Here is a 56,187-nt window from a genome sequence, read left to right as displayed (position 1 = left end):
CAGACCGCGTTTTTGCGCATCGTCCAGAGCCGCATCGTCACCGCGCATATAGTTGTCGAAAGGCGTATCGGTTTGAACGAGCGTGCGTTCAAAGGCAGCAATTGCCATCCATGCATGGCTCAGGCGCGGGTATTCGGTTCCGAAGACATCCTTGAACCGCTCGCGATATTCGGGAATGAACGCGAGACGGGATTCCATCATGTCTGCTTCGCCGTTCCCGGCGACTGCACCCGTTGCGGCGGACTTGGCCTGCGCTTCCAACGACTTCGATGATCCCGCCCAGAACAGGTTGCCGTAGTAGGCCGAGTTGATGACCGTCTGGGAGTTCCGCCAGTGGACCGTTCCCGGATATCCGAGCGAAATCTTGTCCGGGAAATCCCAGCCGGCATCGGGCAGGTGGCAGGCCGAACATGGCATGGCGCCGTTGCCCGACAGGCGCGGATCAAAGAACAGCATCTTGCCGAGCTCGATCTTTTCCGGCGTTTGCGGGTTGTCGGCCGGGATCGGCGGGTCGCCGAGCGGCGCAAGTTCTGAAGGCCGGTCGGCAGCAATGGCTCCGGTGGCAATGGCAAGCACGGAAGCGCCTGCAAGTGCCCATGCGGAGACGGTTTTCTTCATGGCTTTTGACATGATCCTGTCTCCTCAGTTGGTCGCATTTTTCCAGTCGGGAACGACTTCGTAACCGTAGTCATCCTGTTCCCAGACGTAGGCGGGTTGGTTGTAGCTGTCGCCGGAAAGCGATTTCAGGAACTCGACAAGGTCAGCTTTCTCGCCCCGGGTCAGCTCCAGAGGTTTCAGGCGCGGATCCTTGTTGGGATCGTCGCCGCCGCCCTGATTGTAGAACTCGATAACGTCTTCCAGCGTCGCCAGCATGCCGTTGTGCATGTAGGGCGCGGTGTATGTCAGCTCGCGCAAGGTCGGTGTCATGAACGTGCGCTTGGAACCTTCCTTGTGATCGCGAACATAAGCGCCAAGGTCTTCGCGCTGGTTCATGTAGTTTTCGACACCCATGAACTTCGCGTAGGCGACATAAGTCTGATGCCGCAACGGATCGGTCCATATGTCCGGATTGTTGGGCACGCCAATGTTGTGCGGCAGGTCGTCGGTGAACCGGTCACCGGAGTGACAGGCGGTGCAGCCAGCCTTACCCTTGAAGTTCACGTAACCGCGTTTTGCGGCTTCGCTCATTTCGCCGGTGTCGAACGGTGCTCCCGCGGAGGCGATCGATTTCAGGAATTCCTGCAATGCCGAACGTGCGCCGCCGTTGGACGGCTCCCCTTTTCCAGCGGCCTTGAACATCTCGACATAGACCGGATCCTGCTTCAGACGCTCCTGCATCATCCGCATGTCCATGTTCATGATGTAGTCTTCCGTAATCATTTCACGGGAGACGTCGTTCAGGTTGGTTCCGAGACGACCATCATGCAGCCATGCGGCGCGCTGGCCGACATTGGAAAGGGTCGGCGTGTTCCGGAAACCCTCGGAACCGCTGTAGGCGGTCGACAGGGCTTGCCCGTCGGTAAAGGCGAGATCCGGCTGATGGCAGGATGAACAAGATAGATTGGTGTCACCGGACAGGCGCGCATCGTAGAAGAGACGCTTGCCGAGTTCGGCCAGCTCGGGATTGACCTCCATCGGCGTCACAGGACCCTGGTCGGCGGACCAGGCTGCCGTGGTGGCTAATAGCAGAGCTGCAAGACTTGCAGTAAGGCGCATAGGACCCTCCGTGGTGGAGGGGAGTATTAGGAAGCGGTCAGCCCTTTATCGGGTGATCGCGAAACTCCCCCATCACGGCGAGTATTCACTTGTTAAAACCAACATCATTGATTGCAATCAGTCCGCTGTATTTTTGAGTAATCCTACGTAGCAACGAGCGACATTTGCTATATTCATAAATTCGAAAATTCAAAATTATCAAACGTTTGCACTATTTGATTTTACTCAATTGGAGATGTCAGGACTGACCCTATAGTTTCCGCAACTTCGGGGGACACACATGCGAACCATGAACGGACTGCCAGTTGATGCTTGCGGTGATGATCAAGTCGCCGGCAATCTATGCAGCCTGGAACACAGCTGTGGTTTTCATTCGCAAAACTGTATCTGCGCGACGCTCCGCTCTACTTTCGGAATGGATCTTCCAAAAGGTGCGCACCGGTTCGCGCTTGCGACCGGACAGGAAATCGAACCCGATACGCTTCCCAATTCTCCGGTGATCGGCGTGTTGACCGGAGCCGTTGGCATCGTTGCCCATCTCAGCGACGGCAGACGCACCATAACGGGGCTCTTTTTACCAGGTGACTACATCAATCTCGCCTCTTTGAAACGCCAGTTCGACGGAACGATCACGGCACTTGCGCCAAGCGCTGTCCAGGTGATGGAACATCTGGTTTTCGAAAAGGTGCTGGACCGTTCAAACTCGGCAAGAGAGCACTTCATCGATCAGACAAACAACTTTCTGTTTCGGCTTCTCGACCACAGCAACGACCTGGCCAAGAAGACGCCGGTCGAACGCATTGCGGCATTTATCTTCGAGCTCAAAAACCGGATGCTACCGCGCAAGGATGATCAGTTCAACGCGATTTCCATACCGTTCGGACGTCGCGATATCGCTGACTATCTCGGCCTCCAACCGGAGACGGTAAGCCGCTGTTTCACCACGCTGACCCATGAGGGGGTCATCAGTCTTCCTGAGGCGGATCTCATCATGATTGAAGATGTCCGCCGTCTACGCCTGATCGCCAACGGAGGCCGGCCGCGCAAACGCGGAAACTGAAGAGGACAGCAAATGACCCAGGAAAAACCTCTCGCCGCAATCAGATACAGCCAGGGCATGGATGTGGACCCGGCATTCGATACATTTGTCGACAAGCTGCGAACGCTTGGCCTGAGGCCTGCAGGCTTCCTGCAACGACAGGAGCCGGACGGTCCCGGTTGTTGTCCGGTCTCACATCTGGAGGATCTGGCCAGCGGCACGAAAACACGGATAACCCAACCGCTCGGGTCGGGGTCGACCGGATGCAGACTTGATCCCGGTGCCCTTGCGAATGCTGCAGAATGCATCACGCGACAACTCGATAAGCGGCCTGACCTGCTTATTCTGAACCGTTTCGGGCGGGGCGAAGCCGAAGGCAGGGGCTTCCGCCCGGCGATCGAGCGCGCGGTCGACCTTGGAATACCCGTGCTGACGGCGGTCAAGGACCGCTACATACCTGCCTGGCAGGAATTCAGCGTCGATTTGGCAGAAGAATTGGCCGCCGATCCGGAACAAATGCTCGCCTGGTTGCTTCCGCAGCTTCGGCAGGTCCCAGATCCCCTGATGGCATTGGATGTGCTGCGAGGCACGACCCAATGAGTATGTTCCCGGTCAGAATGGCAACATCTGTCTTGGTATCATTCCTGCTTTTCGGAACAGCATTCGCGCAAACCGAAATTAAGAGCCAGGACATCGACCAAATCACCGATCCGGCAGCGGAAACCGTTCTCGACATGTTCAGGTTCGAACCGGATTTCGTCGCGCTCCCGCTCGGTGGACGCGTTACGTTCAACAACTCGCGCGGCCAACACACTGTGCACAGCGTGAAGGGACTAATCCCGGAAGGTGTTGAAGCCATATCCATCGCAAACACGGCCTCGGAAACACGAACGATGGATGTCCCAGGGCTCTATGTGCTCTCCTGCAAGGTTCACGGCCGCTACGGCATGGTGATGCTGATCGCCGTCGGTGAGCGGGGGACCTGGAAAAACCCGCCTGACAGCTGGACGAAAAAGATGTCTGGCAGAGGGGGCGAAAAACTCGATCTTCTTTTGACCAAACTCGACGAAACGATGCCCAGATGACGGTCGATCCGAAACACAAGACAAATGATGACTGCCGCAAGCGGGACCCTGAGCGGCAGAACAGGCTTCTCAGGGACCAGTTCGGCAGGACCGCAACTTATCTGCGCCTCTCAGTGACGGACCGATGCGACCTGCGCTGTACATACTGCATGGCGGAGAACATGACTTTTCTGCCGCGCAAGGATCTGTTGTCGTTGGAGGAGCTTTACCGGCTGACGACGATCTTCATGGAGCATGGCGTGCGCAAGATCCGCCTGACCGGTGGTGAACCGCTGGTTCGAAAAAACGTTATGAGCCTCTTTGAGAACCTGTCCCGGCACCTTGCAAATGGCGACCTGGACGAAGTAACCCTCACGACGAATGGCTCGCTCCTGTCGCGCTACGCCCGTGATCTTGCCCGTTTTGGCGTCAAACGTGTGAATGTCTCGCTCGACACTCTGGACGGTGACCGTTATCGGGCCATCACCCGATGGGGCTCGATTAACCGCGTGTTTGCGGGGCTCGACGCAGCACAGGATGCCGGGCTGCATGTCAAACTCAACGCCGTTGCGCAAAAAGGCGCGTTCGAAAAAGAGCTGAACGACCTGATCAGATTCGCTCACGGCCGGGGAATGGACCTGACGCTTATCGAAGAAATGCCGCTTGGCGGTGCCGCTTCCTGCAGACATTCCAGCTTCCTTTCACTCGCCGACCTGCGTCACAGACTTGAACAAGAATGGTCACTTGAGCCTCTTGCCGTGACAACAGGCGGCCCTGCGAAATATGTCCGGATCTCGGAGACCGGCGGTCGCCTCGGCTTCATCACCCCAATGTCCTGCGATTTTTGTTCCGACTGCAACAGGATCAGGCTGAGCTGCACAGGTGAACTCTACACCTGCATGGGACAGGAAGGCGGGCTGTCGCTGCGCGACGCGCTCCGGCAGTCGGATGGGAACGAAATCGTCGCCCAGCTCCTCCGCCAAAAGGTGTTCGAAAAACCCTCCGGGCACGATTTCCTGATTGAAGACCGCCAAGTTCGCGGCCTTACCCGCGCCATGTCGACACTTGGGGGCTAGACATGCGTATCACCATTCTAACCATTTCGGACCGCGCGAGCCGAGGGGACTATGAAGACCTCAGCGGTCCGGCAATTGAGAGCTGGCTTCGGCGCGCGGTCAATACACCCATGGAGATTGAGCGGCGGATCGTGGCCGACGGACGGGACATTGTGCGCGATGCCCTGATCGGGCTGTGCGACAATGATGAGGTCGGCATGATCCTCACGACCGGAGGCACCGGCCCCGCACCGCGCGATCTGACCCCTGAAGCCATGCAGGACGTTGTCGAAAAACCGCTTCCAGGCTTTGGCGAGTTGATGCGGCGCACGAGCCTTGACTACGTTCCAACGGCCATTCTGTCCCGTCAGGAAGCCGGTGTGCGTGGCAAGACCTTCATTTTGAACCTGCCTGGTTCCCCCTCGAGTATCGAGGTGTGTCTGAATGCGGTTTTCGCAGCCGTGCCATACTGCCTTGAACTGATTGGCGCCGGGTATCTGGATACGGATCCCAAAATCCTGAAATCGCACCGCCCCGGACGCTAGGGTACGGACCCATAAATGAGGCCGAAATGGTTTGAGGCGGCTTGCTTCTCATCAAGGCGCGAAAGCGCAGGAAATGTGCTTCATTTTAAAGCCTTTCGCAACGCGGAGGAGGAGCAAGCCGGTCAAATCCGAAGGACATGGAAATGGCTTCACCCCGTGGCGTCAGCGTGCTCGACCGGGCAGGAAGCCCGCTCCGCGCACCCCTCTTAACGGGATTTCGCCATTTCACATGCCATTTCAGTCTCATTTATGGGTGCGCACCCTAGGGCGACGTCTGAACTGCGACCGGAGCAAGCCTTGCTTCAATCAGGTTCTCCGGCCGAATACCTCACAAACCCATATCGGTGCGGAACGGGTAAAATTCCAGCCGACCGCCGGGTTCGACAAGGTCTTTGTCAGCACCGATTGCCCCCAGACCGTCCGCCTCGATGAGAGGCATCAGTCTCGCCGATCCTGCGCGGCCCGTTTTCTCCAAAAGTGGGAGACCTTCCTCACTCATGCCGACAATGTTGCATGGGAAGAATTCATGCCGTCCGGCACGGCGTTGCCAATGGAACGCAGCCTTGGCGGATATAACGCGGGGCGCGGGGCGCGAGGCCCCTGCCAATCCATCAAGGATTGGCCTGCCGACAAGCAGGAAATCGACGAAACACGCCAGCGGGTTGCCGGGCAAACCCAGATAGACGGCGGACCCTATCCTGCCCAGCGCGACCGGCTTGCCGGGCTTGATTGCCATGCGCCAGCTTTCAATGGTTCCTCCGGCCTCGATCACGGCGGGCTTCAGATGATCTTCCTCGCCTACCGAAACGCCGCCTGATGTTATGACGAGGTCATGGGCCTGCGCGGCATCTTTCAGCGTGCGGACAATCGCCTCGCGGTTGTCGGGGACGATACCAAGGTCCGTAACGGTTACATTGCCGGACGACAAAAGCGCGCGCAGCATCGGACGGTTGGTGTCGAAGATATGACCCGGCCCCATACCGACGCCGGTGTCCCGCAGTTCATTGCCGGTCGAAAAGATGGCGACCTTTATTTTCCTGACGACGCAAATGCTCGGATAGCCGCTTGCCGCCATCAGAGCAGTGTGCCGGGCATCAAGCCGGGTTCCTGCCCGCACCAGCGTGTCGGAGGCCCGAACATCCTCACCAACACGCCGAATATTGTCACCATCGGGCACATCGAAGCTGGGTGTCACGCTTCCGCCGGCAACGTCCGCGTGCTCCTGCATAACGACAGAACGTGTGCCCATGGGTGTTGGCGCGCCTGTCATGATCCGCATGGCTTCGCCATCTGCAATGGCTTCCTTTGAACAGTCACCGGCGATCCTGCGTCCGACGATGCGGAAGGATTTTTGACCGCTACCGCCAAGAGCATAGCCATCAACGGCGGAGTGTTCGTGGATCGGCAGAGAAAAAAGGGAAATCGTGTCGCCGGCGCTCACACGCCCGGTCGCCTCAGGAAGCTGCACATTTTCCGTTTCATCAATTGCGGAACACAGGTCCAGCGCCCGTGCGACTGTTTCTTCTATGGTCGACAGTCCGCTTTCAGCAGTGTTGCTGCAGCAATCTAAACTGGAATCCGTTTCCATCTTATCCAACCCCGGGAAGCCATCACGCCCGAAACAAGCGATGAGGCAGGGTAGGACATTCGTTGGCTAAAGCGCTTGATTTCAATCAACTTCGCAGAGGAACGTCGCTGGATTAAAGATCAAGTTCATAGTGCCTGATAAAGTCCGCGTCAGGCACCACACCGTGCCCGGAACCGGCCGGGATGGTGACATAGCCGCCGGATGACTTGACCTGGCCCTGAATATCGAGCGGCTCCTGCAACAGATCATCCCGGAACTTGTTGTCCGTCGTATCGAACTCCAGCATCGGTTCCCACGGATGAAGCCCGCCCGGTATCGCCGGCATCGCCGCCAAAAGCTGGATATTGGTGGCAACTGCGATGGCGGATCCCCAGACGTGATTGATCACGGGCGTGAAGTGGGCGTGGCAGAGCGCAAGAACGCGCAGATATTCGCTGACCCCACCGAGAGCACAGACTTCCGGCTGGGCGATGTCCAAGCCTCTGTTTTCCAGAATTTGCCGCCAGCCCCAGCGATTGAACTCCGCCTCGCCACCGGAAATGTTGACCTTGAGACCGGCCCGCAGCTCGCGGTATCCGTCGAGGTCTTCCGGCGCAACGGGTTCCTCGAACCAATAGGCGCCGAGCTCGTCCAGCGCACGGCCAACGTAGAAGGCATCCGACGTTGTGTAGCAGTGATTGGCGTCGACCATGAACTTGCCCCGGCCCTCGACCGTTTCGGCGACGGCCCGGCTTAGCCGGACATCGTCCCTTGGTCCGAGACCGGTTTTCAGTTTGGTGCCTACAAAGCCCATTTCCATGATCTGATCGGCTTCGGCTTTGAACCGCGCGACATGATCCTCGACGCTCTCGCGCTTCAGCATCATACCGTAGCCATAGACAGGTATGCGCGTACGGTGTGCACCGCCGATCAGCTTGTGCAGTGGAAGACCGGCGACCTTGCCGGCAATATCCCACAGCGCAATGTCGACGCCGGACAGCGCCTGAAGAGGCATGCCCTTCTGGCCGTGATCCCGCATCAGATTGTAGACCCGATGCCAGAGAACGTCGCGATCCATCGGGTCACTTCCAAGGATCATCGGCTGAATCACTTTTTCGACGATAGCCTTGTTGGCAATCGCAATGTTACCCGGACCGAAGCACTCCCCCCAACCGGTGATCCCCTCATCAGTATTCACTTCAACAAGGTGAGCCGTACGTTTTTCGTAATACTGCTGCGAATAACCCAGCTCTCCGGGAAGGTCGTATTGCAACACATGGCTTTTGACGCTGGTTATTTTCATGAAATGAGTCCTCAAGAGCCCGGCACCCTGCACCCTGCACCCTGGATGTCTGCACCTATGAGCGGGTTAAGTGCAACACATGAGTCCCAGTCACGCATGAGTTTTGTTTAGTGAGCCGTTTCGCCAGAGGTTGCGAACACCAGATTTGAACAGACATGCCGCTCACACGGACAGGCCATTTTCTACTGAAGAATGAACTCCGCGCATCGCGATCCGAGCATCATGGCAGGTGCGTTCGTATTGCCAGCGTTGATGTCGGGAACTGCGGACATGTCGCAGACGCGCAGATTGTCCACGCCGCGCACACGCAATCTTCCGTCAAGAACCGCCATGGCATCACCGTCGGCACCCATGCGCGCTGTGCCAGCCGGGTGATAATTCGTTTTGACGAACCGTTTGCAATGGCTTCGCAAGTCTTCGTCGGAACACTTTCGAGGGTCCGGAATTGCGATCTTCTCGAGTTTCGACGCAATGGGATCGGACTGAAGCGCATCCAGAAAGAAGCGCTGCCCGGCCATCATTTCCTGCATGTCCTCTTCCTCCTTCAAGAGATTCGGACACACGATCGGCATGTCTGCAGGCTCGGCGGACGCGAGCCGGACCTCTCCGCGGGATTTCGGCTTCACAACCACGGTCGTTACAGTTACGCCGTACCCGTCTTTCAATTCGGACTGGGCATCCCGGTCCAGGTAAACTATCGGCACGCAGAATGCCTGGATCGTCGGATCTTCCTCACGATTGCGCGGATTGACGAACGCGCCAGCCTCGACACCAGCCGAGGTGATGCGGCCGCTGCCGAAAATCTTGAACTGGAGGCCATTCAGCAGCATCCGCCAGCCCTCGCCCTGCCGGTAGTAACCGTGCGGACCATTGGCATAGGCAGTGATCGGCACTTCGGGATGGTCGATCAGGTTTTGCCCAACCCCAGGAAGTTCGCTTTCAACCGGTATCCCGAATTCGCTCAGATGATCTGCCGGACCGACACCGGACAGCATGAGAATTTTTGGCGTGACCAGGGCGCCTGCGGCCAGAATGACTTCGCCAGACGTGTGCACGGTGTGCGTGCCGGAGGCATCGCTGTAACGGACGCCGACAGCGCGGCCGTTTTCAATCAGGACCTTTTCCACTGACGCCTGCAGTTTCACGGTAAGCCTTGGATCGCCGCGAAGCGGTTCCAGAAACGCGTAGGCAGTTGAGCTTCTGCGGCCGTTCCTGTTCGTGAACTGGTAAAAGCCGACACCGCGCTGCGACGGTCCATTGAAGTCCGTATTATAAGGTTCGCCGACCGCCTGAACCGACTGAACGAACCAGCGCGACACCGTATCGACATAGCCGGGATCGGAAACCTTCACTTCGCCGTCGGTGCCGTGGAGATCACCCGCCAACCGGTTGTTGGCCTCCATTCCCCTGAAATGCGGCAAGACGTCCGACCAGCCCCAGCCGGGATTGTCGTTGTTCCCGCTCAAGACGTCGTTCCAGGCATCGTAGTCTGCAGGACGTCCGCGCATATAGACCTGTGCGTTCACCGAAGAACCGCCGCCCAAAACATTGCCTTGCGGAATATCGTGCACTCGGCCTTCCAGATGCGGCTGCGGCGTTGTCTTGTGGTACCGCATGTATTTGGAACCATTGATCATCTTGAAGATGCCGGGCGGCATATCAAGCAACGGATGTTTGTGCGAAAAACCTGCTTCCAACAGTAGGACGCGCGCATTGCCCTGCGTGACAAGCCGGGACGCGGCAACCGCGCCGCCCGAGCCTCCGCCGACGACGATGAAGTCGTAATCCGCAGTCATTCGTCGCCCCAGTCGAAGGTGACGCGGACAAATTCCCACGCTGCTTTCAAGTGGTTGGTCAGAGCTTCTTCGGCGGCAACCGGATCGCGCTCCAAAATGGCATCCAGGATCGCCTTGTGCGCAAGGTAGTTCACCTCGTTGCGTTCCGGTGAGCGCAGCATGCGGTCCCATTGGGGCGCCAACCAGGACGTATAGCCTTCGTGCATCGTCGGGAAGATCGGGTTTCTCGGAATGCGATACAGCACACCGTGGAACGCGACATCCGTCCGATAGAACTCCTGGGAGTCCGGAATGGCCTGCCGGTTGTCTTCCAGGGCCGTTTTCAGATTGACGATATCTTCCTTGCGCGCTGCCACTGCAGCTTCGCGCACCAGTGCACGCTCAAGGAAGACGCGGCTGTCGTAAAGGTTCTTAATGCCGGAGCGCTCGGTCAGAAGATGCTGAACGACATTGCCGCACGCGTGCAGCACAGTGGCATAATCCGGTTTGCGGACGATCGGCCGGAACCGCGGGCGTGTTTCTATGAGCCCTCTGCTGGACAGCTTGGAGATCGCCTCACGGATAACGGTGCGGCTTGCGCCAAACTGTTCCATCAGCTCCCGCTCGGCCGGCAGAGGCGCCTGGTTTTCCAGTTCACCGGAAACAATTTTCGCTTCCAGCATTGCAACCACACTGTCTGCCGCGCGACCCGTATCGTTCCCGATGTCCATGAGGCATCAACACTCCCGTGTCACTGTTTTCATCTATTTTGGTATGACATAAATTTTGTTTTCGTAAAGCGATTTTTTCCAAACATTCAACCGAAACCCTCAAATATCTCTTGTTTTTCATATGTTTATTATTTTTAAGAACCATTTTTCTAATTTAAGATTGACTTTGGTCTCGATTGGCAACTTACTTGTGACAGTTTGGTCATACCAAAGGCAATTCATCCTCGTGTTCGACATTACCCTCAGTTCCGATATGCCCACGGCCGCCGGGATGTTCATCAATGGCCAGTGGGTAGAACGCGGCCAGGCGAACGCTCTCGAAGTCGAGAACCCAGCGAACGAAAGCGTTGTCGCGACAATCCCGGACGGAAACGCTGAAGACGCGGGCGAAGCGCTCGCTTCAGCAAGAAAGGCCTATCCGGTTTGGTCAGCAATGCCGCCTGTCGAACGCGGCCGACTTGTCGCCGCGCTTGCCGATCAGGTCGCGGCACAAAAACAGCACCTGGCACGCCTTGTCACTCAGGAACAGGGCAAGCCGCTGAGCCATGCGCTTCAGGAGATTGATGCCGGCATAACCTTCTTGAGATACGCGGCCGAAAATGCGCGCAGGATCGAAGGCGATATCGTCGCGTCGGACAATCGATCGGAAGAGATCCATATCAGACGTCATCCTTACGGCGTCGTCGTTGGTCTGACTGCCTGGAATTATCCCTTTGCCCTGGCAGCGCGAAAGCTCGGACCTGCGCTGGTCGCCGGAAACACATTCGTCCTGCTCTCACACGAAGCAACACCGCTGTCGGGGCTCGCGCTTGCAAGATTGAGCGAGAAAGCCGGATTTCCGGCAGGTGTATTCAACGTGATCACTGGTCGAGGACGCGTCGTCGGGGAAGCCCTCGTCCAGAGTTCGCTCTCCGATCTCGTCACGATGACCGGAAGCACGCGCGCGGGTCGCGAGATCTACAGATCCGGCGCAGAAGACATCAAGGTCATTCGCCTCGAACTTGGAGGCAAGGCACCCTTCCTTGTCATGGAAGATGCTGACATCGACAGTGCGGTCTCGGCGGCAGTCGCGGCCCGCTACACCAACTGCGGACAGATCTGCACCTGCAACGAACGCATGTATCTGCACAGCGCGATTGCAGACGAGTTTCTTGAAAAATTCGTCGTCGCGTCCAAAGCGCTGACGATCGGCGACCCGCTCTCCAATGTCGACCTTGGCCCAAAGGTCAGCCGCGTGGAGCGGGACAAGGTTGCCGACATCGTCGCCCAAAGCATTTCGTCCGGCGCTGACGTCCTTCTTGCGGGCGGCATTCTGGAGGAAGGCCCCTTTTCGAAAGGACACTGGCTCGCACCCACCGTTCTGGAAGCAACGCGAAACGACAATCCTGCCGTCCAGGATGAGGTCTTCGGGCCCGTGGCAACGGCTGTCAGGGTCGACGATTTCGACATGGCGATCGCATACGCCAACGACACACCATTTGGGCTGTCTGCATACCTTTTCACCCGCGACTACAAGCGTCTGGCCGAAGCACCCTACCGCCTGAAATTTGGCGAACTGTACCTCAACCGGTCCAACGGCGAGGCGGTGCAGGGGTTCCACACCGGCTGGGGCCTTTCCGGGCTTGGAGGAGAAGACGGCCGTTACGGCTTCGACGGCTATCTGCGCAAGCAGACCGCCTACCTGAATTGGGGTTAGAGCCTCAAGTTCTCGCGGCCGGGGGGATTCTGGTCGCACCAAAGTGGAGGAAATGATGAAACGTACTCTCTTGCTTGCTACTGCGATAGCTTTTGGCGCAGTGACTTCAATCGCTTCGGCTGCCGGGCTGCCGCCGCTTGAGCAGAAAGACCGCTACAAGGTCGGCTTTGCGCAGATGGAATCCAACAATCCGTGGCGGATCGCAGAAACCAAATCCTTTCACGATACGGCCGAGAGCTGTGGCTGGGACCTGATCGCGACGGATGCGGCCGGTTCTGCGGCCAAGCAGGTCGCTGATGTCGACAGCATGATCGCTCAAGGCATTGATGTCCTGTTCCTGCCGCCGCGCGAAGAAAAACCGCTCATTCCTGCAGTGAAAAAAGCGAAGGCAGCAGGCATACCGACATTCCTGGTTGACCGCTCCGTCGATCCGAATGCCGCCAAGCCGGGCGAAGACTTCGTGGCCTTCCTCGGGTCCGATTTCATCGATCAGGGCCGACGCGTTGCAGAGTGGACCATCGAAAACTTCAAGGGTGACAAGGGTATCATTGTCGAACTGGAAGGAACAACGGGCTCATCGCCGGCAAATGACCGCAAGAAAGGGTTCGATGACCGCATCCTGCAGGACGACCGCTTTGAGATCGTTGCCTCGCAGTCCGGCGACTTTGCCCGCGATCTCGGCCGCCAGGTCATGGAAACGCTGCTGCAGGCGCACCCCGACGTCAACATCGTCTATGCCCACAACGATGAAATGGCGATCGGTGCCATCCAGGCGCTTGAACTGGCCGGACGCAAGCCGGGCGAAGACGTTCTGATCGTCTCGATCGACGGTACACGGGACGCGCTTCAGGCGATCATCGACGGAAAAATGGGTGTGACTGTCGAAAGCTCGCCGTTCTTCGGACCGCTCGCCTGCGAAACGATGAAACGGTATGCAGCCGGTGAAACCATCGAGCATTGGGTACAGGTTAAAGACCGGATCTTCACCCAAGCAAATGCTCCAGAGCATATCGACGAAGCTTATTGATCCCATCGGCCGGAAGGGATCCCCCTTCCGGCTCTTTTTCTTTCGTGCTGACAGGAGCCGATATGGCACCTCTGCTCACCATGACCGGGATCAAGAAGCATTTCGGCGGCGTTCCGGCGCTGCGAAACGCATCTCTTGAGATCGAACCCGGCGAAGTTCATGCACTCATTGGCCAAAACGGCGCGGGCAAATCGACGCTGATCAAGATCCTCACAGGGCTTTATCGCCGGGACGAGGGCGAGGTCACATTCGCTGGTGCCCCCAGCCATTTGTCGTCGCCGCGTGAGGCGCAAAACGCCGGAATCGCAACAATCTACCAGGAACTGAACCTCGTTCCGCTGCGTTCCGTCAGCGAGAATGTCGTGATGGGCCAGGAACCGAAATCCTTCGGTTTCATGATCAACTGGCCGGAAGCGCACAGGCGCACCCGCGAAATTCTCTCCCGCTTCGGCATTGAAATCGACGTCACCGCGCCGCTCGGCAGCTATTCCACCGCGATCCAGCAACTGGTGGCGATCGCGCGCGCCGTATCCATGGACGCCAAGCTTGTCATCATGGATGAACCGACCTCGTCACTGGACAGTTCCGAGGTCGAAATCCTGTTCGGCGTCGTCAGGGAACTCAAATCATCCGGCGTTTCCGTACTTTATGTGTCGCATTTTCTCGACGAACTGTTCCAGATCTGCGACCGCGTGACCATCATGCGCGACGGGCAGACGGTTGGCTGCCGACAAATCGCCGATACGTCAAAGCTGGACCTGATCGCAGCCATGCTCGGCCGCAACGCCGAAGAAATCGAGGCGGAAGGCCTGACCGAGCTGGCAGGCGGCAGTGCGGCCTTCGACGAAGTCGTGCTTGATGTCGACAAAGTCGCCACGGGCCCAAGGTTGTCGGACTTTTCAATGTCTCTCCACCGAGGTGAAATTGTCGGTCTTGGCGGCCTGCTCGGGTCAGGCCGCACCGAAGCGGCAAGAAGCATTTTTGGACTGGATCCCCTAGCCTCCGGAACCATCAGGCTGAAGGGCAAGGAGTTCAAGCCGGCAGAACCTTCCGAAGCAATCCGCGCCAGGATCGGTTTCCTGACAGAAGACCGGAAGGCAGAGGGCATCGTTCCGGACATGTCCGTCCGGGAAAACCTGACGCTCGCGCTCCTGCCCAGCCTTCGGCGGAACGGGCAGATCGACCGGGAACGCGAAAAGGAGCTCGTCGACGCGTTCATCCGAAAACTCGGCATCAAGACGTCACACATGGATCAACCCATTCGTGAGCTTTCCGGCGGCAATCAGCAGAAGGTCCTGCTCGCCCGCTGGTTGGCCACCAAGCCCGACATCCTGATCCTCGATGAACCCACGCGTGGCGTCGATGTCGGTGCTAAGCGCGAAATCCAGGCAATCATCCGGACCTTCGTCGACGAGGGCCACGCTGTCATCCTGATCAGCTCGGAATTCGAAGAGCTGGTGGAAGGTGCCAACCGCATCGTCGTGATGCATGAAGGCAAGGCAGTTTCAGAGCTGACCAATCCGGGCATTACCGAAAATGCCCTGGTCAGAGCGCTTGCCCATCACGAGGATGCAACGACATGACCAGTGTGACATCGGAAGAGACCATGCGCACAGATTATACGTCCCGCCTGAAAGACCACGGAGGCCTGATCGCACTGGCGGTCATTCTGGTCTTCAACATCATCGTGACGCCGAACTTTCTCCAGACCCAGACGCTCGCGGTCAATATTTCCCAGGTCGCGACAATCGCGATTGTCGCGATGGGCATGACACTGGTGATCGCGACGGGCGGCATCGACCTGTCCGTCGGCGCGGTGATGGCCCTCTCGGGTGCCCTGGCGCCCTTGATCTTCCTGTCCGATTTCGGGCAGGCCTATCCGGTCCTCGGGCTGATCGCAGCGCTATTGTTTCCGCTGGCAGCTGCTCTGGTATGCGGCCTGTTCAACGGCATCATCGTGTCGGTCCTCAAGGTGCAGCCCATCATCGCGACGCTCATCCTGTTCATTTCAGGCAGAGGCATCGCGCAGGTCCTCACCAACGGAAATCTTCAGACCTTCTCCAATCCCGAATTCAGCTATCTGGGAACCGGCAAGATCCTCGGGTTTCCTTTCCAGGGGTGGTTGGCCCTGGCGATCGCCTGCCTGCTGTTCTGGGTGGTGAACCGGACAATCTTCGGCCGATACCTTCTGGCGATCGGCGGCAACGAGCGGGCCGCAAGGCTCGCCGGCGGTCCGGTGCGCCGCGTCAAGATCGGTGCCTATGTCATCTGTTCCGTTCTCTCAGGTCTCGCCGGCCTGATCGTCGTTGCCATCAATTCCGCCTCGGATGCGGCCCGGAACGGCAATCTCATGGAGCTTGACGCAATTGCAGCAGCCGTCGTCGGTGGTGCGCTGCTACAGGGCGGAAAAGCACCGATATTCGGGGCTATCCTCGGCGCCGTCATCATCCAGCTGGTCAAATACACTTTGCTGGCCAACGGCGTCGAAGACGAGGTCGCGCTCATCGCCAAGGCCGCGATCATCCTGGCTGCCGTTTACATCCAGCAAGCGCGAAAGGAATAAGACCGTGCTTGATCAAAACGCTTTTGACATGCGCAAATACATCTCGCGCAACCCGCAATCGGTAGCGGTGTGGATCGCGCTGTTCGTGCTGATCGCCTTCGGACTGTTGCGCTACGACAATTTCGGCAGTGCCTACAACATCACGTCCTTCCTGAACTACAACGCGATGTTCATCGCGATTTCCGTCGGTATGTGTTTTGTCATCCTGACTGGCGGCATCGACCTGTCCGTCGGGTCCGTTGCCGCCTTCACCTCGGTCGTTGCGGCCTATCTCAGTCCCTATGGGATCGAGGTGGCCATGCCGCTTGCCATTCTCTCGGGCGTCGCGTTTGGCCTTTTCAATGCGGTCTGCATCGTCTTCGGCAGGATCCCACCCTTTATCGCGACACTCGCGACGATGCTGGGTGCAAAGGGTGGCTCGCTCGTCATTTCCGGAGCCCAAACGATTGCCGTCGACTGGGGATCGAACTTCACCCAGCTTGGCATGGAAAAGGCCCTGGGGATCGTGCCCTGGACAATCGTGATCGTCGGCATTCTGGTCATCGGCCTCTGGATTGTCCTGGAAATGACCAGTCTCGGCCGGACGATCCTGGCCGTCGGCGGCGGCGAAGACGCTTCCGTCATGATGGGGCTCAAGGTCAATCGTGCCAAGATCTTTGCCTACGCGCTTTCCGGTGGCTGCGCCGGGCTTGCGGGCGTTTTCCTGGCGTCCGGGTTCGGCGCCGGACAACCGCTTGAAGGCGTCGGCTGGGAGCTTTCGGCCATCGCGTCGGTCGTGGTCGGCGGAACGCTCCTCACCGGAGGACTCGGTTCGATCCCCGCAACCGTTGCCGGAGCCCTTCTGCTGGGTCTCGTGTTCAACATCCTGAACTTTGAAAACGGCAAGGGCTGGATCAGCTTCAGCGCCTATTGGCAAATGGTGATAAGGGGCGCCTTCCTGTTCGCCGTGATCCTCTTCCAGACGCGGGTCATGAACCGTCAGTCGAATGTGGAGTTCGCCAAATGACCGCGATCAAGGAGATCCGCACGAAACTGTTCCATGTGCCCCTGGCGGAGGTCCTTGTCGATGCCAAACATGGCGATCACACGCTCTTCGAACTGGTGACGGTAACTGTTGTGCTCACCGACGGAACAGAGGGGACGGGTTACACGTATACGGGCGGCAAGGGCGGACATGCGATTGCCGCCATGGTTCACAACGACCTGGCCCCGTTTTTGTTGGGCCAGGACGCAAGCGCCGTCGAAGACCTTTATGACGGCATGCAGTGGCATATTCACTATGTCGGCCGCGGCGGTATTGCGTCCTTCGCGATTTCGGCTGTCGACATTGCGCTGTGGGATATCCGAGGCAAGAAACGCGGCTGGCCGCTCTGGAAACTGGCCGGTGGCGCCGACAATCGGTGTAAGGCCTATTGCGGAGGGATCGACCTCAATTTTCCGTTGCCCAAGCTTCTCGACAGCATTCAAGGATATCTCAACCGCGGGTTCAACGGCGTCAAGATCAAGATAGGCCAGCCGACCCTTGAGGAAGACCTCTTAAGGATTGCGGCGGTGAGGGAACTCATCGGTCCGGAGATTGCCTTTATGGTCGACGCGAATTATTCCATGTCTGTAGACGAAGCGATCAACGCGGCACGCGCGTTCGCGCCGTACGATATTCTCTGGTTCGAGGAGCCGACCATTCCGGACGACTACATAGGATATGGCAAGATCGCGGACGCAACGGGTTGCCCGCTTGCAATGGGTGAAAATCTGCACACGATCCATGAATTCGAATACGCATTCAGGGATGCCAAACTCAGTTTCATCCAGCCGGACGCCTCCAACTGCGGCGGCGTGACAGGCTTTCTGCAGGTTGCCGATCTGTCACGTCAGCACAATCTGCCGATCTGTAGTCACGGCATGCAGGAGCTTCATGTCAGTCTGGTATCCGGACAAGTGAATGCAGGCTGGATCGAGGTCCATTCCTTCCCGATCGATCAATATACGAAGCAGCCGCTCAAGGTAGAAAACCATCTTGCGGTTGCCCCGGAGACACCGGGTACCGGGGTCGTCTTCGATTGGGCGCTTCTTGAACCCCACAAAATCCTTACCCACTAGAGGTCTTCATGCTCAGCAACGCTGCCGTTTATCGCGGCGACAAAACATTTTCACTCGAACAAAAACAGGTGCCCGCTCCAGGGCCCGGTGAAGTCCAGATCAAGGTGGCTTACTGCGGCATCTGCGGGACCGATCTCCATATCTTTCTCGGTCACATGGACCAGCGTGTCGGCTTTGAGCGCACGATCGGCCACGAGATGTCCGGCACCATCGCGTCCGTCGGAGATGGCGTCGACGGCCTGGCGGAAGGAGACCGGATTGTCGTCAGGCCGCTTGATCATTGCGGCGAATGTCCGGCCTGTCTCGCGGGCCATGAGCATATCTGCCACAACCTCAAATTCATCGGGATCGATACGGAAGGAGCCTTCCAGGAATACTGGAACGTCCCGGCGCACACGATCCATGTTCTTCCCGAGGGCCTCGATCTTGCCCACGCCGCCCTGATCGAACCGCTGGCCGTTGCCTGCCACGACGTCAGCCGGGCGCAAGTCAAGGCGGGCGAAGACGTGCTTGTGATCGGCGGAGGCCCGATCGGACTTCTGGTCGCCCTTGTCGCGCGCAATGCCGGCGGCAACGTCACGATCAGCGAGATCAGCGAAAACCGGCTTGCCTACGCGGACAAGCTTGGCTTCAAGACCATCAATCCGAAAACGTCTGATGCCGCCGAACAGGTCAATGACCTTACGGGAGGCAAGGGCGCGGACGTGGTGTTCGAGGTTTCTGGAAGCCAGCCCGGGGTCGACCTGATGACGGATGCCGCCGCCGCACGTGGCCGCATCGTGATGGTTGCCATCCATGCGAAAAAGCCGGATGTGGACATGTTCCGCTTCTTCTGGCGCGAGTTGGAACTCTTCGGAGCCCGCGTTTACCGGCCCGAGGATTACGATCAGGCCATGCAGCTTCTGGCGCAAGGCGTTGTCGACTGCTCCAGTTTCATCACCGACATCCAGCCGCTCAAGGATATCCAGAGCGCTTTTGAAGCGCTGACCCAAAATCCGAGCGCCATCAAATCCATGATCCAGATTACCGGGAACGACGCATGAGTGTTTTGGACAGTTTCAGCCTTGCCGGAAAAACCGCACTTGTCACAGGCGCTAAACGCGGGATCGGCAAGGCCATGGCGGTGGCCCTCGCTGAGGCCGGGGCGGATATCATCGGCGTCAGTGCCAGCCTGGAAAGCTCCGGCAGCGCGGTCGAAACCGAGGTCAAGGCACTTGGCAGGAACTTTCACGCCTACCAATGCGATTTTGGCGACCGGTCAGCCTTGAAGGCCTTCGCGGCGCAGGTCAACGAAGAGCATCCCGTCGTCGATATCCTGGTGAACAATGCCGGTACGATCAAACGGGCGCCACTCACCGAGCACGGCGATGATATCTGGGATGAGGTGATTGAAATCAATCTATCCTCGCAATTCCTTTTGACCCGCGAGATCGGGTCGGGAATGGTCGCGCGCGGCTCCGGCAAAATCATCTTCACGGCGTCCCTGCTGACCTTTCAGGGCGGCATTACCGTTCCGGGCTACGCGGCTTCAAAAGGCGGGATCGGCCAGCTGACCAAGGCATTTGCGAATGAATGGGCCGCAAAAGGCGTGAATGTGAATGCCATTGCGCCCGGTTACATCGCGACCGACAACACCGAAGCACTACGCAACGACCCGGTGCGGTCGAAGTCAATCCTGGAGCGTATTCCTGCCGGGCGCTGGGGCAATACGGAGGACTTTGCCGGTCCGGCCGTCTTCCTGGCTTCTGGCGCCTCAGACTACATGCACGGCTCCATCGTGACGATCGATGGAGGCTGGATGGGTCGATAGGCAGGGGCTGTAAAACAGCCGCCCTATTCAGGGTCTGAAGACGATCTGGAATTCCGCCGGCAGGCTGCCATTGACAACCCGTCGGGCGTTCGGCAGATCGTTTTCTTCCAGCTTTGCCTTGCGGTCCGTTTCTGAAAGGTCCTGCCATCGTTCGGCAAGACGTCGTTCAAGTTCGGTGAGCGGGACGCTCAAAAAGACCGTGGTGTCAAAGAGCGGCACCAGGTCGCGCCAGGGGGCTTCGTCGAGCAGAAGGTAGTTTCCCTCGACGATCAGGTTCCGGACTGACCTCGGAATGACACGCGCACTGTTGCGCGCGATCTCGATGCTGCGGTCAAAGACGGGGACCGCGATTTCGTCTTCCTCGTTTCGCTTGAGCCGCATCAGCATGTGCCGGAAGCCGCCGACATCGAACGTGTGCGGCGCGCCTTTTCGCGGACGCCATCCGCGCGCATTCAGGATCAGGTCATCGTAATGGTAGCCGTCCATCGGGAAGACGGCAGCACTGCCTGGGTCCTTTTCGTTCAGCTTTGCGGCAAGTTCATCGGAGAGGGTAGACTTTCCCGCGCCCGGCGGGCCGCAGACCGCGGTGATGCTTCGCTGCGTTTGCCCGCGCTCCACGATCCGGGCCGCAAGGTCTTCAACCGAAATGTCCTGGGGCGCGGTCACGACAGCCGTAGCCCCGCTGCTTCTGCCTGCTCGACGAGGAATGGAAGTCCGACCTCGATGACATCCTCCGGGCGATCGGTAACGGGCCGCCAGACTGCCAGACCGGATGCGATCTCCGGAGCCAGATAGACAAAACTCTCCAGCGTCATTGTGCCCTCGAAGCCGACATCGGCCAGTCCCTTGAAGGTCGCCGCCCAGTCGAGCGTCCCCCGCCCGGGCACGCCGCGATTGGATTCAGACAGGTGCACATATCCGAGATGCTCGGCTGCATCCGCAAACCCGTCCGCCATGCCCGCTTCCTCGATATTCATGTGATAGGTGTCCAGATGAATGAACACATTCTGCGCCCCGACCCTCTCGATGATTTCGGCGGTTTGTCGGGCCGTGTTCAAGAGGTGGGTCTCGTACCGGTTGCAGGGCTCCAGTCCGAGGCGCATATTCAGATCCCGCGCCTTTTGCGCCACCCGGTCAACAAGACGGCAGATCGCATCGCTTTCACGCTCCGTGACCGGCGCGCCCGAGGTCTTGCCGATTGTTCCGTAGGTGACGCCGGACAGTGCGCCCGCGCCAGCGTCGCGCGCCACCTGCAGCGCAAAACCGAGATAGTCGACGGCGTCTCCGGGATTGCGCACGATGTCGATGTCGGCCGGCAGGCCGAGGGAACAGACGATCTCAACGCCATTGCGCTCAGCCGCGCGTCTGGTGCCGAGACTGTCATAATTCTTGGGGTCCAGAAGCGGTGTTTCAATGACCGTCACGCCATGGGCGGTAATCGGCGGCAACAGGCGGTCTGCTTCCCCGGGATTCCAGAGCGGGGTGAAGGCAAGGCCATGCAGTCCAAGACGGGGCATATCGCGTTCCTATCCGTGTGCACCAACGATGTAAGAGACGACTTCCGCCATGTCGGTTTCGTCCCGTTTCAAATCGGCAATGACATTTCCACGGCGCAGTACCACGATACGGCCGCAGGCTTCAAAGACATCGTTGAGGCGATGGCTGATCAGAATTGTCGCGATGCCTTCGTCGCGCATTTGCCGGATCAGGTTCAGCACGCTTTCCACCTCACGTACGGCCAAGGCTGCTGTCGGCTCGTCCATGATCACCAGCTTCGGTTTGAACGTCAGGGCGCGGGCAATCGCGATGGTCTGCTGCTGACCGCCCGACAGCATGCCGACCGGCAGGTGGATCGAGGGAACATGGACACCCAGCCTGTCGATCATGTGCTGGGCCTCCGCATCGATCTTCGACTTGTCGACAAAGCCCGGCAACAGGCCGAGAAAGCGTTTGGTCGGCTCCCGCCCTAGAAAAATGTTGTTGGCGACGTCCTGTTGCGGCGCGAGTGCAAGATCCTGATAGATCATTTCGATGCCGCTTTCGCGGCGCTCGCCGGGATTCCGGCCGGTGACATCAGTGCCGTTAAAACTGATGCGTCCCTTGTCTGTCGTGTAGACCCCGGTGATTGTTTTCATGAGAGTGGATTTGCCGGCGCCGTTGTCGCCAACGAGACCGATCACCTCGCCCGCATCAACCGTCAGGTTGACCCCATGCAGGACCTGAACAGGGCCAAAACTCTTCTCGACACCGGAGAGTTCCAGAAGGCTCATTGCAGCGACCTCCCCCGTGTCCGGATCTGGTCGAGCCAGACAGCAGCGATCAGGACCGCGCCGATGGCCATCTGCTGGTAATAGGCCTGCACGGCCATCAGGTTGAGCCCGTTCTGCAAGACACCCATGATGAGCGCGCCAATCATCGTTCCGAGGATAGATCCGCGTCCGCCGAAGAGGTTCGTCCCACCAATGATCGCGGCGGTGATCGCCAGAAGCTCATAGTTCAAACCGGCGGTCGGATCGCCGGTGTTGACGCGTGCAGTGAAAATCAGCCCGGCAATACCTGCCATCAGGCCGGAGATCGTATAAAGCATCATGCGCTGCCGCCGGATGTTGATGCCGGTGGCGCGCGCGGAATTCTCATTGTCACCTAGCGCGAGCGTGTGATGTCCAAACGGGGTGTGCGCCAGCACATAGTGAGAGGCAAGCGCGACGAAGAGAAGAATGAAGACAGGCGTCGGGACGCCGAATGGCCGCGCCTGTCCGAGAAACAGGATTTCCTCCGGCAGCCCGTAAATTCCGCGTCCGCTGGAAATGATCAGCGCCAGTCCGCGCGCGATGCCGAGCATTCCGAGTGTCACAATGAACGCGGGAACCCGTCCGCGCGTGATAATGAAACCGTTGACCGCCCCGGCAGCGGCACCCGCGCACAATGAACCGATGATCGCAAAATACCAGGGCATCTCGAGCGTAACGACAAGGGCCGCGCCCGTGACCGATGCCAGCCCCAGAACTGAGCCGAGCGAGAGATCAATCCCGGCTGCGCTGATCACGAAGGTTGCACCGATTGCCAGAATGCCGAACGTCGCGCTCGCCAAAATGATGTTGAAGAAATTGTTTGCGGTCAGAAAGACACGCACGCCCGACCCTGTCACGGGCGACAGCACCGCCATGATGCCGATCAGTACGAGGAGAACGGCCAGCGACTCTGCGCGCACGTGTGTTCTTTCAAGGATTTTCAGCATGTGCCCACCCGGAGTATGCGGGCCGCCAGACCGGCTTTTGTTTGTTCAACCGGTCACGGTCGAACATTCATCGATCCGGCGGCCCGCATTGTTGCTGTTACTTGACGTATTCGAGCATCGGGTCGGAGCCGCTTTCAAGCACCTCCTTTGTCAGCACCATGGTCGGGACATAGACCCAGTCCGGCTGATCGCCACCGGCCTTCACCATCTCGACGGCCTGCTTGCCGACCAGATACGGCAGCTGCGCCACGGACGCATTGAGCCGGCCGGACTTGATCGACTTGACCGCATCGGAATTACCATCAACACCAATCACCGTCACCTGATCGCCTTTTCCAGCTGCGTAGACGGTTTCAACCGCACCGAGCGCCATGCCGTCATTTGCGGCGAATATGGCGACGAGTTCCGGATTGGATGTCAGGATATCGTTGGTGATGTTGGCAGCCTTGCCGCGATCCCAGTCCCCCGGAAGCGAGGCAACGATTTCAAGCCCGGGAGCCAGTTCGGCAAGTTTTTCCGAAAAACCATTGGCACGCTTCTGACCCGTGACATTGCCGGACAGGCCCTCAATGACCAGAACCGGGCCTGTGGCATCCGCACCGACCTGACCGACGAGCCACTCCGCGCCCTGGGCACCCGCGGCCACATTGTCCGAGCCGATCGAGAACGCGATGTCGACGCCTGCATCGGTGGCAATCTTGTGGTCAAGATTGCCGTCAAGATCGACGACCGGAATGCCCATTTCGGTCGCCCGTTTCAGGCAGGGCAACAGGATCGTCGAGTTGATTGCCGCGGTGATCATCGCATCGGGCTGACGCTCAAGCATCGTATTGCAGACGTTAAGCTGCGGCTCGGCGGCCTGATCGCTTTCCACGGCCTGCAGATAGTATTCAACGCCCGCTTCACTGGCGCCGTCGCGGACGCCCAGTTCCATTGCACCCCAAAACGGATTCGACAGGGTTTTCATCAGAACGCCATAGGTTTCGGCCTGTGCTGGTACGGCCAGCAGCGCCACAAAGGCAGTTACAGTCAACTCCTTGAACATTTGCTTTCCTCCACTTTTGTCGTCTGTGCGTTTCGGGCGCTTCTGCGTCACCCTCACTTCCAACCCGGCGCACTCACGCCGGTATTCTTTTCACCGCTCCGGCGACTGACCGGGACCAAGGGATCCCCGGGTCTCCACGCGGCAATCAATGCGGATCGTTTCCGGGGGCGACCGGTCGCCCTCTATCCGGGCCAAGAGCCGCTCCCAGGCAACCCTTGCGATTTCCTCGATGGGCTGGACGATTGCCGCAACGGGCGGATGAACATGCGCCATCCAGGCGCTGTCGTCGAAACCGGCGAGTGCGGTGTCGCGCCCCAGGACAAAACCCCGTTCCTGCAGCAAGCCATAGGCAGCCAACGTAGCCGTATTGAACAGGCAGAAAACGGCGTCCGGCTTTGGGTTTTCGTCAAAATATGACCCAAGCGCAGCGCGTGCTCCCTCAACGCTGTCGCCTGTCGGCAGATAGTCGACGGCGACTGTCTCGTTATGTCCGGCAACGGCAGCACGCACCCCTTCCAGGCGTTCCGCGACATTGTCGATCCCGTCTCCCAAATAAGCGACAAGGATGCGGCGATGACCGGTTTCAAAGAGTTTGCGCATCAACATCGCGCTGGCGTCGGCATTGTTGACCCCGACACCGTCGGTCGCAGCATCCTGCTGAATGCGGTCAAGAAAGACAAAGGGCGTCTCGTTGGCCGCAACAAGCTCCGCAGCACGGGAATAAAGCGAGGGGATTACAAATACTCCCGCCACGCGCCATCCAACCAGCTCGTCAATCTCCCGCGCTTCGATATCGGCGTCTTCCCGACTTGAAGTGGCAACGATGCGGTAATTGGTGGCTTCGGCCCGGTGTTCCAGCTTTGCGACCAGTTCAGCGAAGAACGGGTTCTCAAAATTCGGAATTACGAGCCCGATGATCCGGCTCTGGCTGCGCCGGAGATTGGACGCCATGGTGTTGCGGCGATACCCGAGATCGCGCACCGCCTGCAGCACGGCACGGCCGATGGGATCGTCCAGCTTGCGGCGGCCGTTGATCACATTGGAAACGCATCCGGGTGAAACCCCCGCCTTCCGCGCAACGTCGCGGATGGACGGCCTCGACCCCCGCTGCTTTTGCGCAGCCTTGTCGGGCATCGACAAACTCCTCCTTGCGCCAATGCTAGAAAAAACGTTTTATGATGTAAATCGTTTTTTGGGAGAAACGAAAGATGCGAGTTCTTTATGATCCCGCGCCGCGCCAGACGGATGAGATCTTCAGCATCGATGACCGGAACAGATTCTTCTCCGAGTTTGACGTGATCGAGATTGATCCTTCGGAGCGCGATGCGGCCTACGAGCGCTATCTGCCGGAGGCCGACATCATCATCAGCCAGCAGGCCATGGAAGCCGACAGGCTTGAGCGGGCGGCAAAGCTCAAGGCGCTCATCAATGTCGAAACGAATTTTCTCCCAAATGTGGACTATGCCGCCTGCCTGCGGCGCGGTGTGCACGTTCTGACACCGGCCTCGGTTTTCGCGCTGCCCGTTGCCGAAATGGGTCTTTGCATGGCGCTGTCGCTGGCGCGCGACGTTCACTCCAGCCACAGCGACTTTCTCTCGGGGAACGAAAAATACGGCCTTGAAGGCAACACGGAGGCCGAGCTGCTGACCTGCGGCAATATCGGCTTTGTCGGCTTCGGAGATCTTGGACGCGCCCTTCACAAACTGCTTGCGCCGTTCCAGGCGAAGGTCTCGGCGTTCGACCCCTGGCTGCCCGACAATCATCTGCGCCGCCTTGGTGTCGAACCCGCATCCCTGGATGACCTTTTGCAACAGAACCGAGTGATCTTTGTCGTGGCCTCCATCACAACGGAGAACGCCCATCTGCTCGACGCTGAAAAGCTTTCGATGATGCAGGATCAGGCGATGCTGGTTCTTTTGAGCCGGGCGGCGATCGTCGATTTCAACGCCCTTGCAAACGAGGCGTCCAAAGGCCGCCTGCGCATCGCGACGGACGTGTTCCCGGAAGAACCTGTCGCTGCCGACGACCCGATCCGGAACGTTCCGGGCATCCTGTTCTCCGCCCATCGTGCGGGCGCGCTTACCTCCGCCCTCCAACAGATCGGCGCACTCGTTCTGGAAGACATGACGCAGATTGCAAAAGGCCTACCTCCCGTCGCCTGCCGGCGTGCGGAGCCAGAGACCGTCGGACGGCTGAGAAGCAAACCGGTCGATCTTTCCTGACTTGAGAAACGGAACCACTCGGATAAGCTCCCGGCAAATTGGACTGAGCCCGGCAGGAGACCAGAATTGCATATTGGACTGATCGGCGGCATCGGACCCGCCGCAACCGATTTCTACTATCGCAAACTCATCCGGATCGCGGCCGACAAAGGTCTTGATCTGGACCTGACGATTGTGCATGCGGACACCCGAACGCTAATCGCCAATCTCGCCGCAGACGACCGGTCAGCACAGTGCGGCATCTATATGCGGCTGACAGAACGGCTTGTGGCAGCAGGCGCAGAAAACGTTGTCGTGACCTCAATCGCCGGTCATTTCTGCATTGACGAGTTTGCCGCCGTTTCTCCGTTGCCGCTTGTGGACATCACAAAGGCGCTCTCTTCCTGGCTGGGCGCGAAGGGCATGACGCGTGTCGGCATACTGGGAACAGAGACCGTGATGAAAACGGGCATGTACGGCAAACTTGCGCCGGTGGAGGTTCTGGCTCCCGAGGGAGCGGAACTCGGTCTTGTCCACGAAGCCTATATCAAGCTTGCGCAAAGCGGCGAGCCGAGCGAGGAGCTCCGCGACATCTTCGTTTCAGCTGCGCAAGACCTTGTTGCCCGCGGCGCAGAGGGTGTCATGCTGGGCGGGACGGATCTGAACGCACTCTTTGCCGATGACGAGAAGGCATTTCCGGTGATCGACTGCGCCGGCATTCACATTGAGGACGTCGCGAAGTTCATCTGACGTTGGGGCCTGGTGCGGCCAGTTATCCGCGGCCGCACCTGTTCGACTAGCGCTTGGCGACAGCCATCCGCGCCTTCAGGTACTCACCATACTGGCTCAGCGAGAAGATGAAGATCCAGTAGATCGCGCCGACAAACGCGTATACCTCGATGTAATAGGGCGCCCACTCGACCGTGCCGAATGCGGCGTTTGCAGAGGCGAGAACGTCGAAGAAGCCGATGATGATCACGATCGCGGTTTCCTTGAATGTCACGACGACCATGTTGATCGTTGACGGCAATGCATGACGGAATACCTGTGGCATGACGATGCGCGACAGCGTCTGGAACGGTGTCAGGCCCAACGCCTTGCCCGCCTCGAACTGGCCCTTCGGAATTGCCTGAAATCCACCGCGAAACACCTCTGCCTGATAACAGGCAAAGAAGAGCGCAAAACCGACGATGACGCGCCAGATCTTGTCGCCGTTCAGCCAATCAGGCAGCAAAAGCGGAATAACGACAGCAGCCGCGAACAGCGTTGTCAGCAGCGGGAGCGACCGGATGAAGTCGATCAACAGGGACGCTGCGCCCCGGACCACCGGCAGCTTGGATCTGCGCGCCAGGGCAAGAAGCAGCCCCAAAGGCATTCCGAGCAGAACGACCGCGGAAAACATGAACAGCGTCAATGCCAGTCCGCCCCACTGGTCGGTCGTCACGATAGGCTGTCCGATCAGGCGACCATCCATGAGCACCACATAGGCGCCAAACCCGACGATCCAGAGCGTTACCAGTCGGCTGGTGCTCCAGAAGCGCGGCAGGCACGACAGGACCACCGTTGCAACGATCGCGAGGCAAGCCAGTGTCGAGCGCCAATGCTCTTCAAACGGATAGAGCCCGAACAGGATCAGACGATGGCGCGCGGCAATGACAGACCAGCATGCGCCGCCGGCGTTCGCACAATGCTCGACATCTTCAGCTCTCCAGACGGCGCTCAAGATCGCCCAGTCGATGAGCGTCCAGGCCATGTAGAGCATCAACCCGAAGATGAAAACGCTCGTGAAACTGTCACTTGGACTCCTGAACGCCCGCTTCTTGAGGGTGTTTGCAAAAGTCGTCCATCTATCCGATTGAGCCGGAAGTTCACTCGCCAAAGCCATGTCAGTGCCCTTTCAGCGCGAGGCGCGCATTCATGAAATTGACGAGCTGGGCCAACGAGTAGTTGATCAACAGGAAAGACAGCATCAACAGGCCCATGAGCTCCAGCGTCTGGCCGGATTGGGTAATCGACGTCGAGACGATGTAGAACAAGTCACTGAACCCGATCGCAACGCCGAGCGTTGTGGCCTTCATGATGAAGATCCACTGGTTGCCGAGTGGCGGCATGATGGTGCGCAGCGCCATCGGCATCTTGACGTGGAACCAGATGGCGCGCGAGGAGAGGCCAAGGGCCTTGCCGGCCTCGGTAAGACCGCTTGGAACCTCGTTGAGGCCTCCTCGAACGACTTCGGCAATATAGGCAGATCCATAAAGCGTTATCGCAAGGATCATCGCGACGAGTTCTATCGGAACGCCGATCCCGCCTCGAAACCGCAGACCCTGCTGGGCAGGTATCGAAAAGATCGAGCTGTCCGCAGGTGCGAAAATCCAGGCAAGCAGGAGCATCGCGCCACTGCCCGAGACCAGCCAGAGAAGCAGCTTCTGCACCGGTTGCAAGCTTTTCTGGCGGAAAATCACCACCGCCAACAGCGCAATAACGGCAAACATAGCCAACACGACGGTTGGAGAAACGTTGAACCCGGGCAACATCAGGCCCCGGTTCGACAGAAACGCAACCTCACCCATCGTAAAGGCCTGGCGCGGCCCCGGCATGTGGATCAGCACCGCATACCAGAAGACAAGTTGAAGAATGAGCGGGAGGTTGCGGAAAAGCTGGATGTAGACCGTGGCAAGGGCGTTCAAACCAAGCTGCCGCGCATCTCTGGCGGTTCCGATGGCGAACCCGAGTATGGTCGACAGAACTATACAGATCAGTCCCAAAAACAGCGTGTTCAGAAAGCCGATCAGCAGCGTTCTGGAGTAGCTGTCGTCAATGCTCCGGTCGATAAGCGAAAAGGAGTAGGACCAGCCGGTCGCCCGCTCGAGAAACCCGAAACCGCTCGTCATGTTGAGTTCAGTCAGGTTCGTGTGGGCTGTCGATATCGCAACCCAGATTACGAGAACCACAAAAACCACGAGAAGCGCCTGGACGAGCATATCCCGACGACTGCGCCTTAGCTTGAGAGCCGCAGCATCCATTTCCGGATCCTCCTTGCCGCAACACAATCAAAAGGCGGCAGCAGCTCACACTGCCGCCGCCCTGCGAACTTGTCCTAGTCGAGGATCGGTGCGTAGAGAACGCCGCCGTGGCTCCACAGGTTGTTCAGCCCGCGCTCGAGCTTGTAAGGAGAGCCTTTGCCGAGATTGCGATCATAAATCTCGCCGAAATTACCCGTGGCCGCGATCATTTCCTTTGCCCATGTGTCGCGGATGCCGAGGCGCTCGCCCATGCCGGGGTCAACGCCAAGAAGGCGGGCGATTTTCGGATTTGGCGGATTGGACGCCATTTCTTCCACGTTTGCAGACGTGACACCTTCTTCTTCTGCGATCAGAAGAGCTGCAATCATCCAGTTGACCATATCGACGAATTCTTCGTCCCCCTGGCGCATGGCTGCAGCAATCGGTTCGTTGGAGAGCTGGTCCGACAGGATGATATGGGCATCGGGCTTTTCAAGTTCTGTCGCGCGCAGGACAGCCAGGAACGGTCCCCACGCCGCGAAGGCATCGCAGCGGTTCGCAAGATAGGCAGCCCGCAGTTCAGACGCCTTTTCGTAGGACACCATGGTGTGTTCGATGCCAAGCGTCTTGAGATAATTTCCTGCAAGACGCTCGATTGTGGTTCCGGCTTCAACACAGATGGTGCCGCCGTCGAGTTCTTTCGCTTCCGTGATGCCCAGGTCGCCATGCGCCATGAACTGGGTTCCGCCGAAAAAGTAAGGCAGGCTGAACTGCAATCCTACCTCGGTATCGCGCCCCATCGTCCAACCGGTCGCCTTGATGATCACATCGACATCACCTGACTGAAGCGCCGGAAAGCGCTGCGCCCAGCTGAGCGGTACTATCTGAGCCTTGTCCGGGTCGCCGAGGATCGCGGTGGTCAGGGCACGGCACATGTCGATGTCCAGGCCCTTCCACTCGTTTTTGTCATTCACTTCAACAAATCCGAAGTAGCTGCCGTTGTGGCCGCTGCACAAAAGAGTTCCCCGTTCCTCAATGGCCGTAACTGTCGAACTTTTCGCAACGGCTGTTACGGGAGCCGCAACACCTGCGGCAAACGCAACCGCGCAGGCGATTTTTGCAATATTGGTTGCCATTTTAGCTGTTCCCTGTTTTATATATCAGAACATGTGTTCCATTTAATAGGTTACGGTCACTCGAAAATGAGTCAAGTGAATTCTGGTGTTCCGGGTCAAAGAGGCCAAATTTTCACCTTTATGACCGGTCAATGGGCAGGATATCGCGTTGACGCATATTCCCTGGGCATGCCGGGTCCGTTCGAGACCCGCGCAACGCAGTCCGTCACGCGTTGAGCGATTGGCCAAGGCTTGGAATTTGATTGCAACGCCCTAGGAGTTACCTGAAACTCGGTTTGCAGTGCCAAGGGCCGTCCGCAGGAGGAAAGATGATGATCCGTTCGAATTACCCGGTCGACATGGCTGTTGTCCCCGAGGTGAAGGCGTTCTTCGATCCGGCAACGAATACCATCAGCTATGTGGTCAAGGACCCGTCGTCGAATGCCTGCGCCGTCGTCGACAGCGTCATGGATATCGACTTCGCCGCCGGGCGCATCACCTATGACAATGCGGACGAAATCATCGCCTATATCCAGGACAACGGCCTGGAACTGGAATGGCTGATCGAAACTCATGTCCATGCCGACCACCTGTCCGGTGCGCCCTATATCCAGCAAAAGCTCGGCGGCAAGCTGGGCATCGGTGACAAGATCACCGTGGTGCAGGAAACCTTCGGCAAGGTGTTCAATGAAGGCACGGAGTTCCAGCGCGACGGCAGCCAGTTCGACCGCCTGTTCCAGGACGGCGATACCTACACGATCGGCGGGATGACGGCCTTTGCCATGTCGACCCCGGGGCACACACCGGCCTGCATGGTGCATGTGATGGGGAATGCCGCCTTTGCGGGCGATACGCTGTTCATGCCGGACGGGGGCTCTGCGCGGGCGGACTTTCCGGGCGGTGATGCGGCCATGCTCTACGATTCAATCCAGAAGGTCCTGGCGCTGCCGGACGAGATGCGGCTTTACATGTGCCACGACTATGGCCCGAACGGGCGCGACATCCAGTGGGAGACCACGGTCGGCGACGAGAAAGAGCACAACATCCATGTCGGCGGTGGCAAGTCGAAGGAGGACTTCGTCAAGTTCCGCACGGAACGCGATGCGCAGCTGGCCATGCCGAAGCTGATTATCCCGTCCATTCAGGTCAACATGCGTGCCGGAAAGCTGCCACCGGCCGACGACAGCGGAAAAACCTTCCTGAAAGTCCCGGTCAACGAACTCTAGGCGCCGGCGCGCGAAAAAAGGATCATTCCGTTCGGTTCAATCCGTCTTGATCAGTCCGTCTCGGTCAGTCCAGAAGGACGGATCCTGACGAGGCATTCAGCGCAAATGCCAGTCCTGCCTCACCCTGCGAGACGTCTGCCAGATGCCTCACATTCAGGGCGTCGAGCATTGCCTCGATCCGCGACGGGTCGGGATGCGTGAGCTGCACGGATTGCAGTCTCACCTCAAGATCCTGCTGGCCGGTCGAGGGGTGGGGACCGGGTGACCATTCAATAAAGGCCGGCAACAGACCGTTTTCGGGAAGGCTTCCGTCGCGCGGGACGGTAAGCCTCCAGGTCCGGTCTCCACGCGCGAAGTCCACCACCTCTCCCAGATCGACAGGGCTGTCAGCGATAACCCGGTCAAGGTCCGTTGTATTCACGACCCATGTCAGCGCCCGTGGCCGCTCGCTCAATCTCTTTTGGGTCGCCGGATCATCGAGCGTAAACCATCGCGCCCGGCCAGGATCCGGTGCGTCCGGATCAATCGCGATGAGTTCGAAAAAGCTCTCGTTTCCCGCCTGCATGACGCAGTTGTGCGTGCTCATTGCCGCATGTTTGCCGCCTTTGGGAACGCTTACCCCCAGCTTTTCCTGAATATAGGCAACACCTGTTTCGAGGTCTGAACACCCGATGGCGAAATGGTCGATCTTGTTTTGCATGACTGACCTAGTCTTGAAGGAGATGGAAGGCTTGGCGCAGATCGGTCTTGAGCGTATCCAGATCGTCGAACCCGATGCTGAAGCGCAGCAACGGTCCCGCGCCGAGTTGCCGGCTTCGGTCTGACGTCATAGGCAGGACGAGGCTTTCGTAGCCGCCCCAGCTCACCCCGATCCCGAAACACCGCAACGCATTGACGAAGGAGCGGAAGTTCTGATCGGCAGTCTGTTTGAAAATCGCGGAAAAGAGGCCTGCGGCTCCGGAAAAGTCGCGTTTCCAGTTTTGGTGCCCGGGACAGCTCTCGAACGCCGGATGAAGCACCCTGTCAATGCATGGCTGCTGCGACAGCCAGAGTGCCATCTCCTTGCCGGCGCGATCCTGATGTTCCATCCGCATTTTCAGAGTGCGTACGCCCCGCAACGTTAGAAAGACTTCCTGAGCGCCGGGTTTGTCGCCGAGCAGCATGACAGTCTTGCGGATGCGCTCGTGAAGTGGCCCGCTTGCAGCAATGACACCCATCATCGCGTCGGAGTGCCCGCAAAGATGCTTTGATCCGGAATAGACGACCACATCCGCACCGAGCGCCAAGGGTTTGCAGAAGACCGGCGAGGCCCAGGTGTTGTCGAAAACGACGGGCACGCCTCTTTTTTTGGCCACGCGCGCAATTTGCGGCAGATCGCAGACCTCAAACGTGCCGGATCCGGGCGCTTCCGCCATAACTGCAAACGTGTTTTCGCGTATCTTGCCGTCGATGCCGCTCATTGGATCGAAAGGTTCGATTGAAACATTCATGGCTGCGAGAATGCCGTCGCAGAAACTTCTGGTGTTGCCGTAAAGATTTTCGGCAACGAGCAGATGCGCGCCCGGTGTTGCCAGGGCCAGCAGCGTTGAAGTAATCGCCGACACGCCTGAAGACGTCAGCGTCACTCCGTCCGCACCGTCGAGCTCAGCAAGTAGATCCTCAAGCGAAAATGTCGCCGCATTTCCATAGCGGCCGTAATACGGCGTTCCGTTTTCGTAACGCGCTTCTCTTGCCGCTTCGAAGGCTTCGAGCGTGTCGAAGACGACGGTGGATCCCAACTCCACAGGCCAGTTCACCTGTCTTCCCTCGGGACCATCAGGCCTGCCGCCGTGTACCAGGGCATCGGCCAGTGTCGTCGTTTTCATTCTGGTGGGCTCCCGAATTCGAGTAGTGTTGAATTGATGACACTGGTCCTTATGTGTGTCAATATATAGAAAATTTGTTCTGGTTAGCGAAACAGAAATGCCACTCACTTCAAATCACTGGGGTATCGGCTGCGTTCAGGTCGAAAACGGCCGGATCGCCTCGGTCGACCCGCATCCTGCAGATCCCGAACCCTCCCCCATCAACGGCAACATTGCCTCAAGCCTGAACGGCCAGGCCCGCGTTCTACGGCCCGCCGTGCGCAAAGGCTGGCTCGAAAACGGGCCCGGTCCTTCAACGCGCGGAGAAGAGCCCTTTGTCGAAGTCAGCTGGGACACGGTGATCGATCTCCTGGCCGATGAGCTGAAAAGGGTCAGGGAGACCCACGGCAACAATGCGATTTTTGCCGGTTCCTACGGTTGGTCGAGCGCGGGCCGTTTTCATCATGCCCAGAGCCAGCTCAAACGGTTCCTCAACACCGAGGGCGGGTTCGTCCGCTCGGAAGGAAACTACAGCTACAATGCGGCTTTGGGCCTGATGCCGTTCATACTGGGCCCGTTCCGGAAGCACGTCGCGCAGGCCACGCGCTGGTCCGTCATTGCAGAGCATAGCGAGCTTGTCGTTCTGTTTGGCGGCCTCGCCATGCGCAACGCCCAGGTCAGCGACGGCGGCATCTCACAACACCGGCTTGGCGACAACCTTGCCAAGTGTGCCCGCAAGGGCGTCCGCTTCGTCAATTTCAGTCCGCTGCGAAGCGATGTACTGGATACCGTCGACGCTGAATGGATTGCGCCGCTACCTGGCACAGACGTCGCCGTCATGATGGGCATCGCCCATACACTTTTGGAAGAAAATCTGCACGACCAGAACTTCCTTGACCGCTACAGCGTCGGCTTCGACCAACTGGCTGCCTATCTTCGCGGAGAAACGGACGGCATAGCCAAAACACCGGAATGGGCCGCAGAACGTTCCGGCATCCCAGCTGCGAAGCTGAGACTGCTCGCTCGGGAAATGGCCGCAAAGCGCACAATGATCTCGTGCGCTGCCAGCCTGCAACGCGCCGACTACGGGGAGCAGCCCCTCTGGATGACCGTTTCGCTTGGGGCCATGCTCGGTCAGGTCGGTCTTCCGGGAGGCGGCTTCACGATCGGTTACGGCGTCAATGGCAATATCGGCAATATCGAGCGGATATTCCGCCCCGGCGCGCTGTCACAGGGGCAACGCCAGATACCGGACTTCATTCCGGTGAGCATGATTTCAGAAATGCTGCTGCACCCCGGGCAGGACTATACCTATCTGGGTCAAAAGCAGACACTACCGAACGCGAAGATGGTCTGGTGGGCGGGCGGCAATCCGTTTCACCATCATCAGGACCTGAACCGGCTGAGGCGCGCTTTTGCAACGCCGGACACGATTGTCGTCAATGAGATCAACTGGACCGCGACGGCTCGCCACGCTGACATCGTCCTGCCCGTGGCAGCGCCGCAGGAACGAACCGATTTTGGTGCCGGCAAATCGGACAACGCGCTGATCCCGATGCCTGCCTGTGCTGCTCCTCCCGGCGAGGCGCGAACCGAATTCGACATCTACTGCGACCTCTCAAGGCGCCTTGGAAATGTGGATGGTTTCTCAGAAGGCCTCGACGAGCACGGCTGGCTCATCAGGCTCTGGGAAGAAACGAGAACGGCCGCCAAAGAACACGGGATCGCGTTGCCGGATTGGAACACATTCATTTCAGGTGACGTGATCACCTTGCCCGACCCGTCGCCGAACCAGGTCTTCCTTTCGGACTACCGGGCCGAACCGGAAAAATTTGCGCTACCGACACCGAGTGGACGTATCGAACTGTACTCCCAGACAATAGACGATATGAACCTGCCGGATTGCCCGGGGCATGCGAGCTGGTTTGAGCCAAGAGACAGGGCAGCTGCGAATGACCAGACCTATCCGCTCGCACTGGTTTCGGGCCAGCCAGGAACCCGTCTCCACAGCCAGCTCGATAACGGCGCAACAAGCCTCGCGTCGAAGATCAAGGAGCGCGAGCCTGTCCTGATTCACCCGAGAGATGCAGCCAAACGGGACATCTCCGACGGCGACGTCGTCGAGCTTTACAACGCCCGTGGTCGCTGCCTTGCCGGTGCCAGGGTGACGGAAGACATTCGCGAAGGATGCGTGTTTCTTTGGACCGGTGCCTGGTATGACCCGGATTTCTCAAGCCCGGATCAGCGCGACCGACATGGGAACCCGAACGTTCTGACGCATGACCACAGGACGTCGTCGCTCACACAAAGCACAGCTGCGCATTCGACAAACATCGAAATCCGGCTGCCGCAAGGGTCCGTTCCTCCGGTCCAGGCACATGTACCGCCTCGATTTACCTTTGCGGATACGTCCGCTACATTGCCAAAAACCGCCAGCAAAGACTGACTATGTCCGAAAAAAAACCGACCGAAGCTAAAGTAGATTCCACACTCTCCAAAGGCCTGGCAATCCTCGAAAAGCTCGCCGAAGCGCGCCGGTCACTAGGTGTCACCGAGATCTCCCGCGCGCTGGACCTGACCAAGTCGAATACGTTCCGCCTGCTGCAAACGCTTTCCAGACTTGGCTATGTCGCACAACGGGAAGACGGCAGCTACGCGGTAACGCTCAAGATGTGGCAAGTCGGACGCTCGACGGTCGACAGTCTCAACCTAAGAGAACTCGCGGCTCCTGAAATGGCGTATCTCGCCGACGAGACGGGTGAGACGATCTACCTGGCGGTCCCCGAACAATTCAATGTCGTCTACATCGACAAAATCGAGAGCAAGAAGCCGATCCGGTCCTGGAACCCGATCGGCGGATCGGCGCCGATCCATTGTGTCGGGACCGGCAAGGCAATCCTGGCGGCGAACTATACCAGCTTGCGGGAAAAACTGTCGGAGCCCCTGCAGTCGTTCACGAACCGCACCTTGACCTCGCTGAGCCAGCTCGATGCGGACATCGAAGCCACGCAAATGCGCGGCTATGCATTCGACACGGGTGAATTCCGCGACCGCATTTTGAGTTTTGGAGCTGCGATCAAACTACCGGACGGTGAAGCAGTCGCGGCGATCGGCATCTCGGTCCCGAACGTCAACCTGCCCGACAATGCGGAAGAACGCTTCGGTTCTCTTTCAGCACATGCGGCCGAAGCGGTTTCCCGCAAACTCTCAAGGGTGTAAACTCTTGCTCCACGAGACGCGTTTTCGCCAGGCAAGACGCGCCTCGCCGCTCACAGCTCTTTCCTGTTTATGACTTGGGTTCCGGCATCTCCACCGGACCGCCCTTTTCTGCCCATTTGGAAAAACCTTCTCTCAAATGCGCGGCCTCAAAGCCCATGTCCTGAAGCGTCGCGACCGTCAGCGCCGAGCGCCAGCCGGACGCGCAGTGAAAGATGAACTTCTTATCTTCGCCGAAAATCTCCTTGAAATAAGGGCTTTCCGGGTCGACCCAGAATTCAACCATACCTCTTGGCGCATGGACGCTCCCGGGTATAAAGCCGGACCTCTGCCGCTCGCGCACATCGCGGATATCGACAACAACGACGTTGTCGTTGTCCAGAAGCTGGATCAGGTCCTGGATCTCGATTTCCTCAATGCGTGCCCGTGCTTCGGCGACCATGCTCGCTGAGTTCTTCTTGAGTTTTTTCATATCGCTCTCTGTTTCGATATATAAAACGATTATTTCTTATGTTGACACACACCCCTGATGTTTGCAACTAATCCAATATGGGCACGTTTGTGTAACAACGGTAGACAGGAGGCTGTTGCGGTGACCCGAACAATGCCGATTTCCCTTTGGGATGCTTCAGCCGAAGAACGCGACTTCGAAGGGCGGTTGCCGGAAGGTGAAACCTTTGACGTTGCCATTGTCGGCGGTGGCTTCACCGGCCTCTCCACGGCGCTGCATTGCTCCGAAGCCGGACTTTCCACCTGTGTCATCGAGGCCAATCATATCGGGTTCGGCGGTTCCGGTCGAAATGTCGGTTTGGTAAATGCGGGGATCTGGCTGCCACCGACACAGGTCCGCGAAAAACTGGGAACCACATATGGCCCGCGCTTCCTGCAGCGGTTCGGGCAGGGGCCCGAGATGGTTTTCGATCTGATCGAAAAGCACCAGATCAGATGCGAGGCAACCCGCCAGGGGACGATCCACGCCGCACACGCCCCTTCCGGATTTCGCGACCTGGAGGCACGGTGGAAAGAGTGGAACTCCATGGGCGAGCCGGTCGACCTGCTGGGGCGAGAGGAAATCGCAGACAAAATCGGCACAGATATGTTCCACGGCGGCCTGATTGATCGCCGCGCCGGGACTGTCAATCCGATGGGATATTGCCGCGGTCTTGCCCGCGCCGCGACAGCGGCCGGGGCCAAGATCTGTACGGGCGTGAAGGTCACCAATCTCCTGAAACAGACCGATGGCTGGGCCGTTGAAACCGACAAGGGTCATCTTCAGTCGAAAGCCGTGGTTCTGGGGACCAATGCCTACACCGATGCGCTATGGCCCGGGCTCAACAAGACCTACACAATGATCCACTATTTCCAGTTGGCTACCGAGCCACTGGGAGAAAAAGCTGCTCACATCCTGCCGGAAAGACAGGGGCTCTGGGATACGGCACCGGTCATGTTCTCACTCCGCAAGGACAACAACGACCGCCTGATCATCGGATCGATGGGCAAGGTCATCGGCACGAAGTCCAGCGGACTTTCCCAGCGTTGGGCGCAAAAGCGGATATCGAAGATGTTTCCCGACCTCGGCAGGGTCCGGTTTGAAGAAGCCTGGCACGGCCAGATTGCCATGACGCCCGACCATCTTCCGCGCATTCACACGTTGGACGAGGGGCTCTACACCCCCATCGGCTACAATGGCCGCGGCATAACCACCGGGACGATTTTCGGACAGGGCATGGCGGGTCTTCTGACAGGCATGGATCCCAAAGAACTCCCCTTGCCGATCACAGATGTAACTGCCGTTGCGTCCGCGCCGCTGATGTCGCGCTTCTACAATCTTGCCTTCACTGCCAACCAGTTCATCAAGGGTTTTTAAGCAGAATGAATATGTCGGACATTCGTGTTGGCGTGGATATCGGCGGCACGTTTACGGATGTGGCACTGGATCACCCGGGTGGCATGGCCACGTGCAAGGTGCTCACGGACTACACCGAACCCGAACGTGCGATCCTGAAAGGGATTGAAACAGCCGCACAAAAGGCAGGCATTGCACTTCACACAATTGATCAGGTCATCCATGGCACAACGCTGGTCACCAACGCGCTGATCGAACGGCGTGGCGCGCGGACAGCGTTTGTCACCACCGAAGGCTTTCGGGATGTCATCGAGATGCGGTCCGAGAACCGCTTCGAGCAGTATGACCTCAACCTCGAACTGCCGAAGCCGCTTGTTCCGCGCAAGGACCGTTTCACACTCAACGAGCGCGTCGGCCCGCAAGGCCAGGTCCTTCTCGATCTTGATGCCGGCGAAGCACGGCGACTGGCGGAACGCATCGTTGAAGCCGGTTATGAGGCCGTTGCAATCGGACTGATGCACGCTTATGCCAACGATGCGCATGAGCGCATGATGGCGGACGCGCTCAAAAAACTGGCACCTGACCTGTCGATTTCACTTTCTTCCGTGATCTCTCCGCAGATGCGCGAGCTGCCACGCTTCAACACGGTGATCGCCAACGCATATGTTCAGCCGCAGGTCTCTGCCTATCTCAACCGGCTTGTGGCGAAACTCCGAAACGCGGACGTTTCCGCACCGGTGTTCATGCTCCATTCCGGTGGCGGTCTCATCTCGGTGGAAACAGCGTCCGAGCAACCGGTCCGGCTTTTGGAATCCGGGCCTGCGGGAGGCGCAATTTTTGCCGCGGAGTTTGCCAGATCCCACCAGATCGACAAGGTGATGTCGTTTGACATGGGCGGAACCACCGCGAAAATCTGCCTGATCGAGGACGGCGCTCCAAAAACGGCAAACACATTCGAAGTCGCAAGGACCTACCGCTTCAAAAAAGGGTCCGGCATGACCGTGTCCACGCCAGTCGTGGAGATGGTCGAGATCGGCGCGGGCGGCGGCTCCATCGCGTCTATCGATACCATGGGACGTATCCAGGTGGGCCCACGATCTGCCGCGTCCGAACCGGGGCCTGCCTGTTATCAGCGCGGCGGCGTGGAACCGACCGTCACAGACAGCAACCTGGTGCTCGGGCGGCTCGATCCGGACAATTTCGCAGGCGGCGAAATTCCCTTGTCAGTTGATCTCGCGCAGCAGGCGCTCTCAGAGCGGATTGCCGAAGCGCAATCGATCCCGGTCAGCGATGCTGCCTTTGGCGTCACCGAAATGGTCGACGAGAACATGGCCAATGCGGCCCGTGTTCACACGGTTGAAAACGGCCGGGATATCGAGCACTTCACGATGATCGGCTTTGGCGGTGGCGCGCCATTGCATGCGTGCAGGCTCTGCGAAAAGCTCGGCATCAAAGCGCTGCTGATCCCTCCGGGTGCCGGTGTCGGCTCTGCGATCGGCTTCCTGCGCGCACCGTTCAGCTATGAAGCGACAAGAGGTCTATTTCAGACACTCGCGTCGTTTGACGCCGACGCCGTCAACGCAGCACTCGAAGCCATGGAAGCGGAAGCGCGAGCCTTTGTTCGTGCCGGTATCGGAGACGGCCGCACAACGACCCGCCTCACTGCGTTCATGCGGTATGCCGGACAGGGCTGGGAAATCCCCGTTCCGCTGCCGCACAAGATTTTCACCTCCGGGGATACGGACGCTATTCTGGCCGCATTCGAAAGTGCCTACAGGATGCTGTTCGGCAGGACGATCGACGGGCTCGCACCTGAAATCACAAACTGGTCTCTCATCGTGGCTTCCGAAAGACCGCAACCGGAGACAACAAAGCCGCAGGCAGGTTCGGAAGATGCCGCCGTCCTAAGAACGCGCCCGATATTTGACGCTGCACTGCGCAGCATTGTCGAGGCGCAGGAAGTCGAACGCTCAGCCATGACACCAGACAGTGTCATCGCGGGCCCGGCCGTAATCATCGAGGCGGAAACCACCACCATCGTCACATCCGCTTATCGCGCTGTTGGTCAATCCGACGGCTGCCTGTTGCTGGTCCGGAAGGATGCCAAATGACGCCGACCGCCATTGATTACCAGATCATGTGGAACCGCCTCGTCGCTGTTGTCGAGGAGCAGGCAACGACCCTGATCCGTACCGCGTTTTCAACCTCGGTCCGCGAAGCGGGAGACCTCTCTGCGGGCCTTTTCGACCGCAGCGGCCGGATGATGGCACAGGCCGTGACCGGCACGCCGGGCCACGTCAACGCCATGGCTGAAAGCGTAACGCATTTCGCGCGTGAAATCGGCTTGCAGAATATTTATGACGGCGACGTCTTCATCACGAATGATCCGTGGCTCGGGACAGGGCACCTGCATGACATCACCGTCGTCACACCGGTGTTCCGCCTCGGCCTGCATATCGGATTTTTTGCCTGTACGGCGCATGTCGTCGACATAGGCGGGCGCGGTTTCGGACCGGATGCCGGTGAAGTCTTTGAAGAAGGCCTGTTGATCCCGATCTGCAAGTTTGCCGAGCGCGGCGAGGTCAACGAACTTCTGGTCTCTGTCATTCGCGCAAATGTCAGAACGCCGGATCAGACCGTCGGCGACATGTACTCACTCGCTGCCTGCAACGAAGCGGGCAATCGCCGTCTGCAGGCAATGCTCGACGAATTCCGGATCGACGATCTGGACGGCCTTGCCGACTTCATCATGGACGCCAGCCGAAAGGCGACCCGCGAGGCAATCGCCAAGGTGCCCGACGGCACTTACCGGCATGACATGACGGTCGATGGCTATGATCGTCCGGTGGAGATCGTGGTGACGCTGAAGGTCGACGGTGACCGCTTGTCGGCGGATTTCAGCGGGACGAGCGGCATGAGCGCCTTCGGCGTGAATGTGCCGGAAGTCTATACCAGAGCCTATGCCTGCTACGGCCTGAAATGCGCGATTGCGGCCAGTGTGCCGAACAACACCGGGTCGCTGGATCCCTTTGAAATTTCCGCGCCCGAAGGCTGCATCCTTGCCGCGAAGCGGCCGGCGCCTGTCTCGGTGCGTCACGTTCTCGGGCATCTGGTGCCCGATGTCGTACTCGGCGCGCTGCACAAGGCCATGCCTGGAACCGTTCCCTCCGAAGGCGCATCGGCGCTCTGGAACATTCAGATTTCCGCCCGCCCCAGCAATCCGGAGACCGGTCTGGAAAACGCGGAAATTCTGATGTTCAACTCCGGTGGAACGGGCGCACGCCCTTCTGTTGACGGGCTTTCGGCGACAGCTTTTCCCTCTGGCGTTTCAACCATGAGCGTCGAGGCAACCGAACATGTCGGGCCAATTACCGTCTGGCGCAAGGATCTGCGCGAGGGATCCGGTGGCGCGGGCGCCCTGCGCGGCGGGCTTGGCCAGGTCATCGAGATCGAAGCGCGTGACGGCTACGACTTCTGGTTCAATGCAATGTTTGACCGGGTCGAAAATCCAGCGCGGGGACGCGAAGGCGGCCATCCGGGGGCCGCAGGCCGCGTTGAACTGACTGACGGAACGCGCCTCAAGTCCAAAGGCCGGCAACGTGTGCGAAACGGACAGCGTCTGAAGCTGAGCCTGCCCGGCGGCGGCGGATATGGCGACCCGAAACAACGGGACCGGTCGCGGCTAATTGCTGATATTGAAGCTGGAATGATCACAGCTGATCAGGCCGCAAAAGACTATGGATATTCTGGAGAAGAAAAATGAGCGAGAAAATCGCACTCGTTACGGGCGCTGCTCAGGGCATCGGATATGCCTGCGCCGAAGCACTGGCCGAAGACGGTTTCAAAGTTGTCCTGTCCGACATTCAGGATAGCGTTCATCAGGCTGCCGCGCGTCTTGGCGGCACGGGCTATGTTTGCGACATGGGCAATGTCGAGCAGATTAGCGACATGTTCGACCGGGTCGAGGCCGAGGCGGGACCGGTCGCAGCTCTCGTCAACAATGCCGGCATTGCGATGCCGGGCGACTTTCTCAAATATTCGCTCGACGATTTCAAAAGGGTGCTCGACGTCAATCTGATCGGTGTCTTCCACGCGACCCAGCGGGCCGCAAACACGATGGTCGACCGCGGCATCAAGGGTGCGATCGTGAACATGTCCTCGATCAACGCACAGGTCGCCATTCCCGCAATCCCCGCCTATTGCGCGTCAAAGGGCGGTGTCATGCAGCTGACAAAGGCCGCGGCCCTGTCGCTGGCGCCTCACGGCATTCGGGTAAATGCTGTCGGCCCCGGCTCCATCGACACGGAAATGATGGCCGGTGTGAACGCAAATCCGGAAGCCCTTGCAAAAGTCATGTCGCGGACCCCGATGGGCCGGGTCGGAACCGCCCGCGAAATCGGCAACACGGTGGCTTTCCTGGCATCGGAAAAGGCCAGCTACATCACTGGCGAGACGATTTATGTCGACGGCGGCCGACTTGGTCTGAACTACACGGTATGAACTCATGAGCGGCTACACGGAAACCTATCAGGCCTGGCTGGACGATCCCGAAGCGTTCTGGATGAACGCCGCGAAGGATATCGACTGGATGAAGGCTCCGGACATCGCGTTCGACCCTGATGCCGGAGCCTACGGTCGCTGGTTTCCGGATGGTGTCTGCAACACATGCTGGAACGCGGTGGATCGCCACGTCGCCGCTGGTCATGGGGAGCGTCTCGCGCTCGTGCACGACAGTCCGGTTACCGGGTCCAAGCAAAGCTTCACCTACGCCGAACTGCAAACAGAGGTCGGCGCGCTCGCCCAGGTCCTTCTTGCCAACGGTGTCGAAAAGGGCGACCGCGTGATCATCTATATGCCGATGGTTCCGGAAGCCATATTCGCAATGCTTGCATGCGCCCGCCTCGGGGCCATCCATTCTGTTGTTTTCGGGGGATTTGCCGCAGCAGAACTTGCGACCCGGATAGAAGACGCCAAGCCGAAGATCATCATTTCGGCGTCCTGCGGCATCGAGCCCAATCGTGTCGTTGCCTACAAGCCGCTTCTCGATGAAGCCATCGCGATGTCGGAGGACAAGCCTGAAAAGTGCATCGTTCTCCAACGGGACGCGCTTGCAGCGGACATGATTTCCGGCCGCGACCTGGACTACACAGAGACCGTCGGCGCGGCACGCGGAACCATTCCGGACTGCGTTCCGGTCAAGGCCACCGATCCGGCCTATATTCTCTACACGTCCGGAACGACCGGGCAGCCGAAGGGTGTCGTACGCGACACCGGCGGCCACATGGTGGCAATGAAATGGTCGATGGAGCACCATTACGGTGTCAAACCGGGTGACGTCTTCTGGGCAGCGTCCGATGTCGGCTGGGTCGTTGGCCATTCCTACATCTGCTACGCACCCCTTCTGCACGGCTGCGCGACAATTGTTTATGAGGGCAAGCCGGTTGGAACACCGGATGCAGGCGCGTTCTGGCGAGTCATCGCCGAACACAAGGTCGTTGCGCTCTTCACCGCGCCAACCGCGTTTCGTGCCATTCGCAAGGAAGATCCGTCGGGCAAGCTGATCGACAATTACGATCTCAGCCACTTCCGGACCCTTTTTCTGGCGGGCGAACGATCCGATCCGGCGACCATCGAGTGGGCGCAGCAGAAACTGAAACGGCCCGTGATCGACCATTGGTGGCAGACCGAAACCGGCTGGCCGATGTCCGGCAACCCGGTGGGGCTCGGCGTGCTGCCTGTCAAACCGGGATCCCCCGGCGTCCCGATGCCGGGTTACAAGATCGACGTCCTGGATGACGCCGGCAATCCGGTCCCGCCCGGGACACTTGGCAACATCGTCTGCAAGCTGCCCTTGCCGCCGTCCGGAACGCCCACGCTCTGGAACGCCGAAGAGCGCTTTTTCAGCGCGTATCTGAAGGACTTTCCCGGTTATTACACGACGTCCGACGCCGGCATCATCGACGAGGACGGATATGTCTTCATCATGGCGCGCACGGACGACATCATCAATGTGGCCGGGCATCGTCTTTCAACCGGCGCTATGGAAGAAGTGATCGCCGCACACAAGGACATCGCCGAGTGCGCGGTCATCGGTGCCGCCGACGCCCTGAAAGGACAGATGCCAATCGGTTTCTTCGTTCAAAACGATGGCGCAGGCCGGGACGAGGCCGAGCTTGAAAATGAGCTCGTGGCACTGGTGCGGGAAAAAATCGGCGCCGTCGCGGCCTTCAAGACGGCCATGGAAGTCAAGCGGCTTCCCAAGACCCGATCCGGCAAGGTCCTGCGCGGCACGATGCAAAAACTCGCCGACAATCAGGACTTCAAGATGCCGGCGGCAATCGACGACCCGGCGATCCTCGACGAAATTTCAGACGTACTTGCCGACCACGGCTACAGGAAGGTGCAGGGATGATCGAACGGATTCACACTGGTCAGCGCATGAGCAAGATCGTCAAACACAATGGTGTCGCCTATCTCTGCGGCCAGGTCGGTGCAGGCGACAGCGTCGCCGAACAGACCCGCGACTGCCTCGCACGTGTTGACGCCCTTCTTACCGAAGCGGGTTCCGACCGGGAGCACATCCTGCAGGCAATCGTCTGGTTGGCGGACATGGCCGACTTTGCCGAAATGAACGCCGTTTGGGATGCCTGGGTCCCGGAAGGACACGCCCCGGCACGCGCCTGCGGCGAAGCGCGTCTCGCCAGAGACGTATTGAAAGTGGAAATCATTGTGACCGCTGCCGTCAAGGAGGACACCTGAGATGGAAATGCCCGCTGTCGAACTCCGCAAGGTGAACAAGTATTACGGAAGCTTCCACGCGCTCAAGGATATCGACTTTGCCGTTACCAAGGGCGAAAAGATCGTCGTCTGCGGCCCGTCAGGATCCGGCAAGTCAACCATGATCCGAACGATAAATCAGCTCGAGGAACACCAGTCCGGTGAAATCCTCATCCATGGTGACGAGATCTACGCAGATGCCCCGAATATCGAAACGCTCCGGCGTGACGTCGGTATGGTGTTTCAACACTTCAACCTCTTCCCGCACATGACCATTTTGGAAAACTGCACGCTTGCACCGATGCTGGCGCGCAAGGAAAGCCAGAGCGAAGCGGAAGAGCGCGCGATGGGGTATCTGGAAAAGGTCCGGATTGCCGATCAGGCGCTCAAATATCCCGGTCAATTGTCGGGCGGTCAGCAGCAGCGTGTTGCGATTGCACGCGCACTTTGCATGAAGCCCGATATCCTTCTCTTTGACGAGCCGACCTCAGCCCTCGACCCGGAAATGATCGGCGAGGTTCTGGACGTCATGGAAACGCTTGCAAAGGAAGGCATGACGATGATCTGCGTCACGCACGAAATGGGATTTGCAAAACGCGTTGCCGACCGGGTCATTTTCATGGACGCCGGCCAGATTGTTGAAGAAGCGGATCCGATATCCTTTTTTGAAAATCCGACCAATCCCAGAACCAAACTGTTTCTCGAGCAGGTGCTTACACACTGAGTGCTTGAGCTTTGCTCCTCCCCAAAAACATAGAGGTTCCCTCCCAGGGCAGCCTGCCTGGACCCGGCCGAAGCGCCGGGTTTTTTCTGAAGTGATTTCTCGGCTCAAGGCTGAGCGCTTCGTACCGGTCCAAGGGACCTGGAATGCCCGGGCAAGCCGCTCCGGGCATTCCAATGCCATAGACCGCTACTTCTTCAAGGAAGCAATAAAGGCGTCGACATCGGTCAGCGACAGATACTCGACTTCCTCAGTGCCGCTGTCGGTGAACTTCCAGACAACGGCCGGAGCCGAAACGTCGCCATTTGCGTCGAAACGCACGTCACCTGTGGCACCCTGGTATTTCACCGTGCCGCCGCCTGCGAGCGTATCCTTGGCTGTGCTGAATCCAGCGGTGTCCGCAGTGATCGGCGTGCCGGACGGGTCCGTTACTTTGGCGACGGCAGCTGCGATATCAGCACCGGACGCGTCCTTGCCAGCTGCTTCCATTGCAAGCAGCGCAATCATTGCCGCATCGAAGCTGTTGGCAAGACCGGGTCCGTTCGGTTCCGAGCCGAATTTCTCCACATAGGCGGCCTTGAAAGCGTCGGCACTGGCAACACGCGGCGATGCCGTGTCCGTTCCCAAGGCACTCCCGAGATACTGCAGCCCGACATTGTCCCTGAATTCATCTGACTTGAGGGAGTTTGCCAGGATCATGTTCTGCGTTCCGCCGAGCGACAGCCATTCGCGTACCGCCGATGTTCCCTCGTTCGGGTATAGAGCGAGATAAAGTGCATCCGGCTGGCCGCCGATCGCTTCAGTCACCTCGGCCCGATAGGAGGGTTGTGCGTCGTTGATGGCGACGGAAGACGTCACCTCAATGCCGGCTGCCGCGAAGTCGGCCGCGATCAGGCGCGCCATGTCCTGCCCCCAGTCGTCGTTCTTGTAGAGGACGGCAACTTTCTTGTAGCCCTTGTCGGCAGCTACTTTCGCGCCCATGGCCGACTGCACAGCGGTCGTGGCAAATGTCCGGAACCAGAGGCCGTTCGTCTTACCGTCTTCCGACAGCTTCGTGAAAGCCGTTGACGACGAGCAGCAGGACATCTGCATGACACCGCCCGGAACCGTTACGGAGGTCAGGATCGGCATGGACACGCCGGAGGACACGGCTCCGAGCAGTACATTGACCCCTTCCAGATCGACAAGGGCCTTGGCTGCATCCACGCCGACCTTCGGATCGACCTGGGTGTCGCGGAGCACCATCTCTATCTGGCAGCCCGCAGCGCCGCCCGCTTCATTGACCTGATCAACGGCAAATTGGGCGACTTCCGCAATCGGGCGTCCCCAGTCGACTGATGTCGGCAGCGTCGCACCGATTTTTGTCGTGCAATCCTGCGCCTGAACTTCCGTCCCGAGCGCAGATACTCCAGCCGCGAAGGCGGCAACAGTCAGTAACGTTCTCATGTGAACCCCTCTGCTTGTGTTTTTTCCCGGTTCTGACCGGGTTGAGAAACGATCAGCCGCTCCGGAAAGAGGCCCTGCGGCCTCCAAAGCAGCATGCCGACGATCACAAGGCCGATCAGCACGAACTGGATCGACCCCGTGTAAAGCTGGGCTTCGATGGGCGCGAAGCGTGACAATGCCCACCCGGAAAATGTCCAGGCGCCCCAGATCAGGAATGCGCCTGCCAGGGCGCCGCGCGTGTTGCCGGCGCCGCCGACGATCAGCATGGCCCAGATCTGGAAGGTGAGAATGGGAAGAACGTCCTGCGGGCTGACGAAAGCGTAGAACGTTCCATAAAGGCCACCGGCAAGCCCGATGATAACGGAGCCCGTGACAAAGGAGATCAACCGGATCCGGTCTGGTGCCTTGCCGAGCGACCTGGCAGCGGTTTCGTCTTCACGGATCGCACGCAGCAATCGACCGAACGGTGACACCGTCAGCCTTTCAAGAAAAACATAGACAGCACCAAGGATCAGCAGCACGACAACAAGAAAAGCGGCGTTGTAGGTGAAGCCGTCGCCCAGCATATCCCTGAAAGGCCGTTCGAAGCCGCGGATCCCCTGCGCGCCGCCCGTCAGACCGGTCGCGTTCCGCATGACATTCTCAAACGCCACCGCCACCCCGAATGTCGCGATCGCCAGATAATCGTGCCGCAGCCTCAGTGTGAGCTTGCCGACAATCCAGGCAAGAATTCCCGCCGCAAGCATCCCACCTGCCAGGGCAAGTGGATAGAACAGGCTGAAGCCGCCGAGCTGACCGTCCTGCGGTGCCCCGCCCAGGATCAGCGTGCCATAGGCACCTGCGCCGAACGAAGCCACTACACCGCCGTTGAAAAGGCCCGTGTTTCCCCATTGCAGGTTCAAGCCGAGAACTGCGATCCCGAGGATCGCGGCAACCGTTGTGAAGAAGACGAGATAAGAGACAACGCCGATCATGCGCGCGCCTCCCCGAAAAGACCGTTGGGACGGATGAGGAGGACAAGAAGGATCATCAGGAACGGCACAGACGGCGAATATCCGGACGGCAACACGACGAGTGCGATGTTGGACGCGATGCCGACGATGAACCCGCCCAGAACCGCGCCATAGACGCTGCCGATACCGCCGACAATCGTGGCGGCGAAGATCGGCAAGACGAGGTCTCGTCCCATCACGGGCGTGATCTGATAACTCAGCCCGTAAAACACGCCGGCGAGAGCGCCCAGCGCACCGCCGATGATCCAGACGGCCACGATCATCTGTTTCAGATTGACGCCATGGACTTGTGCCAGGCTCGGGTTTTCCGCGATTGCCCGCAGGGCGAAACCAAAGGTCGTTCGTGAAAAGACCAGGTAGAGAACGAACATGATCAGCAGTGCGGCGATCAGCACGAAGACCTGATCCGGCTTCACCAGCAGCAGCGGATCACGCGACAACACCATGGCGAACGCGATGTCGCGCGAATAGAGCTCGCTCGACAACCCGAAAATCAAACCGATGACATTTCGGATAACCAGTGACATTCCAAAGGATGCGAACACCATCGACAGTTCGCCCCCTTTCTGCCGCACCCGGCGAAAAACCAGCTTGTCGATCAGAACGGCGGAGAGGCCAGTCACCACCATGGAAATGAGGATCGACAGGGCGAGCGCGCCCGTCATGGACAAGGGCCCGATCTTTGCCGACAAGACCGGAAGCAGGCTTTCGAAAAGCTTGTCGAATACAAGCGCGCAATATGCCCCGATCGACAAGAGTTCTGCGTGGGAGAAATTCGCGAAGCGCAGGATGTGCATCACCATTGTCAGGCCGATGGCACCGAGTGACAGAAAGGACCCGACCAGAATGCCGTCGACAAGATGCTGGATCATGCCGCCCCCTTCCGTTCTCCGCCGAGATAGATCCGACCCAGCGCCGGGTCCTGCAGCAACGCTTGCGCCGGCCCGTCGATCTGGTTCCGGCCTTCGGCGAGCACGTAGCAATGGTCAGCACGCTTGAGCGCCTGTTTGACGTTCTGCTCCACCAGCACCACCGAAACGCCCTGATGGGTGAGATGCTTGACGTGATCAAGAACCTCTTCGGCTGCCTTTGGAGAAAGGCCCGCAGACGGCTCATCCATCAGGATCAGGCGCGGTTCAACCGCGAGCGCCAGGGCAATAGCCAGGAACTGACGCTGACCGCCTGAGAGCGCGCCGGCCTTGTCGCGCCGCTTGTCCGCAAGCACGGGAAACCTCTCGAAAAGTGACGCCAGGCGTTTTTCGCGCTTGCCGTGGGCCTTGAGCGCGAGATCCAGATTTTGCTGTATCGTCAATGTTCGGAAGACATTGTCGGTCTGAGGCACATATGCCATGCCGTTGTCGGACATCCGGTCCGGTGACATGCCGGTGATGTCTTTCCCCGATAGCCTGACATGCCCCTTCGAGACGGATAACAGACCCGCAACCGACTTGATGAGTGTTGATTTCCCCGCACCGTTCGGACCGATAATGGCCGTCAGTTGCCCGGTTCCAGCAGACAGTGACACCTTTCGCAGGATCGGAAGATCCGGCACATAGCCTGCGGTCAGAGCGTCTATCTCAAGCACGGCCTCAGGCATCCATCGGCGCTCCCAGATAAGCATCCAGAAGGATCGGATTGGACTGTGCTTCGGCTGATGTGCCCTGAAACACGACCTTACCCTCGGCCATCGCAATCACCGGATCACAATGGCGCATCACGAAATCCATATCGTGTTCGATGATGAGAAACGTCTTGCCGCTCCGGTTCAGTTCTTCGATCTTTTCGATAAGCACTTCGGTGAGCGCAGGGTTCACGCCTGCCGCCGGCTCGTCCAGAAGGATCAGTCTCGGATCGCCCATGAGGACCCGTGCAAGTTCCAGAAGCTTCATCTGGCCGCCGGAGATTTTGCCTGCCGGCTGATCGGCAACCGGGCGAAGTGTCAGAAAATCCAGAACCTCCAGGGCCCGTTTCCGAATTGTTTCCTCTTGTTCGCGAATTGTCTTCTTGCCGAATACGGCACCCAGCAGCGTCTCGCCGGTCTGCTCCAAAGGGGCCAGCATGACATTTTCCAGAACACTCATGCGCGCAAAGGGCCGGGGGATCTGAAAGGTGCGACCGAGGCCGATGGCAAATCGACGGTCCGGTGGCAGTCTGGATATATCGGTTCCGAAAAGAGAAACCGTCCCCCGCGTCGGGGACAACTCGCCTGCAACGACATTGAACAGCGTCGACTTGCCCGCACCATTGGGGCCGATCAGGCCGGTGATCGATCCTTCGCGTATTTGCACCGAGACGTTGTCGACGGCGGTGAAATCGCCAAACGTCCGGCTCACGCCGCTGAGGGTGAGGATCGCGTCATCCATTGGACGCACCCAGAACCGCATCGTCCGGACGGGCATTCAGATTGTACTTCATGATCCTGCCGTGCCGTCCGGTCCGGTCGCGCTCCAGAGCAAAGACCGGTCCTTGCGGACCAGGCGCGGCGTCCAGCAGCCTCGAAATACGCGCTAGGTCGGTTTCGTCCAACTGAAAGCGGAAAACCTCGAGCGTCTTCGGCAAGTGTCTGGCGTATCGGGCGCCGACAATGGCCGCGGCCACCTGCGGCTGCTGGAGCACCCATCGCGTCGCGACCGAGCTCAACGTCACTCCGTAGCGGTCGCCGATGTCCTTCAACAGGTTCAGAAGGCCCTGAAACGCGGACCAGGAACCGAATTCATCGATGATCAAACGGTACTTGACCAATGACCTGTTCTCAAAGGCAAAGCCGGGATCCGACTTGCCAAGCCAGTTTTCTGTCAGGAACCCTCCGGCCAGTGTACCGTAGCACAGCAGTTTGATGTCGTGGTCCCCGCACCAGGGCACCAGCGATTTTGCCGGTCGCCGGTCAAGCAGGGAATATTGCACCTGGGTCGAAACAAGATCGATGCCGGCATCAAGGAACGGTTTTGTTTCCGGGATATCCCAGTTGGTGACGCCCAGATGCGCGATCTTGCCTTTCTTCTGGCAGCTCTTTAGAACCTCCATCGCGCGGACGGGCGCACCGATCGTGCTGTCCCACCAGTAAAACTGGACCAGATGCAGGCGTTCGATGCGAAGCCTTTTGAGAGACCTGTCGATGATCGCCTCAATTTCGTCCGCACGCAGGTCTGCAAGACGTTCGAGGTCGGGAACCAGTTTTGTATGAACCTGTACCCGGTCCGCTGCTTCACACCCGCGGCGACGCCTCAGATCGCCGATGAAGGCGCCGATCATTTCCTCAACGCCGGTATAGATGTCAGCGCAATCGAACGCGGTGATACCTGCGTCGAGAAAGGCTTCCATATCCGCGATCGCTGTTGTGGGGTCTACCGGTCCGTGATCGCCTGCGAGCTGCCAACCACCCTTGATGACGCGCGGGATCCGGTAATCCGGACGAAGCGGTGTTGTTTCCACACTCATTCCGCCTCATCCTTTTGCCAGTATGGCGTGCCGCGCGCTTCGGGCAGGCCACTCGTTTCAGCATGGGTGAACCAGCGCTTTTGCGTGCGTGTTATCCGGAATCGCCCGCCGCAATGCGGGTCGGCACAGGCAACTTCCGCATCGGTCGACATCCAGTCATTCGGGTGCGTGTCCCGTTGTTTGGCCGGCAGAAGCGGCAGGACCGCCGCGAGCGCATACATGGAAACACGCTGCCCTTCGGCGAATACAAGTGCTTCGCCCTCCACGGCGAAACTTTCGCCTTCAATGTGCCGGCACACAGGTGTTCGCCCGTCGAGAACTGTCTCCACTTTCAGGTCATAGAGCCAGAACCCGTCCTCTTTTTCAGAGGATGTTTCTTCGAGGTCACCTTTGTTTTCGTCAGCCACCGCTCCCCACTTTTTTGTCTCAGCGCCTTGCATGTGATCTGTGATATTTTATACCATGTCTCAAAATGGAGTTGTCAAGAAAGAAACCCGTCAAGGGTCGGAAGGACAGGGATGAGCCAGCCGAAGATTGCCCGGATAGATCAGTCCAAACTGCGCGAGAGTGCCTATGACGCCTTGCGCGAGGCCTTTACGCGCGGGGCCTTCGCACCTGGCGAGACGGTTAGCCTGAGAACACTGGCGGATCAGCTCGGCATCTCTCTGACACCTGTGCGCGAGGCGGTCCGGCGCCTCGTCGCTGAGGGTGCTCTTGTCGATACGCCGAGCCGCACGCTCGAAGTTCCCCCGTTTGACGCGGACAGAATGCGGGAACTGAAATCAGCGCGCCTCGCTCTTGAAGCCTTGCTGCTGGAAGAGGCGATGGACCACCTGGATACAGCCGCCATCGACGCGCTAGAGGACATCATATCCGCCCCCCGATCCGACAGCAGCACGCCAGATCTCAAGCAGAACTACGACTTTCATTTCAGCCTTTACCGGCGCTCCGGGTCGCGGGTGATCCTGCCTCTGGTGGAGGCGCTCTGGCTGCAATATGGCGCGTTCTTGAACCTCGTTGTCCGGGAGCGGTCCGCAAACGAGATCCCGGAACACATCCATCACCAGGAGATCGTTGCCGCGCTCAGGAAAGCGAACCGTGGCGCGGCACAGCGCGCTTTGGCGATGGATATCGAACGCAGCTTCAAACTCCTGTTGCCGGAAACCTGAAGGACCTTCCATGACACTGATGCCGCCGCGCCAGCCGCTTGCCGAAGGACTTGAGATCAGCCGCATCCTGACAGGCCTCTGGCAGGTCGCCGATATCGAAAAAGACGGGACCATTCTTGATCCGGACGCGGCTGCCGACGATCTCGAAAAGTACCTGGAAGCAGGGTTTTCGACGTTCGACATGGCCGACCATTACGGCAGCGCTGAGATCATCTCGGGTCGCTTGCTGTCCAGGCATCGTGAGAACAATCCGCCCCAGATCTGCACCAAATGGTGTCCGGAACCCGGACCAATGAGCGCAGACGTCGTCCGAGCAGGCGTTCAGGACAGGCTTGACCGGCTCAATACCAACCGGATCGATCTGCTGCAATTCCACTGGTGGAGCTTTGAGCACCCCGCCTGGCTCGATGCGCTACATGAATTGGCACGCCTGAAGGAAGAAGGTCTGATCAGGGCTCTTGGCGTGACAAATTTCGACGCTGCGCACCTTAGGCTGGCGCTCACCGACGGCATCCCGCTTGTGACCAACCAGGTGTCGTTCTCGATGATCGACCGGCGCGCCGCGGGACCGCTCGCCGAACTCTGCGCCGTCTCTGACGTGAAGCTGCTCGCCTATGGCACGCTTTGCGGTGGCTTCCTGTCTGAGAGATGGCTGGGCAAAGAGGAACCTTCGCACCTCACTGACTGGTCGAAGATGAAATACAAACGCTTCATCGACGCCGCAGGCGGTTGGTCGGCTTTTCAGGGCATTCTCCTTGCGGCCCGCGACGTTGCGAAAAAACATGGCGTTTCGATTGCCAATGTTGCGACACGCTGGGTTCTGGATCAACCGTCTGTCGCCGGTGTGATCGTCGGAGCCCGCATCGGCGAAAGCGAGCACATTGCCGACAATGCCAAGCTGTTTTCATTCTCGCTGGACCCGGACGATCACGATCGGCTCGCGCTGGCATTTGCCGCAACAAAAGACGTGCCGGGGGACTGCGGCGATGAATACCGGCGCCCTCCATTCCTGACTGCGTCGGGGGACCTCAGCCATCACCTTGCCGAAATGCCGCTTGCCCACAGCGCCAGAAATGCTCCACACCGGCCCGACGCCGCGCAGGTTCTCACAGGATCCGACTGGGAAGAGATCGCCGGATACTGCCGGGCCCAGAAGATCGGTAACAGGATCCTTGTGTCAGGCACCACGGCCGTTGCCGGTGCAGCCCGTGCTGTTGCGCCGGAAGATGCAGGCGCGCAGACGACCTACATTCTCGACAAGATCTTGGCTGCGCTCACCGCGCTCGGCGCCAGCGCCAAGGACGTTGTGCGGACGCGGATTTACATCGTCGACGAAGCCGATGTGCTCGACATATCAAAAGCGCACGGACGTGTTTTTGCGGATATCAAACCGGCCAACACACTTGTAGTCGTTGCCGGACTGATTGGCGATCACAAGGTGGAAATCGAGGCGGAAGCCGTTCTGCCTGAAGCGGCGCCGACTTAAGGAAACGTGGTCGCGACCCGGAAGGTTTACGACAGCGGCGCCCGGCCGGCCAGCATTCCCAGCACGATTGCGCTCAGGAGCCCGTTCCCGGAAAGATATCCGCTGTCGGCTTTGCCCGACACACCGCATGCCGCCCCGCCGCAAGCATAAAGATTGGCAAATCCCGACCCGTCCGCTCCAATGACACGCGCGTTGTCGCCCGTTCTGAGACCGCCCTGGGTGTGAAAAAGTGCGCCGGTCACCCGTACACCGCAAAAGGGCGCCTGCAAGGCTTCGGACCCGAATTCGCGGTTGAACTCATCGACGCCACCTACGGGAATTGATGCCATCGTTTCCGCGAAAGCCTCGGGCGGCAGACCAAGCTCACGGGCGAGCCTTTCCGGCGTTTCGCTCGTCTTGATCGCCCCCACCGCTTCTGCTTGTTTGAAGTCCTCGAACTGACGGGCAATGGATGCGATCCGGCCGTCGAAGATCGCAAATGCTTCCCCGTCCGGCTGCGCCAGAACAGCTCGCGCTGCTTCGGAATAGCCTTGCGCCTCGTTCCAGAACCGCCTGCCGTGCTTGTTCACCTGGACACCGCCCTCCGTTATCACGGCCCAGGTTATGAGGATGCCGTGGGGATGGGCGACGTTGCCATGCCCCTGATAGGAACCGAGATGCGCAAGATCGGCACCGATTGACCGGCCCCAAAGTAGCGCTTCGCCCCGATTGCCGTCATGCCCGAACCACAGTGCGTTCTCGATGTCCGGCAGAAGCTGATGCACCAGCATCCGGTTGCCGCCAAAGCCGTTGCAGGCAAGGATGAGCTTTTCGCAGCCGATGGTCTCAATCCCGCCGTCGGGCCTCGAAACCGCGATGCCTTTGACAGTCCCGTCTTCAAAGAACAGACGATTGGCGCGCCGCTCGCAAACGATATCGATCCCGACCGTTTCGCACGTGGCCCGGAGCGTGTCGATCAGCTCTGCACCGGATCTCGTCGGCAGACCGTGCATGCGTTTCCGGCTGTGGCCCGGATACTCAAAATTCGTAATCACCGAAAAGGGCAAGCCGAACGTGTCCGACAACCAGTCGATTGCCGGTGCCGAATGGCGGGTCAGGCGATCTACCAGCGACTGTTCGTTCTGATCGCCTGCTTTTTTCTGAATGTCTGCCGCAAAGCGCCCGGCGTCATCTTCGATGCCGACCCTGGCCTGAATACTGGTACCAGCGGCAGGGATCAGTCCGGCGGAGAGGGCCGTCGATCCTGCCGGCACCGGGTCGGCTTCGACAACGAGCACAGACTGGCTCGCCTCGTCAGCCGCAAGGGCTGCGACCAGCCCGCCCGCGCCAGCGCCAATGATCAGGGTTTCGCATGTCAGGTCAAAACTGTCGGGGGCCGGTGCGACGTCAGCTTTCGTTTCGGTCATACGACAC

The 56,187-nt window shown here is 59.0% G+C and carries 54 protein-coding genes (2 of these 54 only partly in view); 27 read left to right on the top strand and 27 right to left on the bottom strand.

From position 1 onward, the window contains the following. Positions 1–630 carry the 5' portion of a cytochrome-c peroxidase gene (locus tag ABVF61_RS29890; protein ID WP_353997253.1) on the bottom strand. Its footprint begins 513 nt before the window's first position, so only the first 630 of its 1,143 coding nucleotides appear in the window; it begins with the start codon at positions 628–630; its stop codon lies beyond the left edge, outside the window. Positions 631–642: 12 nt separating this feature from the next. Further along, positions 643–1,716 carry a cytochrome-c peroxidase gene (locus tag ABVF61_RS29885; protein WP_353997252.1) on the bottom strand — a complete coding sequence of 358 codons (1,074 nt, stop codon included), beginning with the start codon at positions 1,714–1,716 and terminating at the stop codon, positions 643–645. A gap of 280 nt (positions 1,717–1,996) precedes the next feature. Here ABVF61_RS29885 and ABVF61_RS29880 point away from each other — a divergent pair, with 280 nt between their 5' ends. From ABVF61_RS29880 to mog, 5 genes are read left to right on the top strand one after another with little or no spacing between them, the layout of a single operon-like run. Then, positions 1,997–2,776, top strand: a complete 780-nt coding sequence (locus ABVF61_RS29880) for a Crp/Fnr family transcriptional regulator (RefSeq protein WP_353997251.1) — start codon at positions 1,997–1,999, stop codon at positions 2,774–2,776. Between the two features lie 12 nt (positions 2,777–2,788). Beyond that, the gene (locus tag ABVF61_RS29875) at positions 2,789–3,355 is read left to right on the top strand and encodes a DUF2478 domain-containing protein (RefSeq protein WP_353997250.1); all 567 of its coding nucleotides are present in this window, start codon (positions 2,789–2,791) and stop codon (positions 3,353–3,355) included. Continuing rightward, complete coding sequence (locus ABVF61_RS29870) at positions 3,352–3,840, top strand: plastocyanin/azurin family copper-binding protein (protein WP_353997249.1); 489 nt, start codon at positions 3,352–3,354, stop codon at positions 3,838–3,840. Before ABVF61_RS29875 ends, ABVF61_RS29870 begins: the two co-directional genes overlap by 4 nt. Next, on the top strand, positions 3,837–4,895 hold the full coding sequence (gene moaA, locus ABVF61_RS29865) for a GTP 3',8-cyclase MoaA (RefSeq protein ID WP_353997248.1): 1,059 nt from the start codon (positions 3,837–3,839) through the stop codon (positions 4,893–4,895). Before ABVF61_RS29870 ends, moaA begins: the two co-directional genes overlap by 4 nt. Before the next feature lie 2 nt (positions 4,896–4,897). Further along, positions 4,898–5,419, top strand: coding sequence for a molybdopterin adenylyltransferase (mog, locus tag ABVF61_RS29860; RefSeq protein WP_353997247.1), 522 nt, complete (start codon positions 4,898–4,900; stop codon positions 5,417–5,419). 328 nt (positions 5,420–5,747) lie between these two features. On the opposite strand, the gene ABVF61_RS29855 is transcribed toward mog, so the two are convergent. The 4 genes from ABVF61_RS29855 to ABVF61_RS29840 form a co-directional block, all read right to left on the bottom strand. Then, on the bottom strand, positions 5,748–7,007 hold the full coding sequence (locus ABVF61_RS29855) for a molybdopterin molybdotransferase MoeA (RefSeq protein ID WP_353997246.1): 1,260 nt from the start codon (positions 7,005–7,007) through the stop codon (positions 5,748–5,750). 112 nt (positions 7,008–7,119) lie between these two features. Beyond that, positions 7,120–8,289, bottom strand: a complete 1,170-nt coding sequence (locus ABVF61_RS29850; protein WP_353997245.1) for a mandelate racemase/muconate lactonizing enzyme family protein — start codon at positions 8,287–8,289, stop codon at positions 7,120–7,122. A gap of 182 nt (positions 8,290–8,471) precedes the next feature. Further along, positions 8,472–10,085, bottom strand: a complete 1,614-nt coding sequence (locus tag ABVF61_RS29845) for a GMC family oxidoreductase (protein WP_353997244.1) — start codon at positions 10,083–10,085, stop codon at positions 8,472–8,474. Then, complete coding sequence (locus ABVF61_RS29840; RefSeq protein WP_353997243.1) at positions 10,082–10,795, bottom strand: FCD domain-containing protein; 714 nt, start codon at positions 10,793–10,795, stop codon at positions 10,082–10,084. The genes ABVF61_RS29845 and ABVF61_RS29840 overlap by 4 nt, the downstream gene beginning before the upstream one ends. A gap of 190 nt (positions 10,796–10,985) precedes the next feature. Here ABVF61_RS29840 and ABVF61_RS29835 point away from each other — a divergent pair, with 190 nt between their 5' ends. The 8 genes from ABVF61_RS29835 to ABVF61_RS29800 all read left to right on the top strand — a co-directional run bounded on the left by ABVF61_RS29835 (position 10,986) and on the right by ABVF61_RS29800 (position 19,991). Next, complete coding sequence (locus tag ABVF61_RS29835) at positions 10,986–12,491, top strand: aldehyde dehydrogenase family protein (protein ID WP_353997242.1); 1,506 nt, start codon at positions 10,986–10,988, stop codon at positions 12,489–12,491. A 52-nt stretch (positions 12,492–12,543) separates the two neighbouring features. Next, positions 12,544–13,518: an ABC transporter substrate-binding protein gene (locus tag ABVF61_RS29830; RefSeq protein WP_502950029.1), complete on the top strand. Its 975-nt coding sequence runs from the start codon at positions 12,544–12,546 to the stop codon at positions 13,516–13,518. Positions 13,519–13,580: 62 nt separating this feature from the next. Further along, on the top strand, positions 13,581–15,101 hold the full coding sequence (locus ABVF61_RS29825; RefSeq protein ID WP_353997240.1) for a sugar ABC transporter ATP-binding protein: 1,521 nt from the start codon (positions 13,581–13,583) through the stop codon (positions 15,099–15,101). Next, positions 15,098–16,081: an ABC transporter permease gene (locus ABVF61_RS29820; RefSeq protein ID WP_353997239.1), complete on the top strand. Its 984-nt coding sequence runs from the start codon at positions 15,098–15,100 to the stop codon at positions 16,079–16,081. The genes ABVF61_RS29825 and ABVF61_RS29820 overlap by 4 nt, the downstream gene beginning before the upstream one ends. A 28-nt stretch (positions 16,082–16,109) precedes the next feature. Then, positions 16,110–17,087 carry an ABC transporter permease gene (locus ABVF61_RS29815; protein ID WP_353997340.1) on the top strand — a complete coding sequence of 326 codons (978 nt, stop codon included), beginning with the start codon at positions 16,110–16,112 and terminating at the stop codon, positions 17,085–17,087. Then, on the top strand, positions 17,084–18,181 hold the full coding sequence (locus ABVF61_RS29810; protein WP_353997238.1) for a mandelate racemase/muconate lactonizing enzyme family protein: 1,098 nt from the start codon (positions 17,084–17,086) through the stop codon (positions 18,179–18,181). The genes ABVF61_RS29815 and ABVF61_RS29810 overlap by 4 nt, the downstream gene beginning before the upstream one ends. 8 nt (positions 18,182–18,189) lie before the next feature. Next, on the top strand, positions 18,190–19,224 hold the full coding sequence (locus ABVF61_RS29805; RefSeq protein WP_353997237.1) for a zinc-dependent alcohol dehydrogenase: 1,035 nt from the start codon (positions 18,190–18,192) through the stop codon (positions 19,222–19,224). Continuing rightward, positions 19,221–19,991 (top strand): SDR family NAD(P)-dependent oxidoreductase, encoded by a 771-nt coding sequence (locus tag ABVF61_RS29800; RefSeq protein ID WP_353997236.1) that lies wholly within the window; start codon positions 19,221–19,223, stop codon positions 19,989–19,991. The genes ABVF61_RS29805 and ABVF61_RS29800 overlap by 4 nt, the downstream gene beginning before the upstream one ends. A gap of 27 nt (positions 19,992–20,018) precedes the next feature. Here the strand turns inward: ABVF61_RS29800 and ABVF61_RS29795 are convergent, their stop codons facing one another. From ABVF61_RS29795 to ABVF61_RS29770, 6 genes are all read right to left on the bottom strand, one after another. Next, positions 20,019–20,657, bottom strand: a complete 639-nt coding sequence (locus ABVF61_RS29795) for a nucleoside/nucleotide kinase family protein (protein ID WP_353997235.1) — start codon at positions 20,655–20,657, stop codon at positions 20,019–20,021. Continuing rightward, complete coding sequence (locus tag ABVF61_RS29790; protein ID WP_353997234.1) at positions 20,654–21,508, bottom strand: sugar phosphate isomerase/epimerase family protein; 855 nt, start codon at positions 21,506–21,508, stop codon at positions 20,654–20,656. Before ABVF61_RS29790 ends, ABVF61_RS29795 begins: the two co-directional genes overlap by 4 nt. A gap of 9 nt (positions 21,509–21,517) precedes the next feature. Further along, the gene (locus ABVF61_RS29785; RefSeq protein ID WP_319385096.1) at positions 21,518–22,261 is read right to left on the bottom strand and encodes an ATP-binding cassette domain-containing protein; all 744 of its coding nucleotides are present in this window, start codon (positions 22,259–22,261) and stop codon (positions 21,518–21,520) included. Then, entirely contained in the window at positions 22,258–23,229 is a 972-nt protein-coding gene (locus ABVF61_RS29780) for an ABC transporter permease (RefSeq protein ID WP_353997233.1), read from the bottom strand. Before ABVF61_RS29780 ends, ABVF61_RS29785 begins: the two co-directional genes overlap by 4 nt. Before the next feature lie 97 nt (positions 23,230–23,326). Next, positions 23,327–24,274 carry a sugar ABC transporter substrate-binding protein gene (locus ABVF61_RS29775; RefSeq protein ID WP_353997232.1) on the bottom strand — a complete coding sequence of 316 codons (948 nt, stop codon included), beginning with the start codon at positions 24,272–24,274 and terminating at the stop codon, positions 23,327–23,329. A gap of 90 nt (positions 24,275–24,364) precedes the next feature. Then, a complete protein-coding gene (locus ABVF61_RS29770; protein WP_353997231.1) occupies positions 24,365–25,408 on the bottom strand; it encodes a LacI family DNA-binding transcriptional regulator in 1,044 nt (347 codons plus the stop codon). Between the two features lie 74 nt (positions 25,409–25,482). On the opposite strand from ABVF61_RS29770, the gene ABVF61_RS29765 reads away from it, so the two are divergent. Further along, entirely contained in the window at positions 25,483–26,496 is a 1,014-nt protein-coding gene (locus tag ABVF61_RS29765) for an NAD(P)-dependent oxidoreductase (protein ID WP_353997230.1), read from the top strand. Between the two features lie 66 nt (positions 26,497–26,562). Then, positions 26,563–27,225 (top strand): aspartate/glutamate racemase family protein, encoded by a 663-nt coding sequence (locus tag ABVF61_RS29760; RefSeq protein ID WP_353997229.1) that lies wholly within the window; start codon positions 26,563–26,565, stop codon positions 27,223–27,225. Between the two features lie 46 nt (positions 27,226–27,271). On the opposite strand, the gene ABVF61_RS29755 is transcribed toward ABVF61_RS29760, so the two are convergent. The 3 genes from ABVF61_RS29755 to ABVF61_RS29745 form a co-directional block, all read right to left on the bottom strand. Next, a complete protein-coding gene (locus ABVF61_RS29755; RefSeq protein ID WP_353997228.1) occupies positions 27,272–28,360 on the bottom strand; it encodes an amino acid ABC transporter permease in 1,089 nt (362 codons plus the stop codon). A gap of 1 nt (position 28,361) precedes the next feature. Then, positions 28,362–29,498, bottom strand: coding sequence for an ABC transporter permease subunit (locus tag ABVF61_RS29750; RefSeq protein ID WP_353997227.1), 1,137 nt, complete (start codon positions 29,496–29,498; stop codon positions 28,362–28,364). 74 nt (positions 29,499–29,572) lie between these two features. After that, positions 29,573–30,613 carry an amino acid ABC transporter substrate-binding protein gene (locus tag ABVF61_RS29745; protein WP_353997226.1) on the bottom strand — a complete coding sequence of 347 codons (1,041 nt, stop codon included), beginning with the start codon at positions 30,611–30,613 and terminating at the stop codon, positions 29,573–29,575. Positions 30,614–30,924: 311 nt separating this feature from the next. Between ABVF61_RS29745 and ABVF61_RS29740 the strand changes: the two genes are divergently transcribed. After that, entirely contained in the window at positions 30,925–31,818 is an 894-nt protein-coding gene (locus tag ABVF61_RS29740; RefSeq protein ID WP_353997339.1) for an MBL fold metallo-hydrolase, read from the top strand. A gap of 64 nt (positions 31,819–31,882) precedes the next feature. Here ABVF61_RS29740 and ABVF61_RS29735 read toward each other — a convergent pair whose 3' ends face one another. Both ABVF61_RS29735 and ABVF61_RS29730 read right to left on the bottom strand, forming a co-directional pair. Then, on the bottom strand, positions 31,883–32,518 hold the full coding sequence (locus tag ABVF61_RS29735) for a VOC family protein (protein ID WP_353997225.1): 636 nt from the start codon (positions 32,516–32,518) through the stop codon (positions 31,883–31,885). 7 nt (positions 32,519–32,525) lie between these two features. After that, positions 32,526–33,683 carry a trans-sulfuration enzyme family protein gene (locus ABVF61_RS29730; protein ID WP_353997224.1) on the bottom strand — a complete coding sequence of 386 codons (1,158 nt, stop codon included), beginning with the start codon at positions 33,681–33,683 and terminating at the stop codon, positions 32,526–32,528. Positions 33,684–33,780: 97 nt separating this feature from the next. Between ABVF61_RS29730 and ABVF61_RS29725 the strand changes: the two genes are divergently transcribed. Then, a complete protein-coding gene (locus tag ABVF61_RS29725) occupies positions 33,781–36,108 on the top strand; it encodes a molybdopterin-dependent oxidoreductase (protein WP_353997223.1) in 2,328 nt (775 codons plus the stop codon). A gap of 2 nt (positions 36,109–36,110) precedes the next feature. After that, positions 36,111–36,881 carry an IclR family transcriptional regulator gene (locus ABVF61_RS29720; RefSeq protein WP_353997222.1) on the top strand — a complete coding sequence of 257 codons (771 nt, stop codon included), beginning with the start codon at positions 36,111–36,113 and terminating at the stop codon, positions 36,879–36,881. 67 nt (positions 36,882–36,948) lie between these two features. Here the strand turns inward: ABVF61_RS29720 and ABVF61_RS29715 are convergent, their stop codons facing one another. After that, entirely contained in the window at positions 36,949–37,350 is a 402-nt protein-coding gene (locus ABVF61_RS29715) for a rhodanese-like domain-containing protein (protein WP_353997221.1), read from the bottom strand. 120 nt (positions 37,351–37,470) lie between these two features. On the opposite strand from ABVF61_RS29715, the gene ABVF61_RS29710 reads away from it, so the two are divergent. From ABVF61_RS29710 to ABVF61_RS29680, 7 genes are read left to right on the top strand one after another with little or no spacing between them, the layout of a single operon-like run. Then, positions 37,471–38,745, top strand: a complete 1,275-nt coding sequence (locus ABVF61_RS29710) for an NAD(P)/FAD-dependent oxidoreductase (protein ID WP_353997220.1) — start codon at positions 37,471–37,473, stop codon at positions 38,743–38,745. 5 nt (positions 38,746–38,750) lie between these two features. Beyond that, positions 38,751–40,835, top strand: a complete 2,085-nt coding sequence (locus ABVF61_RS29705; protein WP_353997219.1) for a hydantoinase/oxoprolinase family protein — start codon at positions 38,751–38,753, stop codon at positions 40,833–40,835. After that, positions 40,832–42,487 (top strand): hydantoinase B/oxoprolinase family protein, encoded by a 1,656-nt coding sequence (locus ABVF61_RS29700; protein WP_353997218.1) that lies wholly within the window; start codon positions 40,832–40,834, stop codon positions 42,485–42,487. Before ABVF61_RS29705 ends, ABVF61_RS29700 begins: the two co-directional genes overlap by 4 nt. Next, entirely contained in the window at positions 42,484–43,224 is a 741-nt protein-coding gene (locus tag ABVF61_RS29695; protein WP_353997217.1) for an SDR family NAD(P)-dependent oxidoreductase, read from the top strand. Before ABVF61_RS29700 ends, ABVF61_RS29695 begins: the two co-directional genes overlap by 4 nt. A 4-nt stretch (positions 43,225–43,228) precedes the next feature. Next, complete coding sequence (locus ABVF61_RS29690) at positions 43,229–45,136, top strand: propionyl-CoA synthetase (protein WP_353997216.1); 1,908 nt, start codon at positions 43,229–43,231, stop codon at positions 45,134–45,136. Next, on the top strand, positions 45,133–45,483 hold the full coding sequence (locus ABVF61_RS29685; RefSeq protein WP_353997215.1) for a RidA family protein: 351 nt from the start codon (positions 45,133–45,135) through the stop codon (positions 45,481–45,483). Before ABVF61_RS29690 ends, ABVF61_RS29685 begins: the two co-directional genes overlap by 4 nt. A gap of 1 nt (position 45,484) precedes the next feature. Continuing rightward, the gene (locus tag ABVF61_RS29680) at positions 45,485–46,225 is read left to right on the top strand and encodes an amino acid ABC transporter ATP-binding protein (protein ID WP_353997214.1); all 741 of its coding nucleotides are present in this window, start codon (positions 45,485–45,487) and stop codon (positions 46,223–46,225) included. A 186-nt stretch (positions 46,226–46,411) separates the two neighbouring features. Here the strand turns inward: ABVF61_RS29680 and ABVF61_RS29675 are convergent, their stop codons facing one another. Genes ABVF61_RS29675 through ABVF61_RS29645 form a run of 7 tightly spaced genes read right to left on the bottom strand, consistent with a single transcriptional unit; the run spans position 46,412 to position 52,526 of the window. Then, positions 46,412–47,668 (bottom strand): ABC transporter substrate-binding protein, encoded by a 1,257-nt coding sequence (locus ABVF61_RS29675; protein ID WP_353997213.1) that lies wholly within the window; start codon positions 47,666–47,668, stop codon positions 46,412–46,414. Next, a complete protein-coding gene (locus tag ABVF61_RS29670) occupies positions 47,665–48,642 on the bottom strand; it encodes a branched-chain amino acid ABC transporter permease (RefSeq protein WP_353997212.1) in 978 nt (325 codons plus the stop codon). The genes ABVF61_RS29675 and ABVF61_RS29670 overlap by 4 nt, the downstream gene beginning before the upstream one ends. Further along, positions 48,639–49,553 (bottom strand): branched-chain amino acid ABC transporter permease, encoded by a 915-nt coding sequence (locus tag ABVF61_RS29665; RefSeq protein ID WP_353997211.1) that lies wholly within the window; start codon positions 49,551–49,553, stop codon positions 48,639–48,641. The genes ABVF61_RS29670 and ABVF61_RS29665 overlap by 4 nt, the downstream gene beginning before the upstream one ends. After that, positions 49,550–50,278: an ABC transporter ATP-binding protein gene (locus ABVF61_RS29660; protein WP_353997210.1), complete on the bottom strand. Its 729-nt coding sequence runs from the start codon at positions 50,276–50,278 to the stop codon at positions 49,550–49,552. The genes ABVF61_RS29665 and ABVF61_RS29660 overlap by 4 nt, the downstream gene beginning before the upstream one ends. Beyond that, the gene (locus ABVF61_RS29655) at positions 50,271–51,044 is read right to left on the bottom strand and encodes an ABC transporter ATP-binding protein (protein WP_353997209.1); all 774 of its coding nucleotides are present in this window, start codon (positions 51,042–51,044) and stop codon (positions 50,271–50,273) included. The genes ABVF61_RS29660 and ABVF61_RS29655 overlap by 8 nt, the downstream gene beginning before the upstream one ends. Further along, positions 51,037–52,119: an aldo/keto reductase gene (locus ABVF61_RS29650; protein WP_353997208.1), complete on the bottom strand. Its 1,083-nt coding sequence runs from the start codon at positions 52,117–52,119 to the stop codon at positions 51,037–51,039. The genes ABVF61_RS29655 and ABVF61_RS29650 overlap by 8 nt, the downstream gene beginning before the upstream one ends. After that, positions 52,116–52,526, bottom strand: a complete 411-nt coding sequence (locus ABVF61_RS29645) for a TIGR04076 family protein (protein WP_353997207.1) — start codon at positions 52,524–52,526, stop codon at positions 52,116–52,118. Before ABVF61_RS29645 ends, ABVF61_RS29650 begins: the two co-directional genes overlap by 4 nt. Before the next feature lie 111 nt (positions 52,527–52,637). Here ABVF61_RS29645 and ABVF61_RS29640 point away from each other — a divergent pair, with 111 nt between their 5' ends. Continuing rightward, on the top strand, positions 52,638–53,288 hold the full coding sequence (locus tag ABVF61_RS29640) for a GntR family transcriptional regulator (protein ID WP_353997206.1): 651 nt from the start codon (positions 52,638–52,640) through the stop codon (positions 53,286–53,288). A 10-nt stretch (positions 53,289–53,298) separates the two neighbouring features. Beyond that, the gene (locus ABVF61_RS29635; protein ID WP_353997205.1) at positions 53,299–54,774 is read left to right on the top strand and encodes an aldo/keto reductase; all 1,476 of its coding nucleotides are present in this window, start codon (positions 53,299–53,301) and stop codon (positions 54,772–54,774) included. 26 nt (positions 54,775–54,800) lie between these two features. Here the strand turns inward: ABVF61_RS29635 and ABVF61_RS29630 are convergent, their stop codons facing one another. Both ABVF61_RS29630 and ABVF61_RS29625 read right to left on the bottom strand, forming a co-directional pair. Next, complete coding sequence (locus ABVF61_RS29630) at positions 54,801–56,180, bottom strand: FAD-dependent oxidoreductase (protein ID WP_353997204.1); 1,380 nt, start codon at positions 56,178–56,180, stop codon at positions 54,801–54,803. Beyond that, positions 56,161–56,187, bottom strand: the 3' end of a protein-coding gene (locus tag ABVF61_RS29625; protein ID WP_353997203.1) for an isocitrate lyase/PEP mutase family protein. Its footprint extends 840 nt past the window's final position; the window shows 27 of its 867 coding nt (coding positions 841–867); its start codon lies off the right edge, out of view; it ends in the stop codon at positions 56,161–56,163. Before ABVF61_RS29625 ends, ABVF61_RS29630 begins: the two co-directional genes overlap by 20 nt.

Source organism: Roseibium sp. HPY-6 (assembly GCF_040530035.1).
In the GTDB taxonomy this organism is placed as follows: Bacteria; Pseudomonadota; Alphaproteobacteria; order Rhizobiales; family Stappiaceae; genus Roseibium.
Note: the sequence above shows the minus strand (reverse complement) of the source record. Positions and strands in the feature narration are given on the sequence as shown.

Excerpts from the sequence above, each read along its gene's own strand:
- ABVF61_RS29885 (WP_353997252.1), bottom strand. The coding sequence starts at position 1,716 with ATGCGCCTTACTGCAAGTCTTGCAGCTCTGCTATTAGCCACCACGGCA.
- ABVF61_RS29880 (WP_353997251.1), top strand. The coding sequence starts at position 1,997 with ATGCGAACCATGAACGGACTGCCAGTTGATGCTTGCGGTGATGATCAA.
- ABVF61_RS29875 (WP_353997250.1), top strand. The coding sequence starts at position 2,789 with ATGACCCAGGAAAAACCTCTCGCCGCAATCAGATACAGCCAGGGCATG.
- ABVF61_RS29870 (WP_353997249.1), top strand. The coding sequence starts at position 3,352 with ATGAGTATGTTCCCGGTCAGAATGGCAACATCTGTCTTGGTATCATTC.
- moaA (WP_353997248.1), top strand. The coding sequence starts at position 3,837 with ATGACGGTCGATCCGAAACACAAGACAAATGATGACTGCCGCAAGCGG.
- mog (WP_353997247.1), top strand. The coding sequence starts at position 4,898 with ATGCGTATCACCATTCTAACCATTTCGGACCGCGCGAGCCGAGGGGAC.
- ABVF61_RS29855 (WP_353997246.1), bottom strand. The coding sequence starts at position 7,007 with ATGGAAACGGATTCCAGTTTAGATTGCTGCAGCAACACTGCTGAAAGC.
- ABVF61_RS29850 (WP_353997245.1), bottom strand. The coding sequence starts at position 8,289 with ATGAAAATAACCAGCGTCAAAAGCCATGTGTTGCAATACGACCTTCCC.
- ABVF61_RS29845 (WP_353997244.1), bottom strand. The coding sequence starts at position 10,085 with ATGACTGCGGATTACGACTTCATCGTCGTCGGCGGAGGCTCGGGCGGC.
- ABVF61_RS29840 (WP_353997243.1), bottom strand. The coding sequence starts at position 10,795 with ATGGACATCGGGAACGATACGGGTCGCGCGGCAGACAGTGTGGTTGCA.
- ABVF61_RS29830 (WP_502950029.1), top strand. The coding sequence starts at position 12,544 with ATGATGAAACGTACTCTCTTGCTTGCTACTGCGATAGCTTTTGGCGCA.
- ABVF61_RS29825 (WP_353997240.1), top strand. The coding sequence starts at position 13,581 with ATGGCACCTCTGCTCACCATGACCGGGATCAAGAAGCATTTCGGCGGC.
- ABVF61_RS29820 (WP_353997239.1), top strand. The coding sequence starts at position 15,098 with ATGACCAGTGTGACATCGGAAGAGACCATGCGCACAGATTATACGTCC.
- ABVF61_RS29815 (WP_353997340.1), top strand. The coding sequence starts at position 16,110 with ATGCGCAAATACATCTCGCGCAACCCGCAATCGGTAGCGGTGTGGATC.
- ABVF61_RS29810 (WP_353997238.1), top strand. The coding sequence starts at position 17,084 with ATGACCGCGATCAAGGAGATCCGCACGAAACTGTTCCATGTGCCCCTG.
- ABVF61_RS29805 (WP_353997237.1), top strand. The coding sequence starts at position 18,190 with ATGCTCAGCAACGCTGCCGTTTATCGCGGCGACAAAACATTTTCACTC.
- ABVF61_RS29800 (WP_353997236.1), top strand. The coding sequence starts at position 19,221 with ATGAGTGTTTTGGACAGTTTCAGCCTTGCCGGAAAAACCGCACTTGTC.
- ABVF61_RS29790 (WP_353997234.1), bottom strand. The coding sequence starts at position 21,508 with ATGCCCCGTCTTGGACTGCATGGCCTTGCCTTCACCCCGCTCTGGAAT.
- ABVF61_RS29785 (WP_319385096.1), bottom strand. The coding sequence starts at position 22,261 with ATGAGCCTTCTGGAACTCTCCGGTGTCGAGAAGAGTTTTGGCCCTGTT.
- ABVF61_RS29780 (WP_353997233.1), bottom strand. The coding sequence starts at position 23,229 with ATGCTGAAAATCCTTGAAAGAACACACGTGCGCGCAGAGTCGCTGGCC.
- ABVF61_RS29775 (WP_353997232.1), bottom strand. The coding sequence starts at position 24,274 with ATGTTCAAGGAGTTGACTGTAACTGCCTTTGTGGCGCTGCTGGCCGTA.
- ABVF61_RS29770 (WP_353997231.1), bottom strand. The coding sequence starts at position 25,408 with ATGCCCGACAAGGCTGCGCAAAAGCAGCGGGGGTCGAGGCCGTCCATC.
- ABVF61_RS29765 (WP_353997230.1), top strand. The coding sequence starts at position 25,483 with ATGCGAGTTCTTTATGATCCCGCGCCGCGCCAGACGGATGAGATCTTC.
- ABVF61_RS29755 (WP_353997228.1), bottom strand. The coding sequence starts at position 28,360 with ATGGCTTTGGCGAGTGAACTTCCGGCTCAATCGGATAGATGGACGACT.
- ABVF61_RS29750 (WP_353997227.1), bottom strand. The coding sequence starts at position 29,498 with ATGGATGCTGCGGCTCTCAAGCTAAGGCGCAGTCGTCGGGATATGCTC.
- ABVF61_RS29745 (WP_353997226.1), bottom strand. The coding sequence starts at position 30,613 with ATGGCAACCAATATTGCAAAAATCGCCTGCGCGGTTGCGTTTGCCGCA.
- ABVF61_RS29740 (WP_353997339.1), top strand. The coding sequence starts at position 30,925 with ATGATCCGTTCGAATTACCCGGTCGACATGGCTGTTGTCCCCGAGGTG.
- ABVF61_RS29735 (WP_353997225.1), bottom strand. The coding sequence starts at position 32,518 with ATGCAAAACAAGATCGACCATTTCGCCATCGGGTGTTCAGACCTCGAA.
- ABVF61_RS29730 (WP_353997224.1), bottom strand. The coding sequence starts at position 33,683 with ATGAAAACGACGACACTGGCCGATGCCCTGGTACACGGCGGCAGGCCT.
- ABVF61_RS29725 (WP_353997223.1), top strand. The coding sequence starts at position 33,781 with ATGCCACTCACTTCAAATCACTGGGGTATCGGCTGCGTTCAGGTCGAA.
- ABVF61_RS29720 (WP_353997222.1), top strand. The coding sequence starts at position 36,111 with ATGTCCGAAAAAAAACCGACCGAAGCTAAAGTAGATTCCACACTCTCC.
- ABVF61_RS29715 (WP_353997221.1), bottom strand. The coding sequence starts at position 37,350 with ATGAAAAAACTCAAGAAGAACTCAGCGAGCATGGTCGCCGAAGCACGG.
- ABVF61_RS29705 (WP_353997219.1), top strand. The coding sequence starts at position 38,751 with ATGAATATGTCGGACATTCGTGTTGGCGTGGATATCGGCGGCACGTTT.
- ABVF61_RS29700 (WP_353997218.1), top strand. The coding sequence starts at position 40,832 with ATGACGCCGACCGCCATTGATTACCAGATCATGTGGAACCGCCTCGTC.
- ABVF61_RS29695 (WP_353997217.1), top strand. The coding sequence starts at position 42,484 with ATGAGCGAGAAAATCGCACTCGTTACGGGCGCTGCTCAGGGCATCGGA.
- ABVF61_RS29690 (WP_353997216.1), top strand. The coding sequence starts at position 43,229 with ATGAGCGGCTACACGGAAACCTATCAGGCCTGGCTGGACGATCCCGAA.
- ABVF61_RS29685 (WP_353997215.1), top strand. The coding sequence starts at position 45,133 with ATGATCGAACGGATTCACACTGGTCAGCGCATGAGCAAGATCGTCAAA.
- ABVF61_RS29680 (WP_353997214.1), top strand. The coding sequence starts at position 45,485 with ATGGAAATGCCCGCTGTCGAACTCCGCAAGGTGAACAAGTATTACGGA.
- ABVF61_RS29675 (WP_353997213.1), bottom strand. The coding sequence starts at position 47,668 with ATGAGAACGTTACTGACTGTTGCCGCCTTCGCGGCTGGAGTATCTGCG.
- ABVF61_RS29670 (WP_353997212.1), bottom strand. The coding sequence starts at position 48,642 with ATGATCGGCGTTGTCTCTTATCTCGTCTTCTTCACAACGGTTGCCGCG.
- ABVF61_RS29665 (WP_353997211.1), bottom strand. The coding sequence starts at position 49,553 with ATGATCCAGCATCTTGTCGACGGCATTCTGGTCGGGTCCTTTCTGTCA.
- ABVF61_RS29660 (WP_353997210.1), bottom strand. The coding sequence starts at position 50,278 with ATGCCTGAGGCCGTGCTTGAGATAGACGCTCTGACCGCAGGCTATGTG.
- ABVF61_RS29655 (WP_353997209.1), bottom strand. The coding sequence starts at position 51,044 with ATGGATGACGCGATCCTCACCCTCAGCGGCGTGAGCCGGACGTTTGGC.
- ABVF61_RS29650 (WP_353997208.1), bottom strand. The coding sequence starts at position 52,119 with ATGAGTGTGGAAACAACACCGCTTCGTCCGGATTACCGGATCCCGCGC.
- ABVF61_RS29640 (WP_353997206.1), top strand. The coding sequence starts at position 52,638 with ATGAGCCAGCCGAAGATTGCCCGGATAGATCAGTCCAAACTGCGCGAG.
- ABVF61_RS29635 (WP_353997205.1), top strand. The coding sequence starts at position 53,299 with ATGACACTGATGCCGCCGCGCCAGCCGCTTGCCGAAGGACTTGAGATC.
- ABVF61_RS29630 (WP_353997204.1), bottom strand. The coding sequence starts at position 56,180 with ATGACCGAAACGAAAGCTGACGTCGCACCGGCCCCCGACAGTTTTGAC.